This window comes from Veillonella sp. 3627 (assembly GCF_003992195.1).
Taxonomy (GTDB): Bacteria; Bacillota; Negativicutes; order Veillonellales; family Veillonellaceae; genus F0422.
On sequence record NZ_RQVG01000009.1, the window covers coordinates 1 to 57,671 of the forward strand.

Annotated in this window: 49 protein-coding genes, 4 tRNA genes and 1 other RNA gene (1 of these 54 running past the window's edge); 50 read left to right on the forward strand and 4 right to left on the reverse strand. The window is 39.4% G+C overall.

Annotated elements, in window-relative coordinates; all coding sequences use genetic code 11:
- The 3 genes from EO114_RS05525 to EO114_RS05535 all read left to right on the forward strand — a co-directional run.
- On the forward strand, window positions 1-6,993 hold a 6,993-nt coding region (locus EO114_RS05525; protein ID WP_164723780.1), incomplete at its 5' end, for a YadA-like family protein.
- Window positions 6,994-7,313: 320 nt separating this feature from the next.
- Window positions 7,314-10,772 (forward strand): YadA-like family protein, encoded by a 3,459-nt coding sequence (locus tag EO114_RS05530; protein ID WP_127062006.1) that lies wholly within the window; start codon window positions 7,314-7,316, stop codon window positions 10,770-10,772.
- Between the two features lie 626 nt (window positions 10,773-11,398).
- A complete protein-coding gene (locus EO114_RS05535; RefSeq protein ID WP_127062008.1) occupies window positions 11,399-17,248 on the forward strand; it encodes a YadA-like family protein in 5,850 nt (1,949 codons plus the stop codon).
- A 102-nt stretch (window positions 17,249-17,350) separates the two neighbouring features.
- On the opposite strand, the gene EO114_RS05540 is transcribed toward EO114_RS05535, so the two are convergent.
- Together EO114_RS05540 and relB are read right to left on the reverse strand one after the other, a co-directional pair.
- On the reverse strand, window positions 17,351-17,617 hold the full coding sequence (locus EO114_RS05540; RefSeq protein WP_127062010.1) for a type II toxin-antitoxin system RelE/ParE family toxin: 267 nt from the start codon (window positions 17,615-17,617) through the stop codon (window positions 17,351-17,353).
- Entirely contained in the window at window positions 17,602-17,823 is a 222-nt protein-coding gene (gene relB, locus EO114_RS05545) for a type II toxin-antitoxin system RelB family antitoxin (RefSeq protein ID WP_127062012.1), read from the reverse strand. Before relB ends, EO114_RS05540 begins: the two co-directional genes overlap by 16 nt.
- Before the next feature lie 234 nt (window positions 17,824-18,057).
- On the opposite strand from relB, the gene EO114_RS05550 reads away from it, so the two are divergent.
- Together EO114_RS05550 and EO114_RS08065 are read left to right on the forward strand one after the other, a co-directional pair.
- Window positions 18,058-18,441, forward strand: a complete 384-nt coding sequence (locus tag EO114_RS05550; RefSeq protein ID WP_127062014.1) for a thioesterase family protein — start codon at window positions 18,058-18,060, stop codon at window positions 18,439-18,441.
- A 291-nt stretch (window positions 18,442-18,732) separates the two neighbouring features.
- Window positions 18,733-18,813: a putative holin-like toxin gene (locus tag EO114_RS08065; RefSeq protein WP_369688073.1), complete on the forward strand. Its 81-nt coding sequence runs from the start codon at window positions 18,733-18,735 to the stop codon at window positions 18,811-18,813.
- Window positions 18,814-18,961: 148 nt separating this feature from the next.
- On the opposite strand, the gene EO114_RS05555 is transcribed toward EO114_RS08065, so the two are convergent.
- Window positions 18,962-19,558, reverse strand: coding sequence for an ECF transporter S component (locus EO114_RS05555; protein WP_126940734.1), 597 nt, complete (start codon window positions 19,556-19,558; stop codon window positions 18,962-18,964).
- A gap of 9 nt (window positions 19,559-19,567) precedes the next feature.
- The gene (locus tag EO114_RS05560) at window positions 19,568-20,410 is read right to left on the reverse strand and encodes a pyridoxamine kinase (protein ID WP_127062016.1); all 843 of its coding nucleotides are present in this window, start codon (window positions 20,408-20,410) and stop codon (window positions 19,568-19,570) included.
- Window positions 20,411-20,582: 172 nt separating this feature from the next.
- Here EO114_RS05560 and EO114_RS05565 point away from each other — a divergent pair, with 172 nt between their 5' ends.
- The 45 genes from EO114_RS05565 to EO114_RS05785 form a co-directional block, all read left to right on the forward strand.
- A complete protein-coding gene (locus tag EO114_RS05565; protein ID WP_127062018.1) occupies window positions 20,583-22,139 on the forward strand; it encodes an ABC-F family ATP-binding cassette domain-containing protein in 1,557 nt (518 codons plus the stop codon).
- Window positions 22,140-22,148: 9 nt separating this feature from the next.
- Entirely contained in the window at window positions 22,149-22,715 is a 567-nt protein-coding gene (folE, locus tag EO114_RS05570; RefSeq protein ID WP_127062020.1) for a GTP cyclohydrolase I, read from the forward strand.
- A complete protein-coding gene (gene folP / locus EO114_RS05575) occupies window positions 22,708-23,541 on the forward strand; it encodes a dihydropteroate synthase (RefSeq protein ID WP_062401365.1) in 834 nt (277 codons plus the stop codon). The genes folE and folP overlap by 8 nt, the downstream gene beginning before the upstream one ends.
- Window positions 23,541-23,903, forward strand: a complete 363-nt coding sequence (folB, locus tag EO114_RS05580) for a dihydroneopterin aldolase (protein ID WP_009353117.1) — start codon at window positions 23,541-23,543, stop codon at window positions 23,901-23,903. The genes folP and folB overlap by 1 nt, the downstream gene beginning before the upstream one ends.
- A complete protein-coding gene (folK, locus tag EO114_RS05585) occupies window positions 23,903-24,382 on the forward strand; it encodes a 2-amino-4-hydroxy-6-hydroxymethyldihydropteridine diphosphokinase (RefSeq protein WP_127062022.1) in 480 nt (159 codons plus the stop codon). The genes folB and folK overlap by 1 nt, the downstream gene beginning before the upstream one ends.
- Window positions 24,383-24,483: 101 nt before the next feature.
- On the forward strand, window positions 24,484-25,428 hold the full coding sequence (locus EO114_RS05590) for a phosphodiester glycosidase family protein (protein ID WP_062401368.1): 945 nt from the start codon (window positions 24,484-24,486) through the stop codon (window positions 25,426-25,428).
- Window positions 25,429-25,436: 8 nt separating this feature from the next.
- Complete coding sequence (locus EO114_RS05595) at window positions 25,437-26,339, forward strand: hypothetical protein (protein ID WP_009353093.1); 903 nt, start codon at window positions 25,437-25,439, stop codon at window positions 26,337-26,339.
- Window positions 26,340-26,458: 119 nt separating this feature from the next.
- Window positions 26,459-26,779, forward strand: a complete 321-nt coding sequence (locus tag EO114_RS05600) for a hypothetical protein (protein WP_127062024.1) — start codon at window positions 26,459-26,461, stop codon at window positions 26,777-26,779.
- A gap of 256 nt (window positions 26,780-27,035) precedes the next feature.
- On the forward strand, window positions 27,036-28,442 hold the full coding sequence (locus EO114_RS05605) for a pyruvate carboxylase subunit B (RefSeq protein ID WP_009353080.1): 1,407 nt from the start codon (window positions 27,036-27,038) through the stop codon (window positions 28,440-28,442).
- 163 nt (window positions 28,443-28,605) lie between these two features.
- Window positions 28,606-28,905 carry a septum formation initiator family protein gene (locus EO114_RS05610; RefSeq protein ID WP_126940729.1) on the forward strand — a complete coding sequence of 100 codons (300 nt, stop codon included), beginning with the start codon at window positions 28,606-28,608 and terminating at the stop codon, window positions 28,903-28,905.
- A gap of 98 nt (window positions 28,906-29,003) precedes the next feature.
- Window positions 29,004-29,912 carry a phosphatase gene (locus EO114_RS05615; protein ID WP_127062026.1) on the forward strand — a complete coding sequence of 303 codons (909 nt, stop codon included), beginning with the start codon at window positions 29,004-29,006 and terminating at the stop codon, window positions 29,910-29,912.
- Window positions 29,899-31,194 (forward strand): tRNA lysidine(34) synthetase TilS, encoded by a 1,296-nt coding sequence (gene tilS / locus EO114_RS05620; RefSeq protein ID WP_127062028.1) that lies wholly within the window; start codon window positions 29,899-29,901, stop codon window positions 31,192-31,194. Before EO114_RS05615 ends, tilS begins: the two co-directional genes overlap by 14 nt.
- Window positions 31,195-31,216: 22 nt before the next feature.
- Window positions 31,217-31,753: a hypoxanthine phosphoribosyltransferase gene (gene hpt / locus EO114_RS05625; protein ID WP_009353069.1), complete on the forward strand. Its 537-nt coding sequence runs from the start codon at window positions 31,217-31,219 to the stop codon at window positions 31,751-31,753.
- Window positions 31,754-31,828: 75 nt separating this feature from the next.
- Window positions 31,829-33,736 (forward strand): ATP-dependent zinc metalloprotease FtsH, encoded by a 1,908-nt coding sequence (gene ftsH, locus EO114_RS05630; protein WP_126940725.1) that lies wholly within the window; start codon window positions 31,829-31,831, stop codon window positions 33,734-33,736.
- A gap of 213 nt (window positions 33,737-33,949) precedes the next feature.
- The gene (locus EO114_RS05635) at window positions 33,950-34,933 is read left to right on the forward strand and encodes a biotin--[acetyl-CoA-carboxylase] ligase (RefSeq protein ID WP_127062031.1); all 984 of its coding nucleotides are present in this window, start codon (window positions 33,950-33,952) and stop codon (window positions 34,931-34,933) included.
- 1 nt (window position 34,934) lies between these two features.
- Window positions 34,935-35,702 (forward strand): type III pantothenate kinase, encoded by a 768-nt coding sequence (locus EO114_RS05640; protein ID WP_009353081.1) that lies wholly within the window; start codon window positions 34,935-34,937, stop codon window positions 35,700-35,702.
- The gene (gene dusB, locus EO114_RS05645; protein WP_126940723.1) at window positions 35,686-36,696 is read left to right on the forward strand and encodes a tRNA dihydrouridine synthase DusB; all 1,011 of its coding nucleotides are present in this window, start codon (window positions 35,686-35,688) and stop codon (window positions 36,694-36,696) included. The genes EO114_RS05640 and dusB overlap by 17 nt, the downstream gene beginning before the upstream one ends.
- Window positions 36,697-36,962: 266 nt before the next feature.
- Window positions 36,963-38,795, forward strand: coding sequence for a carbon starvation protein A (locus tag EO114_RS05650; protein WP_009353099.1), 1,833 nt, complete (start codon window positions 36,963-36,965; stop codon window positions 38,793-38,795).
- Between the two features lie 178 nt (window positions 38,796-38,973).
- The gene (rpsF, locus tag EO114_RS05655) at window positions 38,974-39,258 is read left to right on the forward strand and encodes a 30S ribosomal protein S6 (RefSeq protein ID WP_009353064.1); all 285 of its coding nucleotides are present in this window, start codon (window positions 38,974-38,976) and stop codon (window positions 39,256-39,258) included.
- Between the two features lie 21 nt (window positions 39,259-39,279).
- The gene (locus EO114_RS05660; RefSeq protein ID WP_127062033.1) at window positions 39,280-39,690 is read left to right on the forward strand and encodes a single-stranded DNA-binding protein; all 411 of its coding nucleotides are present in this window, start codon (window positions 39,280-39,282) and stop codon (window positions 39,688-39,690) included.
- 38 nt (window positions 39,691-39,728) lie between these two features.
- Window positions 39,729-39,959, forward strand: a complete 231-nt coding sequence (gene rpsR / locus EO114_RS05665; RefSeq protein ID WP_009353119.1) for a 30S ribosomal protein S18 — start codon at window positions 39,729-39,731, stop codon at window positions 39,957-39,959.
- Window positions 39,960-40,430: 471 nt separating this feature from the next.
- The gene (locus tag EO114_RS05670; RefSeq protein ID WP_009353123.1) at window positions 40,431-41,846 is read left to right on the forward strand and encodes an aspartate ammonia-lyase; all 1,416 of its coding nucleotides are present in this window, start codon (window positions 40,431-40,433) and stop codon (window positions 41,844-41,846) included.
- Window positions 41,847-42,207: 361 nt separating this feature from the next.
- Window positions 42,208-42,585 carry a CrcB family protein gene (locus EO114_RS05675; protein WP_062401384.1) on the forward strand — a complete coding sequence of 126 codons (378 nt, stop codon included), beginning with the start codon at window positions 42,208-42,210 and terminating at the stop codon, window positions 42,583-42,585.
- A 1-nt stretch (window position 42,586) separates the two neighbouring features.
- Window positions 42,587-43,573: a molybdopterin-binding protein gene (locus EO114_RS05680; RefSeq protein WP_127062035.1), complete on the forward strand. Its 987-nt coding sequence runs from the start codon at window positions 42,587-42,589 to the stop codon at window positions 43,571-43,573.
- A gap of 103 nt (window positions 43,574-43,676) precedes the next feature.
- On the forward strand, window positions 43,677-44,591 hold the full coding sequence (locus EO114_RS05685) for a PLP-dependent cysteine synthase family protein (RefSeq protein ID WP_127062037.1): 915 nt from the start codon (window positions 43,677-43,679) through the stop codon (window positions 44,589-44,591).
- A 62-nt stretch (window positions 44,592-44,653) separates the two neighbouring features.
- On the forward strand, window positions 44,654-45,280 hold the full coding sequence (gene epsC, locus EO114_RS05690) for a serine O-acetyltransferase EpsC (RefSeq protein ID WP_127062040.1): 627 nt from the start codon (window positions 44,654-44,656) through the stop codon (window positions 45,278-45,280).
- A gap of 8 nt (window positions 45,281-45,288) precedes the next feature.
- Window positions 45,289-46,077 carry a carbon-nitrogen family hydrolase gene (locus EO114_RS05695; protein WP_009353113.1) on the forward strand — a complete coding sequence of 263 codons (789 nt, stop codon included), beginning with the start codon at window positions 45,289-45,291 and terminating at the stop codon, window positions 46,075-46,077.
- A 94-nt stretch (window positions 46,078-46,171) separates the two neighbouring features.
- A tRNA-Asp gene (locus EO114_RS05700) sits at window positions 46,172-46,247 on the forward strand.
- Window positions 46,248-46,291: 44 nt separating this feature from the next.
- Window positions 46,292-46,367 (forward strand) — tRNA-Phe (locus EO114_RS05705).
- A gap of 15 nt (window positions 46,368-46,382) precedes the next feature.
- Window positions 46,383-46,468: transfer RNA gene (locus EO114_RS05710), tRNA-Leu, on the forward strand.
- A 5-nt stretch (window positions 46,469-46,473) separates the two neighbouring features.
- Window positions 46,474-46,548 (forward strand) — tRNA-Ile (locus EO114_RS05715).
- Between the two features lie 58 nt (window positions 46,549-46,606).
- Window positions 46,607-47,311 carry a class I SAM-dependent methyltransferase gene (locus tag EO114_RS05720; protein WP_126940720.1) on the forward strand — a complete coding sequence of 235 codons (705 nt, stop codon included), beginning with the start codon at window positions 46,607-46,609 and terminating at the stop codon, window positions 47,309-47,311.
- A gap of 91 nt (window positions 47,312-47,402) precedes the next feature.
- Window positions 47,403-48,512 carry a Nif3-like dinuclear metal center hexameric protein gene (locus tag EO114_RS05725; RefSeq protein WP_126940719.1) on the forward strand — a complete coding sequence of 370 codons (1,110 nt, stop codon included), beginning with the start codon at window positions 47,403-47,405 and terminating at the stop codon, window positions 48,510-48,512.
- Between the two features lie 67 nt (window positions 48,513-48,579).
- Window positions 48,580-48,933: RNase P RNA component class A (rnpB, locus tag EO114_RS05730), an RNA gene on the forward strand.
- A gap of 43 nt (window positions 48,934-48,976) precedes the next feature.
- Entirely contained in the window at window positions 48,977-49,294 is a 318-nt protein-coding gene (locus EO114_RS05735) for a co-chaperone YbbN (RefSeq protein WP_127062042.1), read from the forward strand.
- A 133-nt stretch (window positions 49,295-49,427) separates the two neighbouring features.
- Entirely contained in the window at window positions 49,428-50,570 is a 1,143-nt protein-coding gene (locus EO114_RS05740; RefSeq protein WP_127062044.1) for a hydrogenase small subunit, read from the forward strand.
- A complete protein-coding gene (locus EO114_RS05745) occupies window positions 50,570-52,471 on the forward strand; it encodes a nickel-dependent hydrogenase large subunit (protein WP_127062046.1) in 1,902 nt (633 codons plus the stop codon). Before EO114_RS05740 ends, EO114_RS05745 begins: the two co-directional genes overlap by 1 nt.
- A gap of 14 nt (window positions 52,472-52,485) precedes the next feature.
- Window positions 52,486-53,202 (forward strand): Ni/Fe-hydrogenase, b-type cytochrome subunit, encoded by a 717-nt coding sequence (cybH, locus tag EO114_RS05750; RefSeq protein ID WP_127062048.1) that lies wholly within the window; start codon window positions 52,486-52,488, stop codon window positions 53,200-53,202.
- On the forward strand, window positions 53,183-53,692 hold the full coding sequence (locus EO114_RS05755) for a HyaD/HybD family hydrogenase maturation endopeptidase (protein ID WP_127062050.1): 510 nt from the start codon (window positions 53,183-53,185) through the stop codon (window positions 53,690-53,692). The genes cybH and EO114_RS05755 overlap by 20 nt, the downstream gene beginning before the upstream one ends.
- Before the next feature lie 44 nt (window positions 53,693-53,736).
- Window positions 53,737-54,114: a hydrogenase expression/formation C-terminal domain-containing protein gene (locus tag EO114_RS05760; RefSeq protein ID WP_062401403.1), complete on the forward strand. Its 378-nt coding sequence runs from the start codon at window positions 53,737-53,739 to the stop codon at window positions 54,112-54,114.
- Between the two features lie 467 nt (window positions 54,115-54,581).
- A complete protein-coding gene (locus EO114_RS05765; RefSeq protein WP_127062052.1) occupies window positions 54,582-55,424 on the forward strand; it encodes a fumarate hydratase in 843 nt (280 codons plus the stop codon).
- A gap of 14 nt (window positions 55,425-55,438) precedes the next feature.
- A complete protein-coding gene (locus EO114_RS05770; RefSeq protein WP_009353067.1) occupies window positions 55,439-55,999 on the forward strand; it encodes a Fe-S-containing hydro-lyase in 561 nt (186 codons plus the stop codon).
- A gap of 160 nt (window positions 56,000-56,159) precedes the next feature.
- Complete coding sequence (locus EO114_RS05775; protein WP_127062054.1) at window positions 56,160-56,624, forward strand: NfeD family protein; 465 nt, start codon at window positions 56,160-56,162, stop codon at window positions 56,622-56,624.
- A gap of 8 nt (window positions 56,625-56,632) precedes the next feature.
- A complete protein-coding gene (floA, locus tag EO114_RS05780; RefSeq protein WP_009353112.1) occupies window positions 56,633-57,640 on the forward strand; it encodes a flotillin-like protein FloA in 1,008 nt (335 codons plus the stop codon).
- Between the two features lie 20 nt (window positions 57,641-57,660).
- Window positions 57,661-57,671 carry the start of a hypothetical protein gene (locus EO114_RS05785; RefSeq protein WP_009353056.1) on the forward strand. The gene runs 484 nt beyond the window's last position, so 11 of the gene's 495 nt are visible here — the first part of the coding sequence; it begins with the start codon at window positions 57,661-57,663; its stop codon lies beyond the right edge, outside the window.

Below are 57,671 nucleotides of genomic sequence, written 5' to 3' on the forward strand. Positions count from 1 at the left end.
CGTGTGGTTAACCCAGATGGTACAACAACTGGTGGTACAACTAAATTGTCCAACATCGCTGATGGAAAAGTAGCAGCTAATTCTAAAGATGCTGTGAACGGCGGTCAATTACATACTGCTAAATCTGAAATTGGTGCTATCATCGGTGGTACAACAATTAATGAAAATGGCAAAATTACAGGACCAACTTTCAGTATTACTAATGAGGAAGGTACTGCTGAAAATGCTGGAACTATTAAAGAGGCCATCGAAAAACTAGATGCAGCGAACAAGGGACAAAATACAAAAATCTCTGAAACAGCAGGAAAAGTAACAACCTTAGAAGGAAAAGTAGATGGTATCGTTGATAAAGGTATGACTTTCGCTGGTGATGATGCAACAGCAGATAAAGTAACTCGTAAATTAGGAGAAACTTTAAACATCCACGGTCAAAACAATATCACTGTGAAAAAAGATGGCACGGCAGCAGATACATTAAATGTAAAACTTGCTAGTGACTTGAAAAATATTACTTCCATCACTAATGCTGATGCAGACGGAAAACCAGGTAGCAAAATTACCTTAGGCGCAGATGGTGTATCTATCGCTAATACTGCAGCAGGTGCAGACGGTGCAGCTGGCGAAACTAAAACTGTTACAATCGGCAAAGACGGCATCAATGCTGGTGGCATGAAAGTTACCAATGTAGCGAAAGCAGAAGCAGATGACGATGCAGCGAATAAAAAATATGTAGATGATGCGATTAAAAACTTGAATACAACAGTGACTAATAATGCAAATCTACGTTATGCTGGTGATACTAACGAAGGCGCAGTAAATGGTGAAGATCACTTGAACTTACCATTAGCGACAGGTACTTTAAAAGTAGCAGGTACAGCTGACCAAATCAAAACTGTAGCTAATAATGGAACCATTACTTTATCCTTAGATAAAAAAGTGACAGACAAATTAGCTAAACTTGGTGACACAGCTTCCAATGGACGTGATGGCAAAGATGGTGCGTCTGGTGCACAAGGCTTAACTGGCAAAGATGGCTTAAACGATAAAACATTAACAGATAAAGTAAATGCATTACGTAATGGCGAAGCTGGATCTGTAGTATATACTAATGATGCTGGCGACCGTGTGGTAAAAGCTAAAGATGGTAAATACTATAAAGCTGATGAAGTAAAAGCTGATGGTACTGTAAAAACTGCTGAGGAAAATAACGGTAAAGCACCAAAAGTAGTAGAGAATCCACAAGCACGTGTTGTGAATGGTAATGGAGAAACTACAGTTCCTACAACCTTGTCTAACATCGCAGATGGCAAAGTAGCAGCAAACTCCAAAGATGCTGTGAACGGCGGTCAATTATATACTGCTAAATCTGAAATTGGTGCTATCATCGGTGGTACAACAATTAATGAAAATGGCACAATTACAGGACCAACTTTCAGTATTACTAAAGCAGATGGTACGGCTGAAAATGCTGGAACTATTAAAGAGGCCATTGAAAAATTAGATGCTACTAATGCTGGACAAAATGCTAAGATTTCTGGAAATACAGAAAAATTAACAAAACTAGGTGAAACCGTTACTGAAAATTACAATGATTTATCTACTAAAATTACCCAAGCAGGTACAAATGTAACCAATGCATTGACTACAAAAGGCTTAGACTTCACAGGTAACGATACAACTGCGAAAGTACACCGTGATTTAGGTACTACTTTGACAATTAAAGGTGCGGAAAACTTCACTCGTACAGATGCTGAAACAAACAACATCAAAGTTGTGAAAAATAACAATGATCTTGATGTGAAATTAGCAGAAAACCTTGGCAATATCAAATCTATCAGTAATACTACTGGAGAAGGAAAACCAGGCTCTACTATCACCTTAGGTGCAGATGGAGTATCCATTGCTAATACGGCAGCAGGTGCAGATGGAGCAGCAGGAGAGACTAAAACTGTTACTATCGGTAAAGATGGCATCAATGCTGGTGGCATGAAAGTTACTAATGTAGCTAAAGCAGAAGCAGATGAAGATGCAGCGAATAAAAAATATGTAGATGATGCAATTACCAACTTAAATACAACAGTAACTAATAATGCAAATCTACGTTATGCTGGCGATACTAACGAAGGTGCAGCAGCTGGTGAAGATCACTTGAACTTACCATTGGCCACAGGTACTTTAAAAGTAGCGGGTACAGCTGATCAAATCAAAACTGTAGCTAATAATGGAACCATTACTTTATCCTTAGATGAAAAAGTAACAAATAAGTTAGATAAACTTGGCGATACATCCTCCAACGGACGTGACGGCAAAGATGGCACATCTGGTGCAATTGGCTTAACTGGTAAAGATGGCTTAAATGACAAAACGTTAACAGATAAAGTGAATGCATTGCGTAATGGCGAAGCTGGATCCGTGGTGTACACTAATGATGCTGGTGACCGTGTGGTAAAAGCAAAAGATGGTAAATACTACAAAGCTGATGAAGTAAAAGCTGACGGTACTGTAAAAACTGCTGAGGAAAACAAAGGTAAAAAATCAGAAGAAGTGACAACTCCACAAGCTCGTGTGGTAAATCCTAATGGAGAAACTACAGCGCCAACTACCTTGTCCAACATCGCTGATGGCAAAGTAGCAGCAAACTCCAAAGATGCTGTAAACGGTGGACAATTACATACTGTGAAATCTGACCTAGCTACAGCACTCGGTGGAGATTCTAAAGTCGATGCTGACGGCTCCTTCACAGGCCCTACATACAACATCACAAAAGATGATGGCACAGGCAAAGAGGCTGTGAATAATGTAGGCGATGCGATTAGTAAATTAGATGGTCGTATCAACAATGCCAACACTACACTTGCTAATAAAGGCTTAGATTTCACAGGTAACGATACAACTGTGAAAGTACATCGTAATTTAGGTGAAACTTTAACAATCAAAGGTGCAGAAAACTTCACTCGTGAAGCAACTGAAACAAATAACATCAAAGTGGTTAAAACTGATAATGACCTTGATGTGAAATTAGCTGAAAACCTTGGCAACATCAAAGAAATCGCTGGTAATGGCAAAGATAACCTAGTGATTAAAAACGGCGATGCTACCATTACCTTGAAACCTAAAAAAGAGGCAGAAGGTACTAACCCTGCTACACCAGCTACAGTTGATTTTGGCGATACAAAAGTAGTAGCATCTAACTTGGATGCGTCCATTAAATATCGTGCTAATGATGAAGAGGCAGCCAATGCTAAATCTGTTAAATTAGCTGATGGTTTTAATTTCGTAGCAAGTACAGATACTACGACTACTGCAGAAGGTCCGAAATCTGGCATTGCTATCAAAGCAGAAGATAATGGCAAAGTAACATTTGGCTTAGATAAAGCGACTCGTGAAAAAGTTGACAACGCAGCGGATAAAAACTTAAGCAATTTAACTGATGATGGCAAAAATAAAGTTAAAGAGTTGGCAGGTGAAGCAGCTAAAGCAGCAGTTACTGTAGCAGATGGTATTAATACAACTGTTACAACTGATACGACAACTGCAGGCGTAACTACATATAAAGTAAATGCAAACGATACAACAGTAGCAGTGAATGCAGATAGCTTAGCTATTGCTGGTGGTGACCTAGATGCTACAACTAAAGTTCGTACCTACACATTAGATTTATCTGACACAGTAAAAGCAAAATTAAATGCTATTAACAATGTAGGTGATACAGCATCTAATGGTCGTGATGGTGTGAATGGTACATCTGGTGCAACTGGTTTAACTGGTAAAGACGGCTTAAATGACAAAACGTTAACAGATAAAGTAAATGCATTACGTAATGGCGAAGCTGGATCTGTGGTATATACTAATGATGCTGGCGACCGTGTGGTAAAAGCAAAAGATGGTAAATACTACAAAGCTGATGAAGTAAAAGCTGACGGTACTGTAAAAACTGCTGAGGAAAATAAAGGTAAAGCACCAGAAGAAGTGAAAACTCCACAAGCTCGTGTGGTAAATCCTAATGGAGAAACTACAGCGCCAACTACCTTGTCCAATATCGCAGATGGCAAAGTAGCAGAGGGTTCCAAAGAAGCTGTGAACGGCGGACAATTACACACTGTTAAATCTGATTTAGCCACAGCCTTAGGTGGTGGTGCTAAAGTAGAAAATGGCACTTTCACAGGCCCTACATACAACATCACAAAAGATGATGGCACAGGTACAGAAGCAGTTAAGAATGTAGGCGATGCGATTACTAAATTAGATGGTCGTATCAATAATGCGAACACTGTCCTTGGTAATAAAGGATTAGATTTCACAGGTAATGACACAACAGATGCTGGTAAAGTACATCGTAACTTAGGTGAAACTTTAACAATTAAAGGTGCTGATAACTTCACACGCACAGATGCTGAAACAAACAACATCAAAGTTGTGAAAAATAACAATGATCTTGATGTAAAATTAGCAGAAAACCTTGGCAATATCAAAGAAATCGCTGGTAATGGCAAAGATAACCTAGTGATTAAAAATGGTGATGCTACCATTACCTTGAAACCTAAAAAAGACGCAGAAGGTACTAACCCTGCTACACCAGCTACAGTCGACTTTGGCAATGCGAAAGTAGTAGCCCCTAATTTAGAGGCATCTATCACATATCGTGCTAATAGTGCAGAAGATGCAGATGCTAAGACTGTAACATTACAAAAAGGTTTGAACTTCGTATCTGGTGATGGTACAGCAGCTACTGCTGAAGCAGCAAAAGCGGGTATCACAATTGCAGCTGATAAAGATGGTAAAGTTGTATTCGGCTTGAATGAAGCAACTCGTAATGCTATCGATAATGCAGCAGATAAAAACTTAAGTAACTTATCCAAAGATGGTAAGGATAAAGTAGCTGATTTAGCAAAAACAGCAGCAAGAGATGCTGTAAAAGTAGCAGCTGGTAACAATGTGACAGTAACACCTGAAACAAAAGATGGTAATACAACATACACGGTAAACGGTCGTGATACAACTGTAAAAGCAGCTGATAATGGTAGCGTTTCTGTCACTGGTGGTACCTTAAATGCTAAAGGTGAACGTGAATACACAGTGGATTTAACAGCAGATGCTAAAGCTGAACTTGGTAAGATTTCTGATTTAAATACACGCTTGGGCAGTGCAGAAGGCAAAATTACAACGCTTCAAGGTGATATGACGAAGGCAAAAGATGATATTGCAGCGAATATGAAAGCAATTGAAGCTAATAAAGAAGCTATAGCTACCAATAAAAATGCAATTGCTGACAATGTAAGAGATATTGCAGCCAATAAAAAAGCTATTGAGGCAGTTGATGCAAAAGCAACTCAAAATGCAGCAGATATCAAGAAAAATGCCCAAGATATTAAGAACAATACAGAGACTATTAAATCTAATACAGATCGTATTCAAAAAGTAGAAAACCGTGTTACTACTGCAGAAGGCAAAATTGCTACTAATGAAAAAGCAATTAAAGACAATGCATCCGCTATTCAATCTAATACAAAAGCAATTGGTGCTAATACAACAGCCATTGCAAAAAATGCTAATGACATCACAAAAGCAAATAAAGAGATTGAAAGCTTAAAAGGTAATTCTGCCACAAAAGATTTAAGTAACCTGACAAATACTGGTAAGGATACAATTACTAATTTGATCAATGTAATAGGTGAACATGGTATTACTGTCACACCAAGTACTAATACAACTACTAGAGTAAAAACTTTCACAGCAAAATTAAATGACACAGTTACATTTGGTTCTGGTGATAAGAAAATTACTGTAGATGGTACAACAGGTACTGTGACAAGCAAAGCAGTAGCAGCTGATACAGTGAAAGCTAATACAGTAAATGCTAAGACGGTTCAATTAGGAGATTCTACAGGAACTAATACAACTGTTACAGCAGATGGTATAGCAGTAACGACTAAGAACCCTGATGGTACTACATCTAAAGTAGAAATCAAAAATGGCACAGTATCTGGTTTGACAAATACGAAGTGGGATCCAGCTAAAGTAGTGACTGAAGCAGATCGCAGTGTAGTGGCAACGCAAGGTCAAGTGAAAGATGTAACGGATACCTTGGCGCGTGGTCGAGTATTTGTAGGTGATACTGGTAGCACAGTGACTGTAGGTTTAGGCGATACATTAGCTATTAAAGGTGGAGCTACTAAAGCATTAACAGATGATAATATTGGTGTAGTATCTACTGAGGCAAAAGATGGCAAACCAGCTACGATGACTGTGAAATTGGCGAAAGATGTGAAAATGAAAGATGGTTCCACATCCTACGACTACTACTTACCTGAAATAAAAACAAATCCAGATGGTTCTAAAGAAATTGTTAAGAATGCAGATGGATCTGTGAAACATCAATTAGGTAAAGATGGTAATCCGATTCGTCTAGTAACAACTACAGTCAATGGCGAAGGCATTACGATTGCACCAGTGAAAGGTTTAGATAAACCGACTGTTTCCTTAACAGCGGATGGTCTAGACAATGGTGGTAATCAAATTCATAATGTAGCAGCAGGTACAGCTAATACGGATGCAGCCACAGTAGGTCAAGTACGTGCAGCAGCACACGCTTTAAATAACCGTGTGAATGAGGCAGGTGCTCATGCAGCGGCATTAGCAGCTATGAATCCATTGAGCTATGATCCTCTTAAAAAATCTCAAGTCATGGCAGGCGTTGGATCCTATAAAGGTAACAAAGCCTTAGCATTAGGTGTGGCTCATTATGCGAACGAAGATACTCTATTTAATGTAGGTGTTGCCGTTGGCGATGGAAGCAACATGGTCAATGCAGGTGTGACATATCGATTTGGCGGAGAATATAGTGCGGTTCCTGAACGTTACAAAGGCGGTCCAATTTCTTCTGTCTATGTAATGCAAGACGAAGTAAGTGCATTAAAAGCAGAAAATGCTGAAATGAAAGAGCAAATGAAAATGCTTATGGAACGTATTGAAATGTTAGCGGTAAAAGCATAATTTAATATGGATATGCTCATGGTATAAGAATAGTGGGTACTAAGTCATACAGGCTTAGTACCCACTTTCGTTATATATTAGAATGCTATTAAATTGATGTTAGATACAATTAATAGTTTTAAATTATAGTTAAAGAAATTATTGGAATTTATGGTTATAACTAATTGGCATGGGTAATTATATTAAATTTATTGAATAAGCTCTATGTATGCGTGTATAATAGTGATAGATATTTAATCATTTAAATGTAGGAGAAGATTAACATTTCGTAGGTTGATTATGTTACATCATTTTGTAAAGAAAGGAAGAGGAGTATTAACATGAACAAATTGTTTAAGGTTATTTGGAGCAAGTCTAAGCAATGCTACATCGTAGTTTCAGAAGTAGCGAAAAATACCACAGGTAAGAAGAAGATTGCCGTAGCTAGTGTATTAGCGGCCTTGGCAGTGAGTGCACAAGTGGCAACGGTACAAGCGGCAATTCCTGAGGGAGAATTAAATGGGGGCGCTATTTTAGCAATTGGTGGTAATGTTAAGGCCAATGGAGATAGCTCTGTAGTTATTGGTAAAAACAATGAGGTAAAAAATCGATTTTCTGTAGGAATAGGGAATAATATTGTGACAGAATCTGACAATGCTGTGGCTATTGGCTCTGGTTCTAATAACGGTAAAGTCCAAGCCCTAGGTGCTGATAGCATTGCTATGGGTACTCGTGCAGAAGCAACGAAGCAAAGTTCTATTGCCATAGGTCGTTTAAGTAAGTCCATAACAGATGAAAGAGGAGTTGCCATCGGTAATGAAGCGGTAACAACTGGGTATGCCGCTATTGCGATAGGTAATAAAGTTAAGGCTGACTCTAAAAATGCTATTAGTATGGGAAATGGTGCAAGCGCTAAGACAGAAGGTGCAGTCGCTATGGGTGCAAGCGCAAGTGCGGAAGTAAAAAATTCTGTAGCCTTAGGTGAAGGTTCTACTACAACATCTGCTGATGGTGCAGATACTACTGGATACTTGACAAATGACACTGTAAATAACAGTGATCATGGTGTTTTATCTATAGGGAATGGAAGCACTATTACTCGTCGTATCCTTAGCGTGGCAAGTGGTACTAATGATACTGATGCAGTAAATGTAAAACAGTTAAAAGCGTTAAGAAATGCAACACTAAGTACCTTGTCTGTTGTGAATGGAACAACTACAACAGATTTAGTGCCTAAAACAACTGCAGGTGATGCAGAAGCGCATAAAGTAAAATTAGTAGCTGGTAAAAATATTACTCTAACAGCCAACGAAAATACAGTAACTATTGCATCAACAAGTGAAGTGAACTCCATTTCAAGTGGGAATACAAATGCAATTTCCGTAACTACAGGTACAGATGGCAAAGTAAGTATCACTCCTAACTTGGCTAATGATCTAAATGCGGATACAGATGCAAATAAATTGGTAACTGCTGGTAAAGTAAAGTCAGCATTAGAACAAAAGGCCAATGCATCGGATGTTAATGATTTAAAAGCTAAAATTACGAAATTAGGAGATACATCTGCTGATGGACGTGATGGTAAAGCTGCTACAGGTAAAGCGGCAGATGATCCAACGGCTACAGCAGCTGATAAAGGATTAACTGGTCAAGATGGCTTGAATGGTAAATCCCTGACAGATAAAGTCAATGCCTTACGTAATGGTGAAGCTGGATCTGTTGTATACACTGATGCTGATGGTAAACGTTTAGTAAAAGCTAATGATGGTAATTACTACTTGGCAAAAAGTGTGGATGCAGATGGTAATAAAATTGGCGATGCACAACCAGTAGCTAATGATAAATTGCAAGCTAGTGTGATGAATCCAGATGGTAAAGGTGGTCCAACTACATTATCTAACTTGAAAGATGGTAAAATTGCAAAAAATTCCAAAGATGCGATGACTGGAAATCAGTTGTATGCAGCAAAAGCTGAAGTTGCTAAATATCTTGGTGGTGGTGCAACTGTAAATGAAAATGGTGATGTAACAGAACCAACATTTACAGTAAAAGATAAAGATAATAAAGATGTTGCGGCTCATAATGTAGGAGAAGCATTGTCCACCATGAATGAACGTTTAAATAAGGTTAGCTCTGCAGCAACTGATATTAGCGGTTTAAAAAATATGGAAGGACTTACTGAGGCTGGTATAAATAAAATCAAAGAATATGCTGGACAAGGTGTTGATGTTAAAGGTGATAAAAATATCACAGTAAAACCTAAAGATGTAAATGGTGTTAAAACATTCTACACAACATTGAGTGATGATCTTAAATTGGGTGGACCAGATAAAGAGCATCCTAATGTAAGGGTGAATGGAGTTGATAGTACTGTCACAGCTGGTAAAGATGATAAAGAAGTTAAACTAGATGGTGCTAAAGGTAAAGTGACTGTTGGTAATCCAAACGGCGATAAATTTGTTGAACTTGATGCAGCAACTGGTGGTGTACAAGCTAACAAAGTAACTGCAGGTAAAGGTGATAAAGCCGTATCTTTAGATGGAGATAAAGGTACTATTACAGCTGGTAAAGGTGAAAATGCTGTTGCTGTCAATGGTACAGATGCCACTATTAAAGCCGGTACAGGTGAAAACCAAGTAGGTATCAATGGTAAAGACGGTAGCGTAACAGCTAAAACGGTAAAAGCTAAAGATGTGAATGCCGATACACTTACTTTAGGTGATAAAGATTCTGCCAATGCTATCAAAATGAATGGTACAGATGGTACTATCACAGCAGGAACAGGTGAAAACCAAGTTGGTATCAACGGTAAAGACGGCAGTGTAACAGCTAAAACTGTAAAAGCAAAAGACGGTGAGTTTGGTGCTCCATTAGCTGAAGATGGTGCTCCAGCTAAAGCGGGTAAAAACAATACAAAAATTACTGATGAGGGTATCTCTGTAGTAGGTAAAGATAAAGATGGCAATAAAGCTACAGTAGGTATCAAAGACGGTCGAGTAAGTGCTGGTGATCCGGTAGATGAAAATGGTATTCCTACAAAAGCAGGTTCTGCTACATCTATGGATAAAGATGGTTTCTCCGTAGCAACAAAAGATAAAGATGGTAAAGTATCTAAAGTTGACATCAAAAATGGTGGTATCACAGCGGGTGCTCCAGTAGATGCAAACGGCGTTCCTACAGAAAAAAATGCTACAGCAGTATCTATGGGTAAAGATGGCTTCTCCGTAATTTCTACAGACGAAAACGGTAAAGCGCTTACACCAATTACTATCAAAAATGGTAAAATCAGTGGCTTACAACCTGGTACTAAGGATGATGATGTAGCAACTATTGGTCAAGTCAAAGAAGTGACAAATAAACTTGGCGCTGCTTTAGAAAAAACTTCCCAACGTGTAAGCGAAGTTGGTGCACATTCCGCAGCATTGGCAGCGATGAATCCATTAAGCTACGATCCTTTGAGAAAGTCTCAAATCATGGCAGGTATCGGCTCTTATGATGGAAACCAAGCGTTAGCATTAGGTATTGCACACTATGCAAATGAAAACTTTATGTTCAATGCAGGAATTACAATGGGATCTGGTAAGAGCATGGCAAACATCGGTGCAACATATCGCTTCGGTACTGGTGATGATGACAATATCCCAGAACGTTATAAAGGTGGTCCAATCTCCTCTGTATATGTAATGCAAGATGAAATCACAGCGTTGAAAGCAGAAAATGCTCGTAAAGATGTAGAGTACGGCAACAAAATTGATTTGTTGATGGAACGTATCGCTATGTTAGAAGCGAAACTAAAATAATATCATATAGGTAAGATAGTTCTAAGAAAGAACTAATGCATCCTATGATGGAATGAAATGGACACTGAGTTGACAGACTCGGTGTCCATTTTGTCTTTTTTGAAATACATTCACATTTCTTTATGTTATCTTCATGAAGATAGTGCATAATAGCACATTGAAAAATATAGGACACACTTGCTCTGCTACAGGCATCTCTAGAGTAAAATAATGAAATATGCAATATTGAAAAAAACCGATAAAATCTATATAATTAAAAGTATAAGATATAGTAGGATTATAAAAGCGTTGAAATTCAATACTTTTGTAATTGCATTTAAAGATTTAACGAAGTGTGCAGTATGGCATAATGTAGGCTTAGAGTGGTGAAAAAAGTTTTGATTATTACAAAAAAGTGAATAAAATAATCAAAATTATACTAGTACTTTTAGTAAAGATATGTATAATAAGAAGTAAATAATGTATTTCTTCATCATAAAACTTAAATTTGAAATATGTAAATGTCATATGTATTGATTAAGTAGTGGTGTATAGGTTACATCGATATATAAGGTAGTTTATATTTAATAAATATAAATAATATATAGTTCAAGGTTTGATGACCAGAAAAAAGGAGGATTATCACAATGAACAAGTTATTCAAGGTTATTTGGAGCAAGTCTAAGCAGTGCTACATCGTAGTTTCAGAAGTAGCGAAAAACACCACAGGTAAAAAGAAGATTGCCGTAGCTAGTGTATTAGCAGCCTTGGCAGTGAGTGCACAAGTGGCAACTGTACAAGCGGCAATTCCTGAGGGGACCGTAAAAGATGGTGCAGAAATAGCATTAGGTACTAAGGTTGAAGTAGGCGGAGATAGCTCTGTAGGTGTTGGTAAAAATATCACTGTTACGAAGCGATTTTCTGTAGCAATGGGGAATGGAATCACTGCCAGTGCAGAAAATGCAGTAGCTATTGGTTCTGGCGCCAATTTTGGGAAAGTACAAGCTTTAGGTAGTGATAGTGTTGCCATCGGTACTCGTGCAGAAGCAGGTATGCAAAGTTCTATCGCCATTGGTCGTTTAAGTCGTGCTGTCACAGGTGAAAGAGGCGTGGCCATCGGTAATGAAGCAGTTACGACAGCTTTGTCTGCTATTGCGATTGGTAACAAAGTGAATGCTACGAAGGACACGGCTATTAGTATTGGTAACCAATCCAACGCCACTGGAACAGCAGCAGTTGCCTATGGTAACCAAGCGCAAGCCACAGCAGATAGCACAGTAGCAGTGGGTGATCAATCGAAAGCTACAGTCGCTAATGCTACAGCAGTTGGTAAATCCAGTGAAGCTACAGAAGATAGTGCATTAGCAGCTGGTAATGGGGCTAGTGCTTCCGCAACAGGTGCAGTGGCAGCAGGTAAAAATGCATCTGCTAGCGGTGTGCAATCCATTGCTATCGGTAGTGCTGGTGCTGATGCAGCAGAAGCACCAACGGCGTCTGGAACGCAATCTATTGCGATTGGATCTAAAACAGTAGCTAATAGTGGTAATGCCATAGCCATTGGTTCTAGTGCTAAAGCAACAGGTACTGGAGCTGTATCCATTGGTTTATCTACATTTGCAAAAGAACATGGTGCCACAGCTATTGGTACTAATGTAAACGTAGAAACTAATAAAGCAGTCGGTATTGGTTTTGATATCAATGTACGTCAAGCCGGTGCTACAAATATTGGTTATAAGTCTGACAATTATGCCAACCAAGCAGTTGCTGTTGGTGCACGAAATAGTGTGGATGCAAATGCTCAATATGGTACAGCAGTTGGTTACTTTACACGTGTATCAGCAAAAAATGCTGTAGCAATTGGTTCTAGTAATGATAATAATGGTAATAGTGATGTAGGCAAAGTATTGGCTTCTGGAGTGAGTGCCGTGGCCATTGGTACATCGGCTCATGCAGAAGCGGAAAATGCTATCGGTATTGGTACAAAAGCGAAAGCAGCTTTAGCGAACTCTGTCGCATTAGGTGAAGGATCTACTACTACTGAAGCGGATGGCACAGCTACTACTGGTTACTTAACAAAAGATGCTGTAAATAACACTGATCATGGCGTTGTTTCTGTAGGTAATGGAAGCAGTATCACTCGTCGTATTCTAAGCGTAGCAAGTGGTACTAATGATACTGATGCAGTCAACGTAAAACAATTAAAAGCATTACGCAATAACACAGTAAGTACAGTAAGTGTAGTAAATGGAACAAGCACTACAGATTTAGTGCCTACAACAACTGAAGGTGATGCAGAAGCTCATAAAGTAAAATTAGTAGCTGGTAAAAATATTACTTTAACAGCGAATGGCAATGCTGTAACGATTGCATCTAAGAGTGAAGTAAACTCTATTACAAGTAGTAATGGGGATGCAATTTCTGTAACGACTGGTGCAGATGGTAAAGTAACTGTAACACCTAACTTGGCTAATGACGTGACTGCTAGTGGTGATGCGAATAAGCTTGTTACGGCAGGCAAAGTAAAAGAAGCATTAGATAAAAAAGTAAATAAAGATGATCTAACTACAGAATTAAATAAAAAAGCAAATGCAGCAGATGTTACTAATTTAACAAACAATAAACTAGATAAATCCGCTGAGTTACATGTTAAAAAGGGTTCCTATGCGGTAAATAGTGACGGTAGTGTTACATTAGATAAAGTAGATGGAACCGGTACTGTCAAAACAGAAGAAGCTGTAACAATCACTGGTATTGCAAGTAAAACTGCTTTAGAACATTTAAAAACAGAAGTAGATAAAAAAGCAAGTAAAGCTGATTTAGATACAAAAATTGGTGAAGTCAACGCTGAATTAGCTACGAAAGTAAGTGATGATACTTTCAGAGAAGAAATGGCTAAAAAGGCTGACTTAAAAGCCATTAATGACTTGAAAGATGTATTATCTGGCAAAGTAGATGGTGCAGCACTTGATAAAATGGTAACTGCCTTAGGTAATAAAGTTGATGAAACTGAATTAAATGAACGTTTAAAAACAGAAAAAGCTGAAAATGCGGCAGCTCTTAAAAAGGCTGTAGATGAAGCAAAAGCAGCTGCTAATACGGGTGTCAATGATTTAAAAGAAGGCAAACTTGATAAATCTGCTGAATTACACGTGGTAAAAGGCGAATATGAAGTAGATAATGACGGTACTGTGACATTGAAAAAAGCAAATGGTGAAAATACTGAAATTGCTGATGAAAATGTTACGATTAAAGGCGTTGCCTCTAAAGCAAAATTAGATGAAGTAGCCGGTAAAGTCACTGCAGCTGAAGGTGATATTACTAAACTAAAAGCTGGTGTGGAAGAGAATAAAAATGGCTTGGGAGATCTTAAAACTAAAGTAGATACTGTAGAAGGAACTGCTAATAAAGCAAAAGAGGATCTCGCGGGATTAACCACTAAAGTGGATGGTATCGATGGAAAAGTGACGGCACAAGGTGAAAAAATCGCTGCTGCTGATGAAAAAATTGCAGCCATTGAGAAAAATATTACTGATAACGTAGTAACGAATGATGCTATGGCAGGTAAATTAGAGGCCTTAAAAACTGACTTAGGTACTAATACAACATTGTCCTTCGCTGGCGATACAACAATCGATGATAAAGGTACAGAATCAGCTGACGATGATAATACTAGTGCCACTAAATTATCCTTGAACTTAAAAGAGAAAACCTTAAAAGTAAAAGGTGCCACTGATGAGCTCACAACGGAAGCTAAAGGCGACACCATTACAGTTGGTTTATCTGATAAAGTAAAAAAAGAGTTAGCTAACATTTCTAAATTAGGGGACACAGCTGCTGATGGACGTGATGGTAAAGGTGCTACAGGTAAAGCGGCAGATGATCCAGATGCTACGGCAGCTGATAAAGGATTAACTGGTCAAGATGGCTTGAATGGTAAATCCTTGACAGATAAAGTCAATGCATTACGTAATGGTGAAGCTGGATCAGTAGTGTACACGGATGATCAGGGCAACCGTTTAGTGAAGGCAAATGATGGTAAGTATTACAAAGCTGATCAGGTAGATAAAGATGGTAATAAAATTGGCGCTGCAAAACCAGTAGATTCTGATAAATTGCAAGCTAGTGTAATGAATCCAGATGGTAAAGGTGGCCCAACTACATTATCTAATTTGAAAGATGGTAAGATTGCTGAAAACTCTAAAGATGCAGTGACTGGAAATCAGTTGCATGCAGCCAAAGCTGAAGTTGCTAAATATCTTGGCGGTGGTGCGACTGTAGATGAGAATGGTAATGTAACAGAACCAACTTTTACAGTAAAAGATAAAGATAATAAAGATGTTGCGGCTCATAATGTAGGCGATGCATTGTCCACCATGAATGAACGTTTAAACAATGCTCATTCTGCGGCAGCGGCCGATATTACGCAATTAAAAAATATGGAAGGACTTACTGAGGCTGGCAAAAATAAAATCAAAGAATTAGCTGGCGAAGGCGTCGATGTTAAAGGTGATAAAAACATTACTGTTACTTCTACAATGGAAAATGGAGTTAAAACATTCCATGCAACATTGAGTGAAAAAGTTACACTTGGTAAACATGATGCAAATGATCCTGATGGAGATCATGCTAATGATCCAGGCGTAGAACTTGATGGACACGAAGGAACTATTGTGGCTGGTGATCCAAATGGTAAAACAGCTGTTAAAATCGATGGTAAAGATGGTAGTGTTACAGCTGGAACAGGCGACAAGGAAGTTAAGCTAGATGGTAAAGATGGTAATGTGACTGTAGGCACTGGTGATACGCAAGTTAAATTAGATGGACCTAAAGGAACTGTATCTACTGGTAAAGGTGACAAAGAAGTTAAAATGAATGGTGCTGATGGCACTATTACAGCTGGTGACGGTGCAAACGGCAAACAAGTTAAACTTGATGGCAAAGACGGTAGTGTACAAGCTAACAAAGTAACTGCAGGTAAAGGTGATAAAGCCGTATCTTTAGATGGAGATAAAGGCACTATCACAGCTGGTAAAGGTGAAAATGCTGTTGCTATCAATGGTACAGATGCCACTATTAAAGCCGGTACAGGTGAAAACCAAGTAGGTATCAATGGTAAAGATGGCAGCGTAACAGCTAAAACGGTAACCGCAAAAGATCTAAATGCCAATACACTTACTTTAGGTGATAAAAATTCTCCTGAAGCTGTAAAAATGGATGGTACTAAAGGAACTATTACAACAGGTAAAGATGCAAAAGTTATTGAAGTAAACGGACATGAAGGAACGATTACTCTAGGTAAAAAAGACGGTGATACTAAAGTAGAATTGAATGCTGAAAAAGGTAGTGTAACAGCTAATGTTGGTACATTCGGTGCTCCAGCAGATGCAAACGGTGTTCCTAAAAATACAGGTTCTGCTACATCTATGGATAAAGATGGTTTCTCTGTAACATCTAAAGATGAAAATGGTAATGTATCCAAAGTAACAATCAAAGATGGTCGTGTAAGCGCTGGCGATCCAGTAGATGATAAAGGCATTCCTACAAAAGAAGGTTCTGCTGCATCTATGGATAAAGATGGTTTCTCCGTAGCAACAAAAGATGCAAAGGGCAATGTATCTAAAGTAGATATCAAAAATGGTGGTATCACAGCGGGTGCTCCAGCAGATGCGAATGGTGTTCCTACAAAAGAAGGCGTTAATACTACAACTATCAATGATAAAGGATTGTCCGTAGTTAGCAAAAATGCGGATGGTACAGTATCTAAAGTAGAAATCAAGGATGGCAAAATTACAGGATTGAATGGTTCTGATTACAACAACTACAAAAAAGATAAAGATGGTAATGTTGTAAAAGATAAAGATGGAAATCCTGTAGTAGATAGTTCTGTGAAAATGGATGGTGCAGGTCTTAACATTACTCCAAGTACAGGTGATCCTACGAAATCTGTAAGCTTAACAAAAGACGGATTAAATAATGGTGGTAATCGTATTACCAACGTTGCTCCAGGTGTTGCAGATACAGATGCAGTTACTGTTGGTCAAGTCAAAGAAGTGACAAATAAACTTGGCGCTGCTTTAGAAAAAACTTCCCAACGTGTAAGCGAAGTTGGTGCACATTCTGCAGCATTAGCAGCGATGAATCCATTAAGCTATGACCCATTGAGAAAGTCTCAAATCATGGCAGGTATCGGTTCTTATGATGGAAATCAAGCATTAGCATTAGGTATTGCACACTATGCAAATGAAAACTTCATGTTCAATGCAGGATTCACAATGGGATCTGGTAAGAGCATGGCAAACATCGGTGCAACATATCGTTTCGGTACTGGTGATGACGACAATATCCCAGAACGTTACAAAGGTGGTCCAATCTCCTCTGTATATGTAATGCAAGATGAAATTTCTGCATTAAAAGCAGAAAATGCTAGAAAAGATGCAGAAAATGCAGAAATGAAAGCACAAATTAAAATGCTTATGCAACGCATGGGTATGGCATAAAAACTAAATAACAATAGTTAAAACTGAATAATAATAGTTAAAGGTTAACTATGCATACCAAAAAGTGGGTACCAACGTCGAAAGACGTGGTACCCACTTTGCTTATGTGTATATTTTATTTCTATGATCAAAATCAACGGCTACAATTACTAATTTATCATCTTTAATTTCAACTATTAATCGATAATTAAGTATACGATATCTCCAGAAACCTTTAAGATTTCCTTTTAAAGGCTTCCCATGTATACGAGGATCCTCTGTACCACAAAGATTTTTTTTAATATATGAGTATAATAATTTTTGTGTAGAAGAATCCATTTTTTTTATTTTTTTATGTAATTTAACAGGAATAATTACTTGATATCCCATTCTTTAGCAGCCTCCTCAAATGTTAGGAACTCCATAGAATCTTTTTCTTGTAAATATTCGTTGACGATAGATACATCGTATTCATCTTCGATTCGTTCTAACAACATAGTTTTAATATACTGAGAGATATTTTCTCCTTTACTTTCAATATATTGACGAATAATTTTATCTTCTGCTTCATTAAATCGTACAGATATAACAGCCATGATAATCACCTCACTCCTATGTTTACATTGTAAACACAGAAAAGGAAAAAGTCAAGAAATTTGAGCTTGAAAGTAATAAATGATTAAAATCTATACGTGTATATAGTTAAGAAGAAAATATTATGAGTTAGTGTAACATGTTTTAGGAAAATAAAATAGAAAAAATTCACCTAAAGTGCTAGAATATAATCAAATGATATTCTGTATTACTGTTAATAATAGAAAGGAGTTTCTATGGCAATCGAGATTGGACAAGTTGGTATGGCTACGGTGGTAGTGGAAGCTAACAATACAGCGGAGTACATGGGTAGTGGTACCTTACCTGTGTTTGCTACACCTGCGATGGTAGCATTGATGGAGAAAGCAGCCTATACTGGGATTCAAGGTGATTTAGGTGATGGCGAAGGATCCGTGGGGATTCGCATGGAAACAAATCATGAAGCGGCTAGCCCATTAGGAGCAACTATAACGGCAATGGCAACGGTAGTAGCAGTGGACGGTAGAAAAGTAACCTTTGAAGTAGTAGCTAAAGAAGGTGAAAAAGTCATCGGCCGTGGCACACATGAACGGTTTATTATTAATAATGAGAAGTTCATGTCCAAAATCGTCGCTGGTTAAGTTATGTAGCCTGTGGCGTTTGTAACTAAATTATATAAAGGGAAGAGCAGTGCATATTCCTTCGCAAATGGTATTTCATAATGTTTGCTCAGGAACACGCACTGCTCTTCATATATTAGTACTATTTGGATAGTAAAGAACGCCACAAGGCTACTACACATAAGGGCATTCCTCATGAGATTTACTTTTAAAAATATAAACAATTTGCACAAAATATGCTATACTTATAAACAAGAGAGTCAGTAACGTGAGTTGGGCTCATCTCTTCCTATTATGGGAGGAGGTGATACTATGACACCATTTGAATATTTATCTTTATTGATACAATTTCTTATGCTTGTTATAGCATTTTTAACTTACTTAAACATGTAAGTGAAAAGCCTAACGAATAAGGTCTAGCCACCTCAACACGTTAGGCAATTTCATTTCATAGCATTCTGAGATGAGCCTAACGCCTTCGACACGTTACTGGCTCTCTTTTGTTATGTCTAGTATACCATACTTTCAATGGTATGACAAATTATTTACGAGGAATACGGCGTAGGATCGGGATTAATAGCAAGGCTACTAAGATGCCGATGCCACTAGTTAGGAAGGATGCAGGGAGTCTTGTGACGGCAGCGATATAGCTATCCAGTACAACCCACCATGCTACGAAGTACCCTGCAGCTGTCCAAATAGCACCTACTAGCATAGCTAATAAGATGCGAGGGGTAGATATGGAACGAGCAGGAATGGAAGGTCTCCAACCTACTGTTAATACACCTACAATCACGCCTGCTAGTCCTTTGATTACGATGGAGAATAAGGTGTATTGGGAATGGCCCATGATGAGGTCAAAAATGCCAGATCCGATGGCGCCAGCGAGCCCTGCATAGAATCCGCCGAATACGGATGCTATGGAGAATAGGGCAGCGGAACCAAGATGTACCATGGCACCTGTTGGTAAAGGTACTTTAATAGTCGTAAACACGATGCATAAGGCAGATAATAATCCGATATAGATAATATCTTTTGTTGTGGATCTTGAGCTAGTAGATATAGCCAGTTGTGTATGCTCAGACGTTGCTGTGTTATTAGCTTGGGTCATATCATTGTTTGTTTTGTAAGTGTTCATAAAACCTCCTTATTGTGGGTCTGGAATAGAAATTAAACGATCTAATAGTAATTCAAGAGCTAAGCCGTCACGAAGAGAACCGATTTCCTCGTGGGTAAACTGTACTGCCTCTGTGGTAAATTGGCCTGCAATGCGAGATGCCTCTTCGGGGCTATAGCCACGTAGTACGAGGGCCGTCAAGATAGCTGTGAAAGTATCCCCCGTTCCGTGTGCTTTCACTTGTACTAATGGATTGGATACCCAAGTGATAGTATCTGTACTACCCCGATAGACGGCGATGAGGGCGGAATCCTCAGATGGTAAGCTAGATAAGACCACATATTCTGGGCCTTGCGCATGTAAACTGCGACACATATCATAGATAACCTCTTCCGATTGTGGTGTAGGGTCATAGGGCATGTCTAAGAGGAAGCAAGCCTCTGTGTAGTTCGGTTTGATGATGAAAGCTTTGGTGATGAGTTTACGCATTTCTTTCACCATTTCCTCGTTGTAGATGGAATAGAGTTTGCCGTCATCTGCCATAGCGGGATCTACGACAACTAATTTATCTTTGCCGAATCGTTCGATGGCATCTTCAACAAGACGAATTTGCTCAGGTGATGCGAGAAAACCACTTTGGATGGCATCGAAAGTGATATTATTTTTATTCCAACAGTTGTAGAAACTTTCAAGGTGATCCGTAATGTCCACCATTTCAAAATTAGGATATTCTAAATGATTGCAAAGTACCGCTGTTGGTAATGGGATAGGTTGGCACCGTAAAGCGCTCACTAAAGGTATGAATACAGTTAGTGAACAACGGCCTACAGAGCTCATATCTTGTATAGATAAGATAGTAGGTACATGATTCATGGGATATACTCCTTTTTGTTAGTATTAGAATACTATTAGTATACACTTTCATAGTGTCATGCGTAAATACACAGAAAATATAAAAATAACAGGACAGATGTTTAAAAACTAGAAATTATTGTCATGTTAACGTATAATAAAAGGATACATAACGTTAGTTTGGAGAATGAATATGAGTGTTTTAACTGTAACCAATGTAACCCATGGATTTGGGGCAAGACAAATACTAGATGATGCCTCCTTCCGTTTGCTGAAAGGTGAACACGTAGGCCTGATCGGTGCCAACGGAGAAGGAAAGTCAACATTTTTAAATATCATAACAGGGCACTTGATGCCTGATGAAGGAAAAGTGGAATGGTCCAATCAAGTGACGGTGGGTTATTTGGATCAGCACAGTGTATTAGAGAAAGGGATGACCATTCGTGATGTATTACGAGGGGCTTTCGATTCTCTATACGGTATTGAACAACAACTGCAAGATGCCTATTTAGAGATGGGCGATTGCTCTGAGGACAGAATGAATGAGCTTATGGAGCTCACTGGAGAGTGGCAAGAGATGCTAGAGCAGCGTGGATTCTATGAAATCGATGCTACCATTGAACGAACTGCGCAGGGTTTAGGCTTGATGGATATCGGTCTAGACCGTGATGTGATGGATCTCAGTGGTGGTCAACGGACGAAAGTGTTGCTCACAAAGTTGTTGTTAGAACAACCTACTATACTGTTGTTGGACGAACCGACAAACTATTTAGACGTGGACCATATTAAATGGTTGCAAAACTATTTACAAAATTATGAAAATGCCTTTATCTTAATCTCTCATGATGTGGAGTTTTTAAATTCTGTGGTGAATGTGATTTACCATATTGAACAAGCTCAGCTCACACGATACACAGGAGACTATTACCAATTCCTAGCTGCCTACGAAGTAAAAAAACAACAAGCCTTACGTGCCTATGAGCGACAACAGCAAGAAGTGGCAGATATGAAGGATTTCATTCAGCGAAATAAAGCCCGTGTAGCGACTCGTGGTATGGCAAACTCGAGAGCAAAGCGGTTAGAAAAAATGGAAATCTTGGAGAAACCACAAGAAAAGATAAAACCATCTTTTGGATTTAAAGAGGGACGCACCCCAAGCCGTTTTATTGTGGATACGAAGGATCTTGTCTTGGGCTATGATGAGCCCTTGACACGACCAGTTGAAGTAGTCATTGAGCGAGGGAAAAAAATTGCCATCCAAGGTGTGAATGGGTTAGGTAAAACAACCTTATTAAAAACCTTATTAGGTATGATTCCAGCTCTATCTGGCAAGATAGAAAAAGGTGAGTTCTTACAAATTGGATATTTCGCTCAAGAAGACAGTCGAGATAATTCTAAAACGGCTTTAGACTATATTTGGGATGCCTATCCGTCCTTGACTAATTCTGAGGTGCGTGCGGCTTTGGCTCGTTGTGGACTTGCCAATGAGCATATTACCAGTCAAATGCGCGTCTTATCTGGAGGGGAAAATGCAAAAGTTCGCCTATGTAAATTGATGCAAGAGTCCTATAATGTGCTTGTCTTGGACGAACCGACGAACCATTTGGATGTGGATGCAAAAGCAGAATTGGCGCGGGCATTACAAGCTTTTAAAGGAACCATTGTCCTAGTTTGTCATGAGCCTGAGTTTTACGAATCTTGGGTAACGGATATTTGGACTATCGAAGATTGGACCACGAAAATTATTTAGGAGATGACTATGAAAGAACAAGCTATAATGGGTGTACGCCAATTATTAGAAGGTCTTGATATCAATTTAGAGACAAAGGGCATGACAGATACGCCCAAACGTGTAGCTACGCTGTTTGAAGGCTTGTTTTCTGGGTGTCATAGCACTGGAAAAGAGGCGTTAGGTGATGTATATCCTACGGAGCATACAGGCCTTGTATCAGTGAATCACATCCCCTTTTATTCGATTTGCGAACATCATTTAATGCCTTTCTATGGCAAAGTACATATTGTGTATCAACCACGAGATGGTAAAGTATTTGGCTTGGGCCGATTGAAAGCATTAGTGGATGTCTATGCCAAGCGCCCACAATTACAAGAACGATTGACCCATGACATTGCCACATCTTTAGTGGAAGATGGCGATGTATTGGGTGCCATGGTAATGGTAGAAGCCACCCATTTATGCATGCTTATGAAAGGTGAAGTGGCACAGGAAACTGTAGCAAAAACAATAGTGGCTACAGGTATATTAGAACCCATGGGGACATTACGCGAGGAAGCATTGGTGTTATTAGGAGGTAACGATCATGTTTAAGTACCGCAAGTACAACTGGCAAGATGGTAAACAATTAGAGCTAAAAGACCGTACATTAATTATGGGAATTTTGAATGGAACTCCAGACTCTTTTTCTGATGGAGGTCGTTACAATACTTCTGACACAGCCGTAGCCCATGCAAAACTAATGATAGAACAAGGGGCAGATATTCTTGATGTAGGCGTAGAATCTACGCGTCCTGGGCATACACAAATCTCTGTAGCAGAAGAATTAGAGCGTATGAAAGAAGTACTGTTGCCAGTTCTAGAATGCTCTACTGTACCTGTATCTGTGGATACATACCGAGCAGAAACAGCTGATTTTGCCTTATCGCAGGGGGCTCATATATTGAATGATATATGGGGCTTAAAATATGATAAGGACATGGCAGCGGTAGCGGCAAAATATGATGTGCCAGTCATTATTATGCATAACCAAAATAGTACTGATTACGATGACATTATCGATGATATGAAGGCATTTTTCTTCTCCTCGGTGGATCTAGCTTTGAAAGAAGGAGTAAAACCACAAAATATTTGGCTTGATCCAGGCATTGGTTTTGGCAAAGATTATGCTCAAAATGTGGAAGTGATCCAACGGTTAGGAGAAATTACAGTGTATGAATATCCTGTCTTATTAGCGCCTAGCCGTAAGCGTTTCATCGGAACCATACTAAATGATATTCCCGTGGATCAACGAGATGAAGGAACGGTAGCTACTTGTATTACAGGGATGATTCAAGGTGTAGATATGGTGCGAGTTCATAATGTGGAAATGCATAAGAGAGCAATTACCGTAGCAGATGTACTATTACGAGGTGAGTAATGGACAGAATTAATTTGAGAAACATGGCATTCTATGGGTATCATGGTAATCTACCAAGCGAAAATGAATTAGGTCAACGATTCTTTGTGGATATTTCTATTGGTGTAGATTTGACGAAACCTGGACAATCTGACAGTATTGAAGATTCTATTAATTATGCAGATGTATACGAACGGACAAAAGCTATTGTAGAAGGACCGTCACAACGACTGATTGAACGGGTGGGTACACTCATTGCAGATGATTTATGGAATACCTATCAAGGGATTGTAGGGCTTTCAGTGACAGTGCGCAAGCCAGAAGCGCCGATCCCCGGTGTACTAGATTATGTAGAAGTAGTGATTACACGAGGTCAATTATAATGTATACCTATTATATTGGTATCGGTTCTAATCTAGGTGACCGAGAAGGATATTTAACATTTGCGGTGAATCAACTAGTAGGTATACAAGGTGTAACTGGTGTAGAGCATTCGAGCTGGATAGAAACGCCACCATGGGGGCCAGTGGAGCAAGGACCATTTTTAAATGGGATTCTGAAAGTAAAGTCCACCTTAGAACCTCTGACCATGCTAGAAACTATATGGCATATTGAGCGTTTAGCGGGTAGACAGAGAGAGATCCATTGGGGACCTAGAACATTAGATTTAGATATTGTGTGGATAGAAACTGAATTAGGTCAAGTTGTGTGTGTAGAAGAACCTAATTTAGTGGTACCTCATCCCTATTTTTGGGAACGCCAATTTGTGTTGGAACCGTTGCGAGAGGTGTATCCTCACTTTTCCTATGAAGGAGTATCTATTTCTGATCGAATAGAAGAGTTACGAGTATTGGAGTCTTAACAGACATTACACATAGCCTATCGTATTTACTTAGGCCTGTTGGTATTATGACAACAGTATATCTGCAGTATAGGATAGGAATAGATAAAGGAGCATATTATATGGGTTCTTTTTTTAGAAAAGGATGGGTAAAATTTATCCTTCTAATGTTTATATTTACAGCTATTACATCACCTATCGTGGTGTTGTTTGGCCCTTTTGATAACATTAAGCGCACTGTAGTAGGTGCTATTTTACGGTCTCGACATCCACATTATATTACGTGGCTCTATACGCCTGAAGAAATACAAAAAATTGTGGGTACAGTTGGGACTGGTGAAAACCAAGAATTATTTAAGTTTGATGTAAAAGAAGATACTACATTGAATTTGCGTAAAATTGAGTCTAATCGGTATACGGGATATTTACTAGAAATTCCAGATCCACGAAGAGTTCAGGTAGCTACAGCACCTCATCTTAATGAAAAAGGCGAGACGACTAGTAATATTGCTCGTTTAAATGGGGCAGTAGCGGCTATTAATGGGGGTGGATTCCATGACCCTAATGGGACAGGAACAGGGCGTTCTCCGTATGGATTTATTCTGCATGATGGAGAGTATGTGTTAGGTAAAGATGTAGGACCTGATGAAGATGTAGATTTCATTGGCTTTACGAAATCTGGTAACTTAATTGCTGGTACGTACAACAAGCGTGAATTGAAAGAGATGGGAGCCAAAGAAGGTTTGACTTTCGGTCCACCGCTTATCGTAAATGGTAAGAAGATGATTACCGATGGTGATGGTGGCTGGGGCATTGGACCTAGAACAGCCATTGCTCAAAAGAAAGATGGGACGGTCCTATTCTTAGTCATTGATGGACGTCAAGCCTACTCTGCTGGAGCTACTTTGCGTGATGTGCAAGATATTTTATACCAAGAAGGGGCTGTGATTGCAGCTAATTTGGATGGTGGTTCTAGCACCACGTTGTTCTATAATGGTAAAACTGTGAACAAGCCTGCAGATTTGTTAGGTGAACGCATGATTCCTACTGTATTTATCGTGAAATAGGAGAGTCTATGAATACCTTTGGAAAAGTAACAACAGCCTTTTTGCTAGGCTTAGTTTTGCAAGGTGGTGTCTACCTGTATTTAGACCAAGTATACTTAGCGCCTACTACAAATTTTCAGGTGATCAATGGCGAGGAAGTAGATAAAAACTTTCCAGATGTGAAAGAGGGAACTCGCTATTACTCTCATGACCATAAATATATGGCTGTAGTGGAACAAAATCGTGTGGATATATACACGGCTGGTAAAGAAGCTCCTGTTACTTTGGATTTAAAAGAACGGGAAGTATCTTATTTTGAATGGATGTCAGATCGTAATTTAGCCATTGTTGGTTTGTTCGGCGGCCGTCATAATGATGTGATGTTAGCTCGTATTGACCCAGAAGCACCAGAACATGAAATTGATACAACTATTAATTCTGTTCCTAATGGATCGCGTATTACAGATGTGGCGTACTCTGCGGCAACGAATGTAGTCTACATGAAGGTCCGTGTCGGAGATGGTGCATATCGTGTATATCGCACAGATGCAAACTATGATACGCGTCGTGTCTATATGCAAGCTTCTGATATTGGGCGTATCGGCATGTTCTACAATGAAGATCGATTCTTCTATGATAATGTACGTACTGGAGATGTATTTATGTTCAATGGTACAGAAGGTGGATGGCGTGCCATCAACCCTCCAGGAAAATTCCGTTTAATCGGTGTTACCCAAGGACAATTGATTTACATTGTTAAAGTTGATGATAAAAATCGTGCCTTAGAGGCCTATGAAGGTAAACTAGGGGTAGGTTTTAATAAAGTTTATACCTATGATAACCCAACAGAATTATCAGAAATTACTGTAGATTCTATCTTAAAGGATAAAGAGACTGCTAAAGATAGCGGTTCTTCTGAGAAAAAGCAATAAAGAATTATACGATACATGTAACTTTCAGTAATAAAATTCACTGTCTTTCATAAAAAGCTATAACAATTAGTCATAATAGAAACAAAATTGTGGGACATATGGAAAGAAGGAACTAAAAAATGGCGAAATTTAAAATCCAAAAAGGATTAAGTGATGCGGACATGATGAAAGGGTTTGTGGAAACAGAAACCTTTGAGACTGCTATATTGAAAGATAATGCCAGTACAGGTAATAAACTAGAGGCCAAAGTAAAGTCACATAAAACGGAAGATGATTTTTATCAAGAGTTTTTAACAGAGCGGATAAAAACAGAAATTGGCAAGTTGTTGCTAGCGATAAAAATGGATTATTTTAAAGAGGATGTAAAAGACTTTTCTATTCAGGTAAAACGAAATGGTCAACATATTGTGTTAGAAACAGCGCCTAAAAAAGTGAAATAGATATACATCAGTTGACAATGAATATCGAAACAAAAGTGGTGAAATTCCTCTAAAATAGTGGATATACATGTAACTACATCGATAAAATTCATATGATTAAAAAGCATGTATTTAGGTTGACAAAGATGGCGTTTAGTAGTCTAATATAGTTATGTACATTATACATGAGATAACTGTTACTCATGTATTTAATAATTCCCTTTCTATCAGGTGGTAGAGTCTTGATAAAAAAGGGTCAATGTGAAGGAGAAGGATTATGAGTGCAAAAAGAGTAAGATTAGTAGAAACAGTTCTTCGTGATGGTCATCAATCTATCTTGGCTACACGTATGCGTATGAGCCATATGCTTCCAGCATTACAACAATTGGATGAAATTGGTTATGATGCTTTGGAATGCTGGGGTGGTGCAACATTCGATAGCTGTATCCGTTTCTTGGATGAAAACCCATGGGAACGTCTTCGTACATTAAAAGCAAACTTAAAAAACACACCATTGCAAATGTTACTTCGTGGCCAAAACTTATTGGGTTACAAACATTATGCTGATGATGTAGTAGAAGCATTCGTTCGCAAAGCAAAAGAAAATGGTATGGACCGCATCCGTATTTTCGACGCATTGAACGACCCTCGCAACATGCGTGCTGCTATCGAAGCTGGTAACAAAGCAGGCGTTCATGTACAAGGTACTATGGTTTACACAATCAGCCCTGTACACACTAACGAAAGCTTCGTAAAAGTAGCTAAAGAATTGAAAGAAATGGGTATTGATTCCCTTTGCATCAAAGATATGTCCGGCTTATTAGCTCCATACGATGCAGAATCCTTAGTAAAAGACTTACGCAAAGAATTTGGTGAAAAATTCGATATCGACTTACACAGCCATTTCACTTGCGGTTTAGCATCTGCTACATACTTAAAAGCAGTAGAAGCTGGCGTTGATATCATCGACACTGCATTGAGCCCATTCGGCCATGCAACTAGCCAACCTGCTACTGAATCTATCGTTGAAATCTTCAAAAACACTCCATACGATACTGGTTTAGATCTTGCTAAAATGCGTGAATTAGCTACATACTTCCGTGGCGTTCGTAAAGAAATCGCTGATGAATTCGGTTTAACTCCAGCTCATGAAGTATTACCAGAAGTTCGTCATTACCAAATCCCTGGTGGTATGTTATCCAACACTCAAAACCAATTAAAAGAAATGGGTATGGCTGACAAATTCTTCGACGTAATGGATGAAATGCCTCGCGTTCGTGAAGATCTTGGTTTCCCTCCATTGGTAACTCCAACATCTCAAATCGTTGGTACAATGGCTATGATGAACGTGTTGTTCCAATCCCAAGGATTGCCTCGTTACAACACTACACCAGCTGAAGTAAAAGACCTAGTTCGTGGTAAATACGGTCAACTTCCAGCAGCTGTAAAACCAGAAATTAAAGAATTAATCATTGGCGACGAAACTCCTATCACTCATCGTCCAGCTGATGATGTAGCTCCAGAAATGGAAAAAATGCGTGCGGATCTTGAAGCTAAAGGCTTTACTGGTGTAACAGAAGAAGACGTATTAACATACGCTATGTTCCCAGAAGTAGCTCTTCAATACTTCGAAAAACATGCAACACCTGTAACTCAAAAAGTATTGAACTACAAAGGTGAATAGTTAATCCTTACATTCACATATAAAAAGCGACCTCCTAGTGGGGTCGCTTTTTATTGTATATCATGGAGGCATCGTAGTAGTCGCACTCTTTTATAGGAAGTGTACACGGAAATGCCTACATATGCTATAATACAATTATAGATACAATACAGGAGTGATAGGTATGGCAAATGTAAATGGAAAACCGAAAGGATCGGCAAAGAGAAAAGTAAATAGAAAATTAGACAAAGTTCGCTTAGCCTTGTTTATCTTGTTTGCCATAGTAGTAGTGCAGCAAGTATATACAATCTATAGTTTACATCAAGAAAAACATCAACTTGAACAGCAGTTGCAAGAATTAAAGAAAGAAAATGAAGATTTATCAGAACAAAAGAAGTTATTAGAAGATGATAAACATATCGAAGGTGTAGCACGGGAAGAACTAGGCTTAGTGAAGCCTGGGGAAGTTCCCTATGTTCGATAAGGGAAAGTGATACAAGAGTATCACTTTTTTTGTGTGCACCATGGATAGACTATAGATATGATTATAAATAACTAAGGATAGAAAGTTGAGCGATAGAAATGGAACAATGTATAGTAGAACAAGGCAGCCGGATTGGAATTGTGGACTTAGGTTCTAACTCGTTTCGGGTATTGTTGGGAACCTATGATGGTTCGCAGTGGCAGAATGAACCGAAGCAATTATGGACTACACAATTAGGTAAACGTCATAGTAATGGACTATTAACAGAGGAAGCTATGGAGCGTGGTGTTCAGGCTCTCAAAGAAATAGACGCGGTACTCACTGACTATGGGGCTACTATCCGCATTGGTCTTGCTACGAGTGCCATTCGAGAATCAGAAAATGGTAAGGACTTCTTAGAGAAAGCCAAGCAAGTGTGTCCTATGGAGTACCGTGTACTAAGTGGTGAAGAGGAGGCTACCTATGGATTTATAGGGGCCACGGTTTATGAACATCCAGACTTTCACTATGCTACTATTGATGTAGGGGGAGGAAGTACGGAAATTGCCTTGGGTGATGCGAACCATGTGTACTTTACAAAATCCTATCCCGCTGGTGCTGTGCGTATGCAAGATATATCTAGGGAGGGACCCCAACGTGTATGGGAAGAAACTGTGCGCATGTGGGATGAACTACCCATTGAAGGAATGTTTGGCGAGTTTATTGGTATTGGTGGCACCGCAACATCCTTGGCGGCGATAGATTTGCAAATGGAACGTTACGATCCTAGACGAATACAGGGGCATCGTATGGACCGCGGTACTATTGAAGCTATGATATTACAGCTTCGGTATATGAGTCGTGAGGAACGGTTGGAAGTGAAAGGTTTGCAACCAGGGCGTGTAGATATTATTGTGCCAGGGGCCGAGATTATTACATCTCTTATGGATACATATCAAATTGGATCGATTGTGGTCAGTGAAGCTGATGGATTAGAAGGGTGGCAAGCGCAATATGGTGCAAAATAAATCCTATTATTCTTGGGCGCCTTTGGTGACTAGTTTGTTAGATGCCTATGAAAGTCAAGGAGATTTGCACACCAGTATAGAAGTGGAAAAGGCCAATGAAACACGCAAATATGTGGAGATGGTTGTGCCCTTGCTGACGATGGAAGAATTGGCAGAGCAAGTAGATAACAGTCGCACCGTGTTGAATAGATACTATGGAGAGAATTGTATTGATCAGTATCATATGTATCGACACCGTATGTATCAATCTACTATCCCTATGAATCGTAGTCGAGAGAAAGCCTTATATGGAGATATGTGGGCTACTGTATTGCGGTTTCGGCAGGCAGTGACAGCAGCGATGGGGGACTCAATAACAAAAGATACCCCTTTATTGTTAGCCTGTTCCGGTGGGGTAGATTCTATAGCCTTATTACATTATTTTTATATAGAGGGATTCACGAATGTAGGCGTATTTACTATGGACCATGGACTTAGAGTAGAGGCTTTAGAAGAAGTGGAGCTAGTAGAATGGTATGCCATACAATTTGGTATGCCCTGCTATACAGTGCATGAACATGTTGGTGATAAGGCCAAAGAGGAAGGTATATCCTTTGAGATGATGGGGCGTCAATTGAGGTATACTCATCTGCAAGATATTGCAGAAGATAAGGGATATGAATATATTGTGACGGCTCATCATTTAGATGACCAAGGGGAAACAATCTTAGCTCACTTGTTACGTGGAACTGGACTAGAGGGTTTACAAGGAATGAAAATTATCACAGAAAATCTGTGGAGACCTTGTATATCTTTACCTAAACAGGTATTACAAGATTATGCTAAGTGGTTGCAGTGTTTTTATGGAGAAGATGTGTCTAATCAAGACACGACCTATGATAGGAATTGGATTCGACAAGTCCTGATACCTACCTGTACGGAAAGGTATCCACAAACAGTGAATGCCTTGTATCGATTAGGTGCATTGGCGCAATGTGATGCCTCCTATTTTGAGCAAGAGGTGACACGGCTAGAATCGGACTATGTCAGTCATGATGAAACTGGCATAGTGTTGGATAAACGAGGACTGATGGGTAAGCATGATGCCTTAGTGAGCCGACTATGGAAACGAGTACTAAGCCTTTATGTGAAACCAGAACAATTGAATCAGGCAGTTATAGATGGTTTATGTTCTTTAGTCAAGGGTCCAAAGGGAAAAGAATTTCGTTTCCGTCAGGTGCAAGTTTTGACGTCATATGATACAATTAAGGTTGTTCTATGTAGTGACATAGAAAAGAAATAGAGCTAACTAATAAGGAGTTACTATGATACCAGAAGTGAAAGAATTATTGCTTTCGGAAGAACAAATTCAAAAACGAGTGGCGGAATTAGGTCGTCAAATTACAGAAGATTATAAAGGTAAAGAAATTGTCCTTGTAGGTGTATTAAAAGGGGCCATTGTATTCTTTACAGATTTAGCACGTCATATTGAAGGCGATGTAAAAATGGATTTTATTTCCTGCTCTAGTTACGGTAGTAGTACTGTAAGTAGTGGGGTAGTTCGTATTTTAAAGGATTTAGATCGTCCTGTAGAAGGAAAACATGTGATTGTAGTAGAAGATATAGTAGATACTGGTACAACCTTGTCCTATTTACTAGAAAACTTGCAATCTCGCAAAGCGGCTAGTGTTCGTCTTTGTTCCTTGTTGAATAAACCAGATCGTCGTAAAGTAGATGTTTATGTAGACTATGAAGGCTTTGTCATTCCAGATGAGTTTGTCATTGGATATGGTTTAGATTACGATGAAAAATATCGTCAATTGCCGTATATTGGCATTTTAAAAGAAGAAGTCTATCAATAATCGTTGATATATTCGACAAAATTTGATATGATAAATAAGTATCAATTTAGATTATAGATGAGAAAGGAGAAAAATTTGAAGCGAGGCTTAAAAAACGTACTCCTCTATTTGTTGATAATTGTCGCAGCAGTGGCAGCGATTAACTCTTTTTCTGAAGGTACAAAAAATAAATCAGAAATTACATATACATCGTTCCTACAAGAGGTGCAACGAAAAAATGTAGAGAGTGTCACAATTACAGGGGATCATTCTATTACAGGTAAATTAAAATCTGGTACAGAATTTGCTACCTATGCACCAAGTGATGCAGGTATTTTTGCAAAACTGTCTGAAGGTGGTGTTGATGTAACGGCGCAACCACCTGAGCAACCAGCTTGGTGGGTTAGCTTATTAACATCTGCGTTACCAATTGTATTAATTATTGGATTCTGGTTCTTTATGATGCAGTCTACACAAGGTGGATCTGGTCGCGTCATGAACTTTGGCAAATCTCGTGCTAAAATGCAGGGAGAAGGTAAAGTCAATGTAACCTTCAAAGATGTGGCTGGTGCAGATGAAGCTAAGCAAGAATTGGAAGAAGTCGTTGAATTCTTACGTAATCCTGGTAAATTCAATGCTATCGGGGCTAAAATTCCAAAAGGGGTCTTATTGTTTGGCCCTCCAGGGACAGGTAAAACCTTGTTAGCACGTGCTGTAGCAGGGGAAGCAGGAGTTCCATTCTTTACCATTAGTGGCTCTGACTTTGTAGAAATGTTCGTTGGTGTGGGTGCTTCTCGTGTGCGTGATTTGTTCAGTCAAGCTAAGAAAAATGCACCATGCATTATTTTCATCGATGAAATTGATGCGGTAGGTCGTCAACGTGGTGCCGGTCTTGGTGGCGGTCATGATGAACGCGAGCAAACCTTGAACCAATTATTGGTAGAAATGGATGGTTTCGGTGCCAATGAAGGTATTATTACGATTGCTGCTACAAACCGCCCAGATATTTTAGATCCAGCTTTATTGCGTCCAGGTCGTTTTGACCGTCAAGTGACAGTAGGTCGTCCAGATCTTCGTGGTCGTGAAGCGATTTTACAAGTTCATGCTCGTAATAAACCGTTGGATCCAGATGTGGATTTAAAAACGATTGCGAAAAAAGTACCTGGTTTTACTGGTGCTGATTTGAGCAATTTATTAAATGAAGCAGCGTTGTTAGCAGCTCGTCAAGATCGCAAATCCATTTCCATGCATGACTTAGAAGAAGCTAGTGAAAAAGTAAGCTATGGTCCTGAGCGCAGAAGTCATGTGGTGAGTGAAAAAGAACGTGAATTGACAGCATACCATGAATCTGGTCATGCCATTGTGGCTCATTTATGGCCCAATGCAGATCCTGTTCATAAAGTAACAATTATTCCTCGTGGTAGCGCAGGTGGTTACACAATGATGCTCCCACAAGAAGAGAAAAACTATATGACACGTTCCCAATTGCTAGCACAGATTCGCGTGGCTTTGGGTGGACGTTGTGCAGAGGCGATTGTACTGAAAGAAATCAGTAGTGGTGCTTCTGGAGACTTACAAATGGTGACGAACATTGCTCGCGAAATGATTACTCGTTTGGGTATGAGTGATGAGCTAGGACCATTGGTATTTGGTGAACATCAAGAACAAGTCTTCTTAGGTAAAAGTTTAGGCTCTGAACGCAATTATGGCGAAGCAGTAGCTGAAAAAATTGACAATGAAATGCATCGCATTGTAGCAGAAGCATACGGTGATGTAATGAACTTGTTAACAGAAAATATTGATTTCTTACATAATATGGCGAAAGCTTTATTAGAAGAAGAAACAATTGATGCTAAGCAAGTGGAAAACTTGTATCGCTATGGTACTTTACTAAGTCCAGAAGAAGTACAAGCAAAAGCAGAAGAGGAAGAGAATAGTAAGAAAACTCCTCTAGAAGTGGCAGGTATCGTGATGCCAGATAAAATTGATGTATCAAAAGAATAATCTAAGATGCTAATAGGAAGGTATCTTCCCCTAGGGGAAGGTACCTTTTGTGCATATTAGATTTAATCAAGGTGTATTATGAGAGTCCTTTTGTATGTGTACCAAATTGGCATAGCTATGGAGGGTGAATTACTTAGAAAAGACTTGCTTTTTATGTAGGACCTCTGTACAATCGTATTGTAAACCTCGATAAAGGTAAGGAGGCGACAAGCCGTGAGAGATGAAATACTAGACTTTTTAAAAGAAAACAGAAATCAATTTGTATCTGGGCAAGCGATGTCAGAGGCTTGCCAGGTGTCACGTACAGCGATTTGGAAGCATATAGAAGTACTACGTAAACGAGGCTATGTGATAGAATCTTTTACAAAAAAAGGGTATCGGTTGCTAGAAGAGCCGAACCTGATTAGTCCTGAAGAGATGGAAGGGGTATTACAAACAAAATCCTTTGGCCGTTATTATGTATATGAAGAACGGTTAGATTCCACAAATAGTATCGCAAAGGCCTTGGCTATGGATGGAGTTCCAGAAGGTACAGTGGTATGTGCAGAAGAACAATCTTCCGGTCGTGGTCGCTTATCTAGAGGTTGGTATTCTCCCTATGGAAAAGGGCTTTGGTTTAGCTTAATTCTAAGACCCAAGTTCTTACCTATGGAAGCGTCAAAATGTACCTTAATGGCAGGAGTTGCCTTAGTGAAAGCATTCCGTACCTTGGGGCTTTCAGAGGCGGGCATCAAATGGCCGAATGATATATTGGTAGGGTCTCGTAAAATGGTGGGTATTCTAACAGAAATGAATGGCACTATGGAAGAGATTAACTATATTGTCTTAGGGATTGGCATCAATACGCATACGACGATAGAAGAAGTTAGCGAGGATTTGAAGGATAAAGTCATGTCTTTTGCTATAGCTGGGATAGAGATAGATCGCAAAGAAGCCTTCGCTGTAATTTTAAAAGCCTTAGAGGATCAGTATGAAAAGGTGTGTCGAGAAGGCTTTGACTCTACCTTGGAAGAATGGAAAGAGTATAGTGTAACTTTATATAAAGAAGTACTGGTAAAAGCGCCAGATAAAGATTATATAGGGTATGCTAAAGATTTAGATAGAGATGGAAATTTGATCGTTCAATTAGAGGATGGACGAGAGGAACGTATCATAGCAGGAGATGTGTCTATACGCTCCACTGGAGGAGGATATTAAGATGTTATTAGTTGTAGACGTAGGGAATACGAATATCGTATTAGGCGTATATGAGGGAAAAGAAATTATGGCTCATTGGCGCATTTCTACAGATCGTGGGAGAACTACTGATGAATATGGCATGTTGTTGAGCAATTTATTTCTTCATGATCCAAAGGTGAATAAAGAGGATGTGGAAGCTGTCATTATTTCTTCTGTAGTACCTCCGTTGAACCCTACGTTAGAGCGTGTGTGTTTGCGCTATTTTCACAAAAAACCATTATTCGTAGGCCCTGGTATTAAAACAGGTATTTCTATTAAATACGAAAACCCTCGTGAACTAGGAGCCGATTTAATTGTAGATGCGGTGGCTGCTTATGAAAAGTATGGTGGAAACTTAATTATCATTGACTTTGGCACAGCGACGACGTATTCTGCTGTATTAGACGGTGGTATATACTTAGGTGGGGCTATATCTCCTGGTATTGGCATCTCTGCAGAAGCCCTGTTTGGTCGCACTGCTAAGTTACCAAGAATTGAAATTAAAAATCCTGGTCCTGTCATTGGTCGCAACACAGTTGGTGCTATGCAGGCAGGCGTATTATTTGGATATGTTGGACAAGTGGAAGGCATTGTGGCTCGTATGAAACGAGAAATGCCAGAGGATACAAAAGTGGTGGCTACTGGAGGCTTAGCGCCTCTCATTAGTGCTGAAACTGATGTGATTGATCACATTGATCCAATGATGACATTAGAAGGATTACGACTTATTTATGAAAGAAATCAATAATACATCCTGGCACATAGGACATGTCATAATTCCTGGCCGTATTGGGTTAGCGCCCATGGCGGGATTTAGCGATGTGTCCTATCGCTTATTAGCAAAAGAAATGGGAGCCTCTTTCGTGTGTACGGAAATGGTGAGTGCCATGGGGATTAAATACAATAATGAACATACAAAAGAATTGCTCTATATGGAAGCGGTAGAACAGCCTGTTTCTATGCAAATTTTTGGGTCAGATCCAGAAGCCATAGCCATTGGAGCAAAAGTAGTAGAGGCAGCGGGAGCGCCTATAGTAGATATTAATATGGGCTGCCCTGTGAAAAAGGTAGTATCTTCTGGAGATGGCTCTGCGTTAATGAAGACTCCAAAGTTAGCCATGAAGGTGGCGGAGGCAGCTGTGAAAGCAGTACATATTCCAGTGACTGTTAAATTGCGCCTTGGATGGGATGATACATCTATCAATGTAGTGGATATGGCACAACGTATGGAATCCGTAGGAGTCGCTGCGGTAGCTGTTCACGGTCGTACTCGTGAACAGATGTATAGTGGTAAGGCCAATTGGGATTACATTAAAGAGGTGAAGTCTGCTTTGCAGATTCCAGTGATAGGTAATGGTGATGTGAACTCTCCAGAAAGTGCGAAAGCGATGTTGGAATACACCGGCTGTGATGCGATCTTGGTAGGGCGAGCGGCGCAGGGGAATCCGTGGTTGTTCCGTCAAATTAAAGACTATTTAGAAACAGGGCAGTATAATCAGAATCCAACAGGCTCGGAGCGTATTGCTATGCTCATTCGTCATTATGATTTGTTGTGCCACTACAAAGGTGTAGATTTGGCGACTCGTGAGATTCGAACACATGCTAGCTTTTATATCAAAGGATTGCCAGAGGCAGCAAGATGGAGAAATGCTTTGAATGTAGCTATGGGTCGGGAATCATTTATCAACGTTGTAAATGACTATAAAACATACTTGGAAAGCTGTTCTGGGCATACAATGTAAGGTGTTTTGTGCATTCTGAAAGGGCATGAAATCTTATTATATTGAGAATAAAGAAACTTCATAAGCCTAGAATGTATTGTAAATACGGGATTTCTTTAAGACTAAATCAGTACCATTATGAGAAATAGTAAATTGACATGGATGATATTTGTAACTATAATTAAATCAGAAATACCAATTTACTTTTTTGCATAGATCATAGGGTGATGTCATGCAATGAATGGGTATATATAGCGTGACTCATCCAACATTTAGGGGGTGTATGTATGGTCATGAATGGTATTTATTTAGTTATTGCCTCAGCGTGTATCTTAATGTTAGGATATCGTTTTTATGGGGCATTCATAGCGGCGAAGGTATTAACTTTAGACAAGTATCGAATGACGCCGGCTATGGTTCACAATGATGGACACGATTATGTGCCTACGAATAAATGGGTCACATTTGGTCATCATTTTGCAGCAATTGCTGGGGCAGGTCCTTTAGTAGGACCGGTAATTGCAGCACAATTTGGGTACTTGCCAGGTACTCTGTGGATTCTTATCGGCTCCGTATTTGCTGGTGCAGTCCATGATATGGTTATTCTATTTGCATCTATTCGTTATGATGGTAAATCCATTGCGGATATTACACGTGAAGAGATTAGCAAAATTGCAGGTTTAGGTGCTATGCTAGCGACGTTATTCTTGCTTGTTATTACATTAGCAGGTATGGCAGTAGTAGTAGCCAATGCGCTTCACGGCTCTGCTTGGGCATTTTTCTCAGTGTTTGCAACAATTCCTATTGCAATTTTTATTGGTATTTATCTACAATGGTTGCGTCCGGGAAAAATTCAAGAAGCAACAATCATTGGGGTTGGTCTTATTTTTGCAGCTATTATCTATGGTCCCAATGTAGCGGCTAGCGAATATGCATCTTGGTTTATTTATGATTTGAAAACAATTGAAATTATGTTAGCTGTCTATGGCTTCTTCGCAGCAGCATTACCAGTTTGGTTGTTATTAGCTCCTCGTGATTACCTATCTACCTATTTAAAAATTGGTACTATAGGAGCCTTAGCACTTGGTATTCTAATCGTTATGCCTGAAATCCAAATGCCAGCAGTGACAGAATATATTTGGGGTGGCGGTCCTGTATTGAAAGGTTCTGTATTCCCATATATTTTCATTACCATTGCTTGTGGTGCTTTATCTGGGTTCCATACGGTTATCGCAACAGGTACAACACCTAAAATGTTAACAAATGAAAGAGAAGTATTACCTATCGGTTATGGTGGTATGTTAACAGAATCTTTCATTTCTATGATGGCAATGATTGCAGCTACTGCACTGCATCCAGATGATTATTTTGCAATCAACTCTACGGCAGAATCTTTTAGAGCCTTGGGACTTCAAGTGCATGAATTACCAGCGTTATCAGCTCTAGTAGGGGAAGACTTGATGCATCGTCCTGGTGGCGCTGTATCCTTAGCAGTAGGTATGGCACATATCTTCTCTCGCCTACCTAATATGGATCATTTATTGGGCTATTGGTATCACTTCTGTATTATGTTTGAAGCCTTGTTCATCATGACATTGATTGATGCAGGTACTCGTGTAGGTCGTTACTTATTACAAGAATTACTTGGCTTATACTGGCCTAAATTCAATGACCAACATTGGGCTCCTGGTGTATATGGTTGTGCTGCATTGATTTGTATCATGTGGGGATACCTAGTATTACAAGGTAACATTGGTACAATTTGGCCATTATTCGGTGTATCTAACCAATTATTAGGTACAATGACATTGGCAGTAAGTACAACAATCATCATGCGTTTAGGGAAAAAACGGTATGCTTGGGTAACAGGTGTTCCAACTATTCTTATGGCGATTGTAGCAGTCGCTGCTGATATTGAAAACGTATTCTTCAACTATATTCCAGCTGGTAAATGGATTTTAGTGGCCTTCTCTGTAGCTATGTTTATTATGATTCTTGTTGTATTAGTAGAGGCAATTCGTAGTTGGATTCGATTATCTACATTACCACAAGATTTTAGAACACAAGAAGAAGTAGAAGCTGAAAGTTACGCTAAACTAGCAAAACAAGCAGAAGCATAATATACATAATTAGTGTGTTAATGAAATAGACATGGTTCCTTGGGGACTATGTCTATTTTCATATTTTTCTTGCAATTCAGACTAGAATGTTGTACAATAATAAGGCTTATTGATGGTAAGCATCTTCCTACCCCTATGTAAGATAGGGGCGTTAGTCCGAAAGAGGAGGTGATTTTGTATGAACAAATACGAAGTCATGGTGATTGTGAAACCAGCTGATGAAGAGACAAACAAAGCTACTTTTGATAAAATTGAGGCTTTAATTGCTCGTGTTGGCGGTACAGTTGAGAAAGTTGACGTTTGGGGTAAACGCCGTTTAGCGTATGCAGTAAATAAACATACTGATGGCGTATACGTATTGATTAACTTTGAAGCAGCTCCTGGCGAAATCAAAGAAATCGACCGCGTACTTAAAATCGACGATAACGTTCTTAGACACCTGATTGTAAAACACGAAGAATAATAGCCTAAGGAGGTTGAGGATATGAATTCTGTACAACTTTTAGGGAATTTAGCTCGTGACCCTGAGGTGCGTTACACAAAAACTGGTCGTGCTGTTGCTACTTTCACAGTAGCTGCATCCAATACATATGTGGATCAAAATGGCGAGACTAAGGAACAAACAGCGTTTGTAAATTGTGTAGCTTGGGGAAAATTAGGAGAAGCTGCGGGAAACTTGCGTAAAGGCAGCCGTTGTTTTGTAGAAGGTCGTATTGCGACTCGTTCTTACGAAGCACAAGATGGTACAAAACGATATGTAACAGAAGTAGTTGCTAATTTCGTGGGACAAGCCTTAGATACGCAATCATTTGATGCCTTTGACGGTGGTGCATCCAATTTTGATGATTTTGGTGCAGGTTCCGGTACAGGCGCAGGTGAAGAAATTCCGTTCTAAGCTAAGAACTCCACAACTATATCAAAGGAGGTTTCTCAATGAGAAGAGATAGAGGCAGAAAACCAAGAAGAAAAGTATGTAACTTCTGTGTTGACCATGCTGATCAAATCGACTACAAAGATATTGCTAAACTTCGTCGTTTCACGACTGAACGTGGCAAAATTCTTCCACGTCGTATTTCTGGTGTTTGTGCTAAACATCAACGTAAATTGACACTTGCAATTAAACGTGCTCGTGCTATCGCGTTGTTGCCATTCACAGCAGAATAATTCAATACAAATATAAGCCCAGTAGCTAACTTAGTTACTGGGTTTCTTGTTTTCTAAAAGGGCTTTAAAAGGGTATAGTTTGAGTTCGTTGGCTCCCGGTTGGCACCACTTTTTATGCTTTTTTGCGTGCGGTTGGAACCACGTTTATTCTTCTGGAGTGTAGTTGGAGTTACCTTTTATATGTTTCCTATATAGCAGAGGGTCCTTGTAATATAGGGCTGGATGTATTTACAACATAAATTTTATATCATATATATTCTCCTATATAGTCTATAGAAATATATAAAAATGAGCAAAATTAATGATTGCTATGAGTTTTAGTTATTTGTCTAGATGTACAAGGAGGTATTATTCGGAACTAGAAAGCATGCACCTATTTTGTATACAAGATACATGATATAATACAGGTATATCATATACACAAAGCTTATACAGTAGATACATATGATATTATATGAAATGAGGTATACTATGAGAAAAGAACATGATTTTCTAGGTGAATTAGAATTAGCCGATGAGTTGTACTATGGAGTACAAACATTACGTGGTATTGAAAACTTTTTTATTACAGGTAAACAAATTGACTTAGATTTCGTAAAAGCTATGGCTATGGTAAAAAAAGCTTGTGCTTTAGCGAATATGAGTACTGGTCGTTTAGATGAAAAAATAGGTCAAGCGATTAGTCGTGCTGCAGATGAAGTGGTACGTGGTAATTTCAATGATCAATTTCCTGTAGATCCTATCCAAGGAGGAGCAGGTACTTCTTTTAATATGAACATGAACGAAGTATTAGCGAACCGTGCTTTGGAAATTTTAGGGTATGAAAAAGGTCAATATGACATTGTATCTCCGAATAACCATGTGAATATGGCACAATCTACAAATGATACATTCCCAACAGCTATCAAAGTATGTGCGATTATGAAAAGTAAACCTTTATTAATGGCACTTCGTCGCTTAGCGGATGAATTAGATAAAAAAGCAGAAGAGTACAAAGAAATTCTAAAAATGGGTCGTACTCACTTGCAAGATGCGGTGCCAATTACATTAGGTCAAGAAATGGGTGCGTATGCATCTGGCGTGCGCCGTGGTATTCGTCGTATCAAATCTGCTATGTTAGAAGCACATACTGTGAATATGGGAGCTACTGCTGTGGGTACAGGCTTGAATGCAGAGCCTACGTATATCAAAGCTGTTGTAGATGAATTATCCCGTGTGGTAGGAGAACCGTTCATTACGGCGGACAACTTAATTGATGCTACAAACAATACAGATGTATTTGCGGATATTTCTTCTGGATTGAAAGTAACAGCCTTAGTATTAATTAAAATGGCTAATGACTTCCGTTTAATGGCATCTGGCCCTCGTTGTGGTATTGGTGAGTTAAAATTACCTCCACGTCAACCGGGCTCTTCCATCATGCCAGGCAAAGTAAATCCAGTAATTGCGGAAGTATTGAACCAAACTTGTTACCAAGTTATCGGTAATGATTTGACAATTTCTCTTGGCGTAGAAAATGGACAATTCGAATTAAATGTTATGGAACCAGTGATTGCTTATAACTTGTTCAACTCTATGTGCTACTTAAAAAATGCGGTAAACACATTTGTAGATAAATTGTTAGTTGACCTTGAAGTAGATAAAGAACAATGTGAATATTGGTTAGAACGTTCTGTGGGTATCGTAACAGCTTTGTTGCCGCATATTGGTTATGAAAATGCCTCTGCTTTGGCAAAAGAAGCGTTGGAAACTGATCGTAGCGTAAAAGAAATCATTCTAGAACAAGGATTGTTAACGAAAGAAGAAATGGATTATATTCTTTCTCCGAAAGAAATGACGCGCCCTGGTATTGCGGGTCAAGATTTAGTAAAAAATCCTGGAAACTAATGTATATAAAGGAACTGCTTAGAAATAGGCAGTTCTTTTTTGTTGTGCCGAAGTAGTTGAGCTAGGTAGTCTATGTGGGCATTCTTTAGTATAGCTCTTATAGATAAGCTCTCTGTAACACGTAGTAGGAGTTATATTGGTATGGAGCTTGTATGAATCTAGTATATGTACTAGCTTATGCTACATGAGAGATGTAATGTGTGTACAATGTTGGTACGACATATAGTGAAAAAAATAGTGGGTACTTCTAATATAGGGTGTAACTATAACAACTTATATATAAATCGAGAGAGAAAAATTCGCAGTTTAGTATATAATCCGCTTAGGGTGGTGTATAATAAAGGAATAAAGGAGTTTGATTATGAATGTATATATAGCAGTGGCTATTGGTGGGGCTATTGGTGCCATGACGCGGTATGGCATTGGACAGTATATGGTCACGAAAGGAGCACTGTATCCTTGGGGAACGGTGCTAGTAAATATCATAGGTTCCATGTTTATTGGATTGGGTATGGCATATATTGAAGGGCAACCTAATGTATCACCTTGGGTTAAACTGTTATGTATTACAGGGTTTTTAGGTGGACTTACAACCTTTTCTACCTTTATCTTTGAAGGATATATGCTGCAAGAGAAAGGTTTGTGGTATATGCTATCCTACATGGGTGGACAGGTATTGGTTGGGTATGGCCTGTGCGGGCTAGCTTTCACCATTGGTAAACGAATGTGGGGATACTAAAATGAAAGAAATACATGTAAAAGATGCAGTGGGTCAAGCGCTATGCCACGATATTGTGCGCATCGTCATTGGAGAGGTGAAAGACACACCATTTAAACGAGGACACATCATCAGAGAGGAAGATGTGGAATTATTATTGCAACTAGGAAAAGAGCATATTTATGTAATGGAAGAATCCGACTATAATTTGGTTCATGAGGAGCAAGTAGCAGAAGAATTATATCGTTTCTGTGAACATCCATCTCTCAGCCCTACCCCAGTACAACAAGGCAAGATTGAAGCCTTGGCAAATCATAATGGTGTATTGACCGTGGATGTAGAAGGATTGCATGAAATCAATAGTATTGGGGAGTTGACCATTGTTACAAGATTACACGGCACACCTGTAAAAGCTGGGCAACCGGTAGCAGGCATGCGATGTATTCCATTATTATTAGAAGCATGGCAGTTAGAAGAAGCGAAACGATTACGTGAAGGTAAGGAGCCTATCTTACAAGTCTATCCATTTGTGCGTAAAAAAATGGGTATTGTTACTACAGGTAGTGAAGTCTTTGCAGGGCGCATTCAAGATGCTTTCACAGCGGTTATCCAAGACCGTGTAGCGGATTATGGTGTGGAACTGGTAGCTCATGAAATTGTGCCAGATAATACAGATCAAATTGTGGAGGCCATAGACAAAGTAAAGTCCCAAGGGGCAGAGATTATATTCTGCACGGGTGGTATGAGTGTAGATCCTGATGATTTAACTCCAGGTGCCATTGCACGTCGTGCGAAAGAAGTAGTTACTTATGGGCTACCAGTGTTGCCAGGCTCGATGGTGTGCATTGCGTATTTGGAAGATGGTACGCCAGTACTGGGGGTACCAGGTGGTGTGTTGTATAATAATCCGAGCGCTTTTGATGTGATAACGCCACGTTTATTAGCAAATGTACGAATCACAAAAGAAGATTGCATTCGTATGGGGCATGGTGGCTTTCAATCAAAATAAGTAAAATTTTGAGAAGAATGTAGTTGACAAAATCAAATCCTATCTATAGAATAGGAATAAAATTAAGTGTTTTATATTGAAGTCTAAGTAGAGGAGAATAAGTATGGCTGTTGTAAAAAATGCAATTGACTTAATTGGAAACACACCAATGTATCGAATTCCAGATACTAATGTATATGTGAAATTAGAAAAATACAATGCCGGTGGCAGTGTAAAAGATCGTGCTGTTCTTGGTATGTTGCAAGATGCGCAAGAAAAAGGCTTAATTAAAAACGATACTATTATTGTAGAAGCCACAAGTGGTAATACCGGTATTGCTTTAGCTATGCTAGGTGCTATGTTGTCCATTAAAACAATCATTATTATGCCTGAAAGTATGAGTAAGGAACGTCGTGAATTAATTAAAGCCTATGGAGCACAATTAATTTTAACTCCAAAAGAATTAGGTATGAAAGGTGCTCTTGGAAAGGCACAAGAAATTCTTGATAACTATCCTAATGCAGTGACTTTGGGGCAATTTGTTAACCCCGCAAATCCACATGTACATTATGAAACAACAGCGAAAGAAATTTTGCGTGATGTGCCTAACGTAGGTATCTTCGTAGCTGGTATTGGTACAGGTGGCACCTTCACAGGTGTAACAAAAGCTTTAAAAGAACAACACCCATATATTAAAGCGGTGGCCGTAGAACCAGAAGGATCTCCAGTTATTTCTCGCGGTACTGGTGGGGTTCATAAAATTCAGGGTATTGGAGCTGGATTTATTCCAGAAAACTTCGACTCTTCTTTGATGGATGAAGTACAAACAGTAACCGATGAAGATGCCATCGAAGAAGTAGCTAACTTCATGCGTGAAACTGGTATTGGTATTGGTATTTCATCAGCAGCTGCGATTTTTGTGGCTCGTCAATATGGTCGTAAATTCCCAGATGTAGATGTTGTCGTGGTAGCTCCAGATGGAGTAGAAAAATATCTATCTATGATTCAATTTGAAAGTGTAGATTGGATTCATTCTTAATCGATTGTGATACAAAAGATAGCATGGTCTAGGCCATGCTATCTGTGTATAGGGAGGAATTTATGAGAGAGGTATGGAATTCTATTCGATACAATATACAGCGTGTATTACAATCTGATCCAGCGGCCACCTCTTGGTATATGGTAGTGTGGACATATCCTCATATAACAGCATTATTTTGGCATTTTTTTGCGCATCGTCTATATCGAAAAGGTTGGTTTACTTTGGCCCGGCGAGTAGCATTACATGCACGTCGAGTAACGGGCATAGAAATTCACCCAGGCGCGCAAATTGGTAAAGGCTTATTTATTGACCATGGTATGGGGGTTGTCATTGGTGAAACCGCTATTATAGGAGATAATGTGACACTGTTTCATGGGGTCACCCTTGGAGGGATGGATTCTCGTAAGATAAAACGTCATCCTACGGTGGAAGATAATGTGCTTATCGGTGCAGGCACAAAGGTGCTAGGTGATATTACGGTAGGAAAAGGTTCAAAAATAGGTTGTAATCTGGTCATTAAACGAGATGTACCAAAGAATGTGATCATTTTTGAAACGGAACCAGAGCATATTATATATCGTCGCCCTAAAGTAGATCGTTTTGACAAAGGATCCTATGTACCACGACGGCATGCGTTGCCATTAGAGCCAAATGACTTTACTGATCATATGGCTTGGCACATTTAGGAGGAATGATGAAAGAGTTACGATTAGGTATCATTCAATTAGCTACAGAGATTGGACAAATAGATAGTAATTTTGAAACAGTGGAAACTTGTGTACGAGCGATTGCTAAGCAAGGCGTGGATGTAGTAGTATTGCCAGAAACTTGGAATACGGGCTTTATGACGGGTCCAGAGTTACATGCATTGGCAGATGAATCAGGTCAACGGGCGCAAGCTTTGTTGGGTGAATTGGCGCAATCAGAACATGTGAATATCTTTGGTGGATCAGTGGCTGTTAAAGAAGGAGACACTATCTACAATAGAACCTATGTATACAACCGCAAAGGGGAATTGCTATCTACGTATGATAAGATGCATGGGTTTAGTCCTGCCAAAGAAAATGAATATTTCACGGGTGGTAATTCGATTCATAACTTTACATTAGATGGTGTGCTTTGTTCCAGTGCCACATGTTATGATATTCGTTTTCCCGAACTAATTCGTAAATCAGCATTACAAGGGATAGAATTATTCTTTTTGCCAGCTCAATGGCCATTGTTACGTTTACATCATTGGCAAATATTAAATCAAGCTAGGGCTATAGAGAATCAAATGTTTTTCTGTAGTGTTAATGGTTGTGGAACTATTGGTAAATTACCAATGGCAGGTCACTCGATGGTAGTAGACCCTTGGGGTGAAGTGTTATTAGAATGTGATGAAACGCCGCAAACTCACATAGTAACTATTGATTTAGACATTGTAGACCACATTCGCTCTAAAATTAATGTGTTCCGTGATAGAAAACCAAATTGTTATTAATAGAATTAGTATGCATTTTAGGAATATATATAATTGACCATAGGTATTGCCAAGATGTAATACCTATGGTATAGTATATAAGTACTCAGTACACGGCCCCGTGGTGTAGCGGTTAACATGTCGCCCTGTCACGGCGAAGATCGTCGGTTCAAATCCGATCGGGGTCGCCATTTTTTTTACCTATTTTTAAGCAAATATATCGATTTATATACTTGCCTCGGTAGCTCAGTCGGTAGAGCAACGGACTGAAAATCCGTGTGTCGGCAGTTCGATTCTGCCCTGAGGCACCATGTACATATCCTCATGCGGATGTGGTGGAATGGCAGACACGCCATCTTGAGGGGGTGGTGAGCGTACGCTCGTATGGGTTCAAGTCCCATCATCCGCACCAAACGAGGGCCTATAGCTCAGGGGTAGAGCAACCGGCTCATAACCGGTCGGTCCCTGGTTCAAATCCAGGTGGGCCCACCATAAGAAACCATCTCACATTGTGAGATGGTTTTTGTTATCTATAGATGTTCATTGTATAATGAAAGAGAAGATTACAGATATGGCACTTTCAAAACGATTAGAACAAGTATTACATATGATTCCACAATGTCAAACGGTGGCAGATGTGGGTACCGATCATGGGTATTTAGCAGTGGCTTGTATAGAAGAAAAAGTGGCTACACAAGTTATCGCTATTGATGTGAATCAAGGCCCTTTGGAATCCGCTAGAGGATTGATAAAAGAACGGAAATTAGAAAATTATATTACATGTAGATTAGGAGATGGATTAGCTGTCACAAAAGAAGGAGAAGTAGACTGCGCAGTCATTTGCGGCATGGGTGGAGAATTGATGCAACACATCATTACGGTAGGCCCTGAATTGTTACATACCTATGTATTACAACCACAAAGCCATCGACGAGAGTTGAAACAATTTTTAGTAGATCAAGGGTATGGCATTATTCAAGAAGCATGCTTAGTAGAGGGTAACCAATATTATGATATGTGGTTAGTACAACGAGGCGCTACTTCCGTGTATAATGAGCTATCTAGAGAATCGATGTTATGGGAATATGGTGCTTTGTTACAACAAGAACAATCTGAAGTTTGGACACAGCACATACAACGTAGAATTGAAACGTTGCAATCTATCCTACAACATATGCGTGATACAGCGAAATCCAGTGATGCTATTCAGGTGATGGAACAAGAAATGAAGGCATTACAAGGTATTTTACAATAGGTACAGGTGAAACTTTTACCATTAAAAAAGTATAACCATTGATGAGTATGGAACGTTACATCATACCTTGAGTGGTGGATAGGAGGTATATATGGTAACTATGAAAGATATTGCTCAAGCCATTGAAAGTCAAGCGCCATTGCAGTTGCAAGAGTCTTGGGATAATTGCGGATTACAAGTGGGATCTATGAGTTCAACTGTGCAACGTGTGTTAACGGCATTAGATGTGACGCCAGAAGTAGTAGCAGAAGCGATAGAGCAACAGGTAGATGCGATTGTGACACATCATCCGATGATTTTTAAAGGTATCAAATCTATCAACACGGATACGATGCAAGGAAAGATGATTAAAGATCTATTATGCCATAGGATTAATGTGTATAGTGCGCATACGAATTTGGATGTTACAGCTGGTGGTCTTAATGACGAAGTGGCTATACGACTAGGGTTACAAGATATACAAGGGTTAGAAGAAACGGGACGTGACGTGGCTTATAAAGTGGCTGTTTATGTACCTATTACACATAGTGAACAACTTCGCCAAGCCATGGGCAACGCGGGGGCAGGTCATATCGGCGCGTACAGTCATTGCAGTTTTTCTGTTGCTGGAGAAGGAAGGTTCTTGCCCTTAGAAGGGACGAACCCTTTTATTGGTCAGGTAGGGGCAATTGAAACTGTACAGGAAGAACGAGTGGAAACGGTAGTGCCTAAAAAGCTATTAGGTCAGGTGTTAGCGGCTATGAAAGAAGCCCACCCGTATGAAGAAATTGCCTACGATATAGTAGCTTTAGAGAATGCGTATGATGCACACTATATTGGTCGCATTGGCAATTTACCGCAATCACTATCGATAGGGGAGTTCAAAGAAGTATTACAATCTGCATTCCCTCATAGTACATTGCGTTGGGGTGGAGCTAAGCAATCATCTATTCAACGTATAGGTCTATGTACGGGTAGTGGAGCGGAGTTCATTAAGATAGCAGCTAAGCAAAAAGCAGATGTGTATATTACTGGGGATGTCAAATACCATGATATGCAACTAGCAAAAGAATTAGGAATCACAGTAGTGGACGCGGGCCATTATGGTACAGAATACATGAGCCAAACAGTATTGAAACGAATGATAGAAAGAATTTTCACAACTCAAGAAGTAGAGGTCATAGAAAGTAAAGTACAAAGAGATTTTTTCTTTGAAGTCTAAGCACTTTCGGTTTATAATGTATAAGAGAGGTATTGACCCTCTCGGTGGTCTATGCTAGACTTAAACAGTAAGTATGAAAGGCGATTGCAAGTCTACTTGACTTGAGGAAAGTCCGAGCTCCATAGGGCAGGATGCCGGCTAACGGCCGGCGTGGGTGACCATAGGGAATAGTGCCACAGAAAAGTAAACCGCCACCTTTGGGTGGTAAGGGTGGAACGGTCGCGGTAAGAGCGCACCAGGTACATGGTAACATGTATGCTCGGTAAACCCCATCCGGAGCAAGGCCGAATAGGAAAGGGTTAAGGGTTGCCCGCCTACCTTTCGGGTTGTGCCGCTTGAGCGTATAGGCAACTATGCGCCTAGAAAGATAATCGCCACTGCGAAAGCAGGACAGAACTCGGCTTATTGATTGCTTGCTCAAAACCGCTCTTCGGAGCGGTTTTGTTATTGTAGGAGGTATTGTGATGAAACTAGAATCGATTAACAACTATGAAGATTTTAAAGCTGTTGTAAAAGGTGAGGATGAAATCGTCTTAGCTTGCTTTACAGCAGAATGGTGTTCTCCTTGTCAATCTATGAAAGAAGAACTGGATGTGTTACATGATGAATTGCAAGGTGTAGCACGTATGATTGCTATTGATATTGATTTAGCTAAAGAGATTGCTTTAAAAGAAGATGTGCAAGGTGTACCAACAATTATCTGCTATAAAAAAGGAAAAGAGAAAGATCGCGTAGGAGGCTATAAGAAGGCAGCTTCTGTACGTAAATTATTGAAACTATAAATAGAGGATATAAAAATATTTTTACAAATTAGTGATTAATGTTCTATAGAAGGAATATCTTTCATGATATACTATGGATAGTATATTAATTTGTAGAGATGCTATAAAGTTATTGCAAGAAAGGGGCTTTTTTGTGAAAGAATCATTGAATAGTCTTTGGAATTTATTCCAAGAACGTAAATTAAGCCGACGTACTTTTATGAAATCCTGTGTAGCTTTAACTGCTATTTTAGGGTTGCCGCCAGCATTGACAAATAAAGTCGTAGCAGCGGCAGAAACAAAAGAATTACCTACGGTGATTTGGTTGCATGGTCATGAATGTACAGGATGTGACGAATCTTTCATTCGATCCACATCGCCTTTTGCATCTGATGTGATTTTAAATATGATTGCCTTAGAGTATGATGATACCTTGGCTGCCGCAGCAGGGGAACCATTTGAACATCATTTACATCACTTGTTAGAAAGTAAAAAAGGTAAGTATGTATTGGCTGTTGAAGGTGGCGTTCCATTGGATGAAAATGGATCCTACTGCCAAGTTGGTGGACGTCCATTTGTAGATGTATTGAAAGAATGCGCTGAAGGAGCTGCTTTCATCATCGAATACGGCTCTTGTGCAGCTTGGGGCGGTATTCAAGCGGCAAAACCGAACCCAACGAATACAGTGTCTGTTTCTTCTATTGTAAAAGGCAAAAAAATCATTAAAGTACCGGGATGCCCTCCAATTCCAGAGGTCATGACTGGTGTGATTATGCATTATGCTTTATTTGGTGAAATTCCACCGCTTGATGTGGAAGGAAGGCCAAAACAATTTTATGGCAATCGTATCCATGATACATGCTATCGTCGTCCTTTCTTTGATTCTGGATTGTTTGTGGAACATTTTGATGATGATGCATCGAAAGCTGGTTGGTGTCTATATAAAGTAGGTTGCCGTGGACCAGAAACATATAACTCTTGTGGTAATTTGCGTTGGTGGAATGGGTTGTCCTATCCAATTCAATCTGGACATGGTTGTATTGGTTGCTCTGAAAAGGGATTCTGGGACAATGATAACTTTTACCAACGATTGCCTCATATTCATACCCCAAACACCATCACCGATGTGGATACATTAGGAACAGTGGCAGGATTTGGTGCTTTTGGTGCTGTAGTGGCTCATGGTGGTATTACCTTGGCAAAACATAAATATGATTCTATTCAAGAAGAGAAGAAATATTTAGCAGAACAAGAAGCGAAACAAAAAGAATCTGACGAGAAAGGTAGTGACCAATAATGAAACGAGTTGTAGTAGATCCAGTGACCCGTATTGAAGGTCACTTGCGTGTAGAAGTTAGTGTTGATGAAGGAACAGGCCAAGTACAAGATGCCCTATCTAGTGGTACGGCTTGGCGTGGGATTGAATTAGTAGCTAAAAATCGTGACCCTCGAGATGTATGGGCTTTTGTGCAACGCATATGTGGAGTATGTACCTCTACGCATGCCTTAGCAGCTCTTCGTGCTGTAGAAGATGCATTGGGGATTCAAATTCCTAAAAATGCCAATTATATTCGTAATATGATGCATAGTTGTTTAGATGTGCATGACCATATTGTGCATTTCTATCACTTGCATGCCCTTGACTGGGTAAGTCCAGTAGAGGCATTGAAAGCAGATCCTAAGAAAACAGCAGAATTGCAACAACAAGTCTTAGACACATACAATGTGAGTGGATTACAACCAAAAGATTTGGAATCTGGCACATCTGCATACCCTAAGGAGTTCCCTAAAGGAAATGCTACGTATTATGCAGCGATCCAAACAAAAGTGAAAAAAATTGTAGAAAGTGGTCAATTAGGTATTTTCTCCGCCCAATGGTGGGATCACCCAGACTATCAATTATTGCCTCCAGAAGTGCATTTGATGGCCATTTCCCACTATTTGACAATCTTGGATCGTCAACGTGATATTGTGACACCACATGTTATTTTCGGTGGCAAAAACCCACATCCTCATTACATTGTAGGTGGTATGCCTTGCTCTATTTCCATGGATGATATGAATGCACCTGTCAATGCGGCTCGTTTGGCAAGTGTGGATGAATCTATTTCCTTGGCAAAAGATTTGGTGAATTATTTCTACTTGCCTGACTTATTAGCGATTGGTCATTTATATGTAAAAGCTGGTATGGTCGATGGTGGGGGCTTAGCAAAAAAACGTGTCCTTGCTTACGGTGGCTATCCAGATGATACATATACAGGTATAAAAGATGGAGATTTCTTTAAAAAGTCTCTTGTTCGTGCTAATGGAGTAGTAGAAAACTTTGAACTTGGTTGGGAAAAAGCAACATTTACAGCTTTAGAAGGGGAAGACTTGATGAATCCAGACTTCTTGTCTGAAGAAATCAATCACTCTTGGTTTGAATATCCAAATGGTGAAACATCCTTGCATCCAACAGAAGGTGTGACAAAACCAGCTTTCACAGGCCCTAAAACGGGAACAAATAAAAAATGGGAATTCTTGGATGAAGAGAAAAAATATTCTTGGATTAAATCTCCTACATTCAAAGGGAAAGCCTGCGAAGTGGGCCCATTGGCAAAATATATCGTTGTTTATGTAAAAGTAAAACAAGGCATCATCAAAGACCCAACTTGGGCTGAGAAAATGATGGTGGACCAAATTGATGCCGTATCTAAAGTGCTAGGCGTACCAGCACATGTGTGGATGTGTTCCACAGTGGGCCGTACAGCAGCTCGTGGTTTAGATGCACAAGTGGCAGCTAACTTGAGCCAACATTTCTATAATCGCTTGATTGAAAATATCAAAACCGGTGATACTGTTGTGGCGGATACTCGTAAATTCGATCCTAATTCTTGGCCAAAAGAGGCAAAAGGTGTAGGTTTATTAGATGCACCACGTGGTGGTTTAGGACATTGGTGTGTCATCAAAGATGGTCGTGTAGACAATTATCAATGTATCGTACCAACGACATGGAATGCATGCCCTAAAACGATTGCTGGCGAACATGGTGCATATGAAGCAAATATGATGGATACAAAAGTTAAAATTGCAGATAAACCATTGGAAATTTTAAAAGGGATTCATTCCTTTGATCCTTGCTTAGCATGTGCGACGCACTTGTACAATAAAAAGGGTGAAAAAATAGTGTCTGTCAATACAGATGCCCTATGTAAATAGGGAGGAGGCTGTCTATGTTACCATTAAATAAAAAGCCTTATCGTGTATTTAGTTTATGGCTCCGCATTTTCCATTGGACTATGGTTCTCTGTGTAACGGCTCTATTCTGGACGGGCCTATACATTGGGAATCCAGGTTTCCAAGCTACACCAGGTAGTGTGGAACCGACAATCGCAGTGGGCGGTTGGTTCTCTATGGAGATGATTCGTAAAATTCACTTTATCGCAGCATTTATCCTAATTGCTGCCCTTATATTCCGTATTTATGGTGGAATTCGATATCGTGGCGATAGATTGTTTCCTAGATTTCATAAAAAGTCGTATTGGATTGGTCTGTTGGACACAATTAAGCACTATCTAATGTTACCGCAGCAACGAGAGCATCGTTTCTTGCGTAATTCTATGGCTCGTACTAGTTATTTTGGGGTATATGTGATGTTGTTCCTAGAAATTTGTACAGGTCTTGCTATGTTTGCACAAGTGTATCCTAATACGTGGATTGCACAAATTTTTAATCCAGTGAACTTATTGTTTACGGAATATCAAGTGCATATGATTCATCATTATATTGCTTGGGGATTTTTGTTATTTACAATTATACATGTGTATATGGCATTCCGCGAAGATGTTATGGAAGAATCTGGAGAAGTATCTAGTATGGTTTCAGGTATGAAATTCTACCCTACGGACCCAGAAGATATAGAGGATTTATATGGACCAAATAAAAAGTAGTCCCATCGTACTATTAGGGGTAGGCAATATTTTGCTTACTGATGAGGGATTCGGTGTCCATGTGGTGAACCAATTACGGGAGGATTATGTATTTAATCCTCCTATTACCATTCTAGATGGAGGCACCATGGGCATGGAATTGCTTACGTATATGCGGGGTATGACAAAACTATTATTAGTGGATGCCATCAATGGTGGTGATGCACCAGGCACAGTATATGAGTTTCCTCATGAGGAAATGAATAGTTATTTTACTGAAGCTATTTCTGTGCATGAAGTGGGGATGCAAGATATTTTACGTATTCGTGCATTACAAGAAGATCCTTTAGAAGATGCCGTTGTGATCGGTGTAGAACCTGAAAGTTTAGAATTAGGCCTTACCTTAAGTGATTCCACACAAGCTGCGGTAGCAGAAGTGAAAGAACGAGTGCTGAGGGTTTTATCTAATTGGTATGTAACAGCTAGTCCTGTGAGTGGAAAAGAAGAATAGACTGCTACATACTATAAACTGTAATAATTTGATAAGGAGATTCTATGCAAAATGAATTTGGCCGTGTAAAGGCGGTGTTTCAAGAATTGAAAAATGCTATGCAGCACTTGCGTCAAACAGGAGAAACCTATACGATTTATGTGGAAAATACAGGTCTCACTATGGAAGAGCAAGTGGAAGTATTGGAAACATTGGGACGTGGTGATGTGACGATCCATCTGAAAGATACAGATCAACCAGTAGAATGGTATGAGTCTACGATTCGTGGTGTATGGATTGGCACCTTCCGTAATGGTCGCGATGAAGCGATACTCTATACGATTGAAGTATGTCGTTACCCAGAGTTAGCAGGCGCTTATGATGAAGATATCATCGGAGGAGAAGCCGATTTACAAGAGTGGATAGAAGCAGCTGACCTATAGTGGGTATGATTGTCTATAATAAATGTTACATATATGGCTGGAAATGACCTATATTTGTTATATCAATAAATCATAGGTAGCATTATTTCCATAAGAAAATATATAAAATAGCATAAATAAAACTCTCTTATTATGATTTAATGAGAGAGTTTTTCACTTTATAGAGGTATATTTTGCGCGTAAACATAGTAGTTTTTAGTAGGAAATAATGTATTGAGAAGATTAAATATATGTGTATTTTTAATGGTTTATAAAGGGTGGATATTTGTCCATATTAGGAATGAACCATGGGATTTAAGAATACCTTAGAAATAGAGAACTATATGCATTTACCATTAAATGATAATAAATTCTATCATAATAAACAGTTATAGTACCTATTCTTAAAGAATTGAAAAAGATAAGGTAATGGTGATACAATAATACACAAGAGAAAGGTCTCTGTTTTAAGTTGAGGAGGGATTACTTTGCGTAACATTCACGTTGAGAAAGTAACAGAAAAGGTAGCAGAATTATGTATGAATGCAGCATATCATCTTCCAAAAGATATGTATAATGCATTGAAAAAAGGCTATGAGTGTGAGAAATCTCCAGTAGGTAAAGGTGTATTGGATCAAATCATCAAAAATGCGGAAATCGCTGATGCTGAAGATCGTCCAATCTGCCAAGATACTGGTCTTACAATCGTATTCTTAGAAGTTGGTCAAGATGTACACTTCGAAGGTGGAGATCTTGAAGAAGCTATTCAAGCTGGTGTAGCAAAAGGTTATGTGGACGGATATCTTCGTAAATCCGTAGTAGCTGAACCTTTGTTCAACCGTGTAAACACTAAAAATAACACTCCAGCAGTTATTTACACTAAAATTGTTCCAGGCGACAAAGTTGACATTAATGTAGAGTTAAAAGGCTTTGGTTCTGAAAACAAATCTGGCGTAAAAATGTTGGTTCCTGCTGATGGCGTTGAAGGCGTTAAAAAAGCAGTTCTTGAAATCGTTAAAAAAGCTGGCCCTAACCCATGCCCTCCAATGGTACTAGGTATTGGTATCGGTGGTACGATGGACTACGCAGCATTCCTTTCCAAAAAAGCTCTTCTTCGCTCTGTAGAAGAACGTAATGCACATCCTGAATATGCAAAATTGGAAGAAGAAATCAATGCAATGGTTAACAAAACTGGTATCGGACCTCAATTAGGTGGTTCTACAACAGCAGTTTCCGTTAATATCGAGTGGGCAGCAACACATATCGCTGGTCTTCCTGTAGCAGTAACTATCTGCTGCCACGCTAGCCGTCATGCTCACGGTGAAGTTTAAGAGGGGGAATAACCATGGCAGAACAAATTCGTATTCAAACACCTTTAACAGAAGAACAATCCCGTAAATTAAAAGCTGGTGATATGGTTCTTATTTCTGGTAAAATTTATAGTGCTCGTGACGCTGCTCATAAAGTAATGACTGAAGCATTAGCACGTGGCGAAGAATTGCCAATCGATTGGCATGATAAAATTGTTTACTACTTAGGACCAAGCCCTGCTAAACCAGGAGACCCAATTGGTTCCGCTGGTCCTACAACATCTGGTCGTATGGATGCTTACACTCCAACAATGCTTGATCAAGGTATCAAAGGCATGATCGGTAAAGGTTCCCGTAAACCAGAAGTTATCGAATCTATGAAGAAAAACGGTGTAACTTACTTTGCAGCCGTTGGTGGTGCAGCAGCTTTAATTGCTAAATCTATTAAAAAATATGATGTTATCGCTTATGCTGACTTAGGCCCAGAAGCTTTGGCAGAATTAACAGTAGAAGATTTCCCTGCAATCGTTGTTATCGATAGCGAAGGAAACGATTTCTATGAAATCGGTCAAGCTCCATACCGCGAAGACGTTTAATCACTAAACAATTAAGAGGCTTTCTTTAGAAGGCCTCTTATTTTATTATATATAGATTAAAGAGGAGAATAGAGATAACAAAATCTAGTTTTTTCATCTTTTATATAAAAAGATTGTGATATAATACAGATAAAGAGATAGTAAAGAGAAAGGAGACGCTATGATAGGACTTATAGTAAGTGGTATTATTTTGCTCCTCATCGAAATGATGATACCAGGATTTGGCATCTTTGGTCTAACAGGCTTGTTGCTATTCCTATGGGGTATCTATGATTGGATGGGAGGAGGACCTATGGCAATAGTTATTGTCACCTCGCTTTCAGTAGTGGGCGTACTATTGTTGTGGTGGATTATCTCTGTATTTCCTAAGACAGTTTTAGGAGAACGATTGACATTGCACCTAACATCTACAAAGGAAAAAGGGTATGCTACACATCCAGATCCAAATTGTTGGTTAGGCAAGATTGGATATACAAAAACGGTGTTGCGACCAGCAGGGACCATTGTGGTGGAAGGAAATTTTCTCGATGCAGTTACTGATGGTGAATTTTATGAACCAGGCACAGAAGTGGAAATTATTTCTGTTACTGGTGGTCGTATCGTGGTGAGAACTACAAATAGATAGGAGGACATATGGAAACAATTATTGGAACGGTGGGATTTATCATTTTTCCGATTATTCTAATTATCGGCATTTCTTTATTTTTACATTTCGTCCCATTAGGGCTATGGGTATCTGCCTTAGCAGCAGGCGTGAACGTCAGCATTATGACTTTGATTGGTATGCGTCTTCGTCGAGTATCTCCATCGCAAATCGTACTTCCTTTGGTGAAAGCCAATAAAGCTGGCTTAGATGTGACGGTAGATCAATTAGAGGCCCATTATTTAGCAGGTGGTGATGTAGACCGTGTGGTTGATGCATTGATTGCAGCAGAACGTGCTACTATGGAGTTAACATTTGAACGATCTGCAGCCATTGATTTAGCAGGTCGTGATGTATTAGAAGCGGTACAAATGTCGGTCAATCCAAAGGTGATTGAAACACCGATTATTTCTGCAGTAGCTAAAAATGGTATTGAACTAAAAGTTCGTGCTCGTGTGACAGTGCGTGCTAATATTGATCGTTTAGTTGGTGGCGCTGGAGAAGCAACGATTATTGCCCGTGTTGGGGAAGGTATTGTTACTACCGTAGGTTCTTCTGAAGAGCATACAGACGTCTTGGAAAATCCAGACCATATTTCTCGTACTGTATTGAATAAAGGCTTAGATGCAGGGACAGCTTTTGAAATCTTATCCATCGATATTGCCGACGTGGATGTAGGACGTAATATTGGCGCCCAGTTGATGACAGATCAAGCGGAAGCGGATAAAAAAATCGCCCAAGCGCAAGCAGAAAAACGTCGTGCTATGGCGGTGGCGCAAGAACAAGAAATGCGTGCCCATACCCAAGAAATGCAAGCAAAGGTAGTAGAAGCTCAAGCGGAAGTACCAAAAGCGCTATCCCAAGCGTTACGTGAGGGTAATTTGGGTGTTATGGATTACTATTCGATGAATAATATTATGGCGGACACTAAAATGCGTGAAAGTATTTCTGAAGGTGATTATGCATCTACCATCGATGGTAAAGGTACACATGAATAAGGTAGAGGAGGTATCCGATTATGGAAATAGG

Bases quoted from the DNA above. Each gene is read 5' to 3' on its own strand.
- EO114_RS05595 (WP_009353093.1), top strand. From the start codon at position 25,437: ATGAATACCTTTGGAAAAGTAACAACAGCCTTTTTGCTAGGCTTAGTT.
- EO114_RS05755 (WP_127062050.1), top strand. From the start codon at position 53,183: ATGGACCAAATAAAAAGTAGTCCCATCGTACTATTAGGGGTAGGCAAT.
- EO114_RS05540 (WP_127062010.1), bottom strand. From the start codon at position 17,617: ATGGGATATCAAGTAATTATTCCTGTTAAATTACATAAAAAAATAAAA.
- EO114_RS05640 (WP_009353081.1), top strand. From the start codon at position 34,935: ATGTTATTAGTTGTAGACGTAGGGAATACGAATATCGTATTAGGCGTA.
- rpsF (WP_009353064.1), top strand. From the start codon at position 38,974: ATGAACAAATACGAAGTCATGGTGATTGTGAAACCAGCTGATGAAGAG.
- EO114_RS05775 (WP_127062054.1), top strand. From the start codon at position 56,160: ATGATAGGACTTATAGTAAGTGGTATTATTTTGCTCCTCATCGAAATG.
- epsC (WP_127062040.1), top strand. From the start codon at position 44,654: ATGAGAGAGGTATGGAATTCTATTCGATACAATATACAGCGTGTATTA.
- EO114_RS08065 (WP_369688073.1), top strand. From the start codon at position 18,733: ATGACACCATTTGAATATTTATCTTTATTGATACAATTTCTTATGCTT.
- EO114_RS05530 (WP_127062006.1), top strand. From the start codon at position 7,314: ATGAACAAATTGTTTAAGGTTATTTGGAGCAAGTCTAAGCAATGCTAC.
- EO114_RS05760 (WP_062401403.1), top strand. From the start codon at position 53,737: ATGCAAAATGAATTTGGCCGTGTAAAGGCGGTGTTTCAAGAATTGAAA.
- EO114_RS05720 (WP_126940720.1), top strand. From the start codon at position 46,607: ATGAAAGAGAAGATTACAGATATGGCACTTTCAAAACGATTAGAACAA.
- folK (WP_127062022.1), top strand. From the start codon at position 23,903: ATGTATACCTATTATATTGGTATCGGTTCTAATCTAGGTGACCGAGAA.
- EO114_RS05650 (WP_009353099.1), top strand. From the start codon at position 36,963: ATGGTCATGAATGGTATTTATTTAGTTATTGCCTCAGCGTGTATCTTA.
- folP (WP_062401365.1), top strand. From the start codon at position 22,708: ATGTTTAAGTACCGCAAGTACAACTGGCAAGATGGTAAACAATTAGAG.
- EO114_RS05600 (WP_127062024.1), top strand. From the start codon at position 26,459: ATGGCGAAATTTAAAATCCAAAAAGGATTAAGTGATGCGGACATGATG.
- EO114_RS05555 (WP_126940734.1), bottom strand. From the start codon at position 19,558: ATGAACACTTACAAAACAAACAATGATATGACCCAAGCTAATAACACA.
- cybH (WP_127062048.1), top strand. From the start codon at position 52,486: ATGTTACCATTAAATAAAAAGCCTTATCGTGTATTTAGTTTATGGCTC.
- folE (WP_127062020.1), top strand. From the start codon at position 22,149: ATGAAAGAACAAGCTATAATGGGTGTACGCCAATTATTAGAAGGTCTT.
- EO114_RS05660 (WP_127062033.1), top strand. From the start codon at position 39,280: ATGAATTCTGTACAACTTTTAGGGAATTTAGCTCGTGACCCTGAGGTG.
- EO114_RS05610 (WP_126940729.1), top strand. From the start codon at position 28,606: ATGGCAAATGTAAATGGAAAACCGAAAGGATCGGCAAAGAGAAAAGTA.
- EO114_RS05695 (WP_009353113.1), top strand. From the start codon at position 45,289: ATGAAAGAGTTACGATTAGGTATCATTCAATTAGCTACAGAGATTGGA.
- tilS (WP_127062028.1), top strand. From the start codon at position 29,899: ATGGTGCAAAATAAATCCTATTATTCTTGGGCGCCTTTGGTGACTAGT.
- EO114_RS05550 (WP_127062014.1), top strand. From the start codon at position 18,058: ATGGCAATCGAGATTGGACAAGTTGGTATGGCTACGGTGGTAGTGGAA.
- EO114_RS05605 (WP_009353080.1), top strand. From the start codon at position 27,036: ATGAGTGCAAAAAGAGTAAGATTAGTAGAAACAGTTCTTCGTGATGGT.
- EO114_RS05735 (WP_127062042.1), top strand. From the start codon at position 48,977: ATGAAACTAGAATCGATTAACAACTATGAAGATTTTAAAGCTGTTGTA.
- EO114_RS05615 (WP_127062026.1), top strand. From the start codon at position 29,004: ATGGAACAATGTATAGTAGAACAAGGCAGCCGGATTGGAATTGTGGAC.
- EO114_RS05565 (WP_127062018.1), top strand. From the start codon at position 20,583: ATGAGTGTTTTAACTGTAACCAATGTAACCCATGGATTTGGGGCAAGA.
- EO114_RS05725 (WP_126940719.1), top strand. From the start codon at position 47,403: ATGGTAACTATGAAAGATATTGCTCAAGCCATTGAAAGTCAAGCGCCA.
- EO114_RS05535 (WP_127062008.1), top strand. From the start codon at position 11,399: ATGAACAAGTTATTCAAGGTTATTTGGAGCAAGTCTAAGCAGTGCTAC.
- EO114_RS05560 (WP_127062016.1), bottom strand. From the start codon at position 20,410: ATGAATCATGTACCTACTATCTTATCTATACAAGATATGAGCTCTGTA.
- EO114_RS05670 (WP_009353123.1), top strand. From the start codon at position 40,431: ATGAGAAAAGAACATGATTTTCTAGGTGAATTAGAATTAGCCGATGAG.
- hpt (WP_009353069.1), top strand. From the start codon at position 31,217: ATGATACCAGAAGTGAAAGAATTATTGCTTTCGGAAGAACAAATTCAA.
- EO114_RS05675 (WP_062401384.1), top strand. From the start codon at position 42,208: ATGAATGTATATATAGCAGTGGCTATTGGTGGGGCTATTGGTGCCATG.
- floA (WP_009353112.1), top strand. From the start codon at position 56,633: ATGGAAACAATTATTGGAACGGTGGGATTTATCATTTTTCCGATTATT.
- EO114_RS05745 (WP_127062046.1), top strand. From the start codon at position 50,570: ATGAAACGAGTTGTAGTAGATCCAGTGACCCGTATTGAAGGTCACTTG.
- folB (WP_009353117.1), top strand. From the start codon at position 23,541: ATGGACAGAATTAATTTGAGAAACATGGCATTCTATGGGTATCATGGT.
- EO114_RS05770 (WP_009353067.1), top strand. From the start codon at position 55,439: ATGGCAGAACAAATTCGTATTCAAACACCTTTAACAGAAGAACAATCC.
- EO114_RS05680 (WP_127062035.1), top strand. From the start codon at position 42,587: ATGAAAGAAATACATGTAAAAGATGCAGTGGGTCAAGCGCTATGCCAC.
- dusB (WP_126940723.1), top strand. From the start codon at position 35,686: ATGAAAGAAATCAATAATACATCCTGGCACATAGGACATGTCATAATT.
- EO114_RS05685 (WP_127062037.1), top strand. From the start codon at position 43,677: ATGGCTGTTGTAAAAAATGCAATTGACTTAATTGGAAACACACCAATG.
- relB (WP_127062012.1), bottom strand. From the start codon at position 17,823: ATGGCTGTTATATCTGTACGATTTAATGAAGCAGAAGATAAAATTATT.
- rpsR (WP_009353119.1), top strand. From the start codon at position 39,729: ATGAGAAGAGATAGAGGCAGAAAACCAAGAAGAAAAGTATGTAACTTC.
- EO114_RS05590 (WP_062401368.1), top strand. From the start codon at position 24,484: ATGGGTTCTTTTTTTAGAAAAGGATGGGTAAAATTTATCCTTCTAATG.